Source organism: Actinokineospora enzanensis DSM 44649, assembly GCF_000374445.1.
In the GTDB taxonomy this organism is placed as follows: domain Bacteria; phylum Actinomycetota; class Actinomycetes; order Mycobacteriales; family Pseudonocardiaceae; genus Actinokineospora; species Actinokineospora enzanensis.
This window is the reverse complement of the sequence record NZ_KB894418.1, coordinates 57,042-114,712: the sequence shown is the minus strand read 5'-3', so window position 1 is coordinate 114,712 and position 57,671 is coordinate 57,042. Positions and strand designations below refer to the sequence as shown.

Sequence of the window (57,671 nt, the reverse complement as noted above, 5' to 3'; positions counted from 1 at the left end):
TGCTGCCGAAGACGAACACGCCGGGGCGGTTGAGCAGTGGGCCGAGGGCGCGGACCACGGCGGGCACGGCCTGGCGGTGTGCCAGGTTGTCGCCGGTGTTGACCACCAGGTCCGGGTTGAGCTTGTCCAGCTCTGCCACCCAGCGCTGCTTGGACTTCTGCCCGGGGAGCATGTGCAGGTCGGTGATGTGCAGCACGCGCAGTGGTCGCGCGCCTTCCGCCAGGACCGGCAGGGTGGCTTGTCGCAGGGTCCACCGGGTGCGTTCATAACCCGCCGCGTAGGCGACGGTGGCCGCGCCGAGCGCGGTGGTCCCGAGGGCGATGCGACCGAGGGTCCTCACGGCGTCACTCACACCCACGAGGGTACGGGTTCGACGGGCGTGGGCCGAATGTCAGTACTGTTCGCCCCATGGCCGAGCTCAAGAACCGCCTGCAGACGGACCTCACCGCCGCGATGAAGAACCGGGAGAAGACCCGGACCGCCACGCTGCGCATGGCGCTGGCCGCGGTGACGACCGAGGAGGTCGCGGGTACCCAGGCCAGGGAACTCTCCGACGATGAGGTCCTGAAGGTGCTGGCCAAGGAGGTCAAGAAGCGTAAGGAGGCGGCCGAGGCGTTCGCGGGCGCGGGCCGGGCCGAGCAGTCCCAGCTGGAGCTGGACGAGGCCGAGGTGCTCACCGACTACCTGCCCAAGCAGCTCGCCGATGACGAGCTGGCCGCCCTGGTCGACGAGGCGGTCGCCGAGGTCACCGCGCAGCTGGGCGAGACGCCGGGGCCGCGGCAGATGGGGCAGGTCATGAAGGCCGCCAATGCGAAGATCGCGGGCCGGGCCGACGGTCGCCGGGTGTCGGACGCGGTCAAGGCCCGATTGGCTGGGTGACCAGGGGCTGGCTGGTGCAGCCTTAGTTCCCCGGCAGCGGCCTCGACTGCGTGACCGCGTGGTCCCGGGGGATCGATGAAAAGAGGCCGGAACGCGAATTGCGTTCCGGCCTCAAAACTATCTTTGCCTTGCCTGTTACGGGATGCCTGGCTCGATGGTGATGTCACCATCGCCGCCACGGCCGCCGCCGCCGTTTCCACCGCCGTTGCCGGGGCCACCACCGCCCCCGCCACCACCATTACCCGGGCCGGGACCCCCGCCCCCGGTGCCGGGATCGCCGGGGTTGTTCGGGTCGCCCGGGATCGGTTGGTCCGTCGTGCGTGGTGGGGGTACGAAGCCGGTGCTGACGTAGATCGTGATGGTCTCGCCCTGGATGGCGCCCCCGCGCGGGGACTGGGCGACCACGGTGCCCTTCTTGCGGGCGTCGTTGCGATCCTTGGCGACCACCTGGTAGCCCGCCTGGCGCAGGATGTCGGTGGCTTCCTGCTGGCTCCGGTTCGTCACGTCCGGCACCTGCATGCCGTCCCCGCCGTCGAGGTAGCGCGGGTCCGTCGGCGGTAGCGGCAGCACCGGCATGCCGTCCATGTACTTGCTCATCATGGAGAACCAGGTGCGTGCCGGGACCTTGCCGCCGAAGATGTTGCCGGTCGGGCACAGTCGGGGTGGGTCGGTGTCGCAGATGCCCTGTGGCTTCGGGCTGTCGTTGAAGGTCTCCACGGCCGCCGAGTACTGCGCGGTGGCGCCCAGGAAGCCAGCCGACTTCTGCTGCTGGGTGGTGCCGGTCTTGCCCATCATCGGCCGGTTCCAGTTGAACATGTGCGCCGCCTGCGCGGACGTGCCGGACACCGAGTCCTGGGACAGCCCGGTGGCCAGGGTGTTCGCCAGTGGCTCGGCCACCGCCTGCTCGCACGGGGCCTCGTTGACGTCGACCTTCTTGCCGTTCCGGTCCAGCACGTCGACCAGCGGCGTCGGTGGGCACCACACGCCGCCGCTCATGATCGTGGCGCCGACATTGGCCAGCTCCAGTGTGCTCAGCGGGCTCGGGCCGAGGGTGAACGACGCCTGCCCCGGCGAGGTGGGGGTGGGCTTGAAGAAGTCCGTCTGGCTCCGGTTGCGCTGTGAGTCCGTGGAGGCCGGGTCCGGGTCGAGCCCGGCGTCGCTGGAGGCCATGGTGTCGCGCATGCCCAGCCGGTTGGCCATGTCGACCACCGGGCCCATGCCGACCCGCTCCTCCAGGATCACGAAGGCGGTGTTCGGCGACTGCGCGAGCGCGGTCTGCAGCGGCATCTTCTGGTCGCCTGCCTTGCTGGCGTTCTTGACGCAGTAATACCGGTCGTTGTACTTGGGCGCCTTCGGGCAGCTTAGCCCGCCGCCGACGAACACCGAGGACTGGTAGTAGGCGGGCACGTCGATGACGTTGTTGATGCCGCCGCCCTTCTCCAGGTAGGCGGCCGAGGTGAAGATCTTGTAGATGGACCCGGTGCCGAACTTGTTCGACACCCGGCTGGGCAGGCCGTAGGTGGTCTGGCCCTTGGCCGGGTCCAGCCCGTAGTCCCGGTTGGCGACCAGCGCCACCACCTGGTGGCGGTCCTTGCCCGGCTGCACGATCGACATCACGTTGGCGATGCCCGGGGTGGTCTTGGGCACCTCCTCCTCGGCGGCCTGCTTGGCCAGCTGGGTGGCCCGCGGGTCCATGCTGGTCTTGATCGTGTAGCCGCCGGTCTTGATCTGGTCCTCGGTGAAGCCCAGCTTCTCCAGGTATTCGAACACGTACTGGCAGAAGAACCCGACCTCCGGGCCCGCGCCGACGCAGTTCGCCGCCGGTTTCTTCGGCTCGGGCAGCACGCCGAGGGGTTCCTTCTTGGCCTTCTCGGCCATTTCCGGAGAAAGTTTCTGGTTCTCCACCATCTTGTCGATCACGAAGTTGCGCCGCGACAACGTCTCGGTCGGTTTGCGCCACGGGTTGTAGAGCACCGGGTTGTTCACCGCGCCCGCCAGCAGCGCCGCCTGGGCGACGGTCAGCTTGTCCGGGGTGGTGCCGAAGTAGGAGTTCGCGGCGGCGCCGATGCCGTAGATCTCGTAGGCGAACTCGACCACGTTCAGGTACCCGGTGAGGATCTCCTCCTTGCTCATCTTCTGTTCGAGCTGGATGGCGATCCGCGCCTCGCGCAGCTTGCGCGCGATGGTCTGTTCCTGGGCCTTGGACTGTTCGATCTTGTTGTCCCGGTTGACCACGTTGATCAGGTAGTTCTTGACGTACTGCTGCGTGATCGTGGAGGCACCCTGGGTGTCGGCGCCCGCGCCGTTGGAGATCGCGGCGCGGATGGTCCCCTTCCAGTCCACGCCGTGGTGCTCGTAGAAGCGGCGGTCCTCGACCGAGACCAGGGCGGCCTTCATGGTCGGCGAGATCTGGTCCGCGCCGACCGGCAGCCGGTACTGGTCGTAGAGCGACGCGATCGGGTTGCCCGCGTTGTCGGTGATGGTCGTGACCAGCGGCAACGGTGTCGCCACCAGGTCGGCGGAGACGCTGTCGATGGTGTCGCTGGCCCGGTTGGAGGCCACTCCGAGCGCGCCGACCACCGGGAACAGCATCCCGGCCACGAGCACCCCCGCCAGCAGGCAGAGTCCGAGAAGTTTCAGCAGGCTGTCTCCCACACGCACGGGGGCCAGCCTACGCGTGACCCGGTCGGAGCACTGTCAAGAGCGTCACGCCACGTGCCTTTCCGACGACACCTCAAGGCGTATTGACTTTTCGTAACAGCCGCACCAGCCACTGTTCTCGATGGAACCGGGACCCGCTAATGTTCGTCAACGTCTCACGACAGCGCCGAACAGCCTCGCGTGGTCCCACACCTGTGGGGCTGGGAAGCACCGGTACCGGGGGGTGCCGGGTTCAAAGGGTCGCGACGACGACAGGGGTGGGGGATATGCATCTCGACGCTCAGCAAGCTGACTGGCGTGTCCGCGCGACGTGCCGGGACGAGGACCCCGATGGGCTCTTCGTCCGCGGCGCCGAGCAGCGCAAGGCCAAGATGGTCTGCATCGCGTGCCCGGTCCGCACCGAGTGCCTCGCCGAGGCGCTGGACAACCGGATCGAGTTCGGGGTGTGGGGCGGCATGACCGAGCGGGAACGCCGGGCACTGCTGCGCCGCAGGCCGGACGTGACCTCGTGGCGTGAGCTGCTCGACGACGCGCGCCGCAGGCACACCTACGACGACGTGGACGCGCGGGTCGGCTGACCGACCGACGGCCATCCCGCGGCGGTCCAGGTGCCGGCGCGGGTGGTCGTCCTGTCCGGGTGCCGCACATAGGGCGGTGCCCAGGTCTTTCTGTCCGGACATTTGTCAGCTATTTGTCCACAGGTCAATTCCGGCGCTATTCGGCGGCCAGCCGGTCGCCGATCTCGCGCAACCCGCCCAGGTCGTGCACATCACTCGCCATCGCGGGCACGTGCGCCAGTGCCACCGCCGGGTGCGCCTTGGTGAACCTCGTCACAAGCCGCCGCTCGCGCTGTGCCAGCGCCACCCGATCGGCGTGCAGCCGCAGCACCGCGGCCGCCAGTGGGGCGCCGCCGCGGGCCTCCAGGTTGTCCGCCGCGCCCAGCGCCTTCGCCGCGGGCAGTCCGGACAGCACCGGGTGGGTGCGGTTGACCACCAGCCCGGCCAGCGGCATCTGCTCCTCGGCCAGCCGCTCCACGAAGTAGCTGGCCTCGCGCAGCGCGTCCGGCTCCGGCGCGGCCACCACCACGAACGCGGTGCCGCTGGAGCGCAGCAGCTCGTAGGTCTTGAGCGCGCGCTCCCGGAACCCGCCGAACATCCCGTCGAACGCCTGCACGAACGCCGACGCGTCGGCCAGCATCTGGCCGCCCACGATCGTGGACACGGCCTTGGCGAACAGCCCGAACCCGGCGCTGACCACCTTCCGCAGCCCCCAGCCGCCCGCTCGGGCAGGCCCGGTGAGCAACTTGATCATGCGCCCGTCCAGCGCGGTGGACAGCCGCTGCGGGGCGTCCAGGAAGTCCAGCGCGGACCGCGACGGCGGGGTGTCCACCACGATCAGGTCCCAGCTGCCCTCGGCGGCCAGCTGGCCGAGCTTCTCCATCGCCATGTACTCCTGGGTGCCGGAGAACGACGACGAGATGGTCCGGTAGAACGGGTTGGCCAGCACCTCCTCGGCCCGTTTCGGCCCGGCGTGCGCCAGCACCATGTCGTCGAACGTGCGGCGCATGTCCAGCATCATCGCGCTGAGCGAGCCCTTCGGCTCGAACCCGGCCACCTCGACCTGGCGCGGCGAGTTGCCCAGCTCGGCCAGGCCGAGCGCCTGCGCCAGCCTGCGGGCCGGGTCGATGGTCAGCACCACCGCGGCCCGGCCGCGCTCGGCGGCGCGCACCGCGATCGCCGCCGCCGTGGTGGTCTTGCCCACCCCGCCCGAGCCGCAGCAGACGATCACCCGGGTGTCCGGGTCGTCGATCAGGGCGTCCATGTCCAACGTGCCGCTCACCGGACCCCCTGGTCCACCAGCGCCTCGGCCAGCTCGTAGAGCGTGCCGACGTCGATGCCGTCCACGTGGTCGGGCAGCTCCACCGCGGGCAGGTCGATCTCGGCCAGCTGTTCCCGGGCACGCTGCTCGGCCTGGACCCGGATGGCGTGCTCCACGGTCTCCTCGACCAGCCCGTCCAGGTCCTCCTCGGCCAGCGCCAGCCCGGCGCTGCGCAGCCCCTCGCGCACCCGGCTCGCGTCCACCCGGCCGTCCGCGGCCGCGGTGACCGACCGGGCGGGTAGCCGGGGCGGGCGGACCCGGTTCAGCAGGATCGCCCCCGGGCGCAGGTCGGCGCCGTCCAGCTCCTCGACGGCCTCGATGGTCTCGCGCACCGGCATCTCCTCCAGCAGCGTCACCAGGTGCACGGCGGTGTCCCCGGAGTGCAGCAGGCGCACCACGCCGTCGCTCTGCCCCTTGATCGGGCCGACCTTGGCCAGGTCCGCCATGGCCTTGGTGACGTCCAGGAACTTGACGATCCGCCCGGTCGGCGGGGCGTCCACCACCACCGCGTCGTAGACGTGCCTGCCGGTCTCGTCGGTGCGCGTCACGCACTCCTTGATCTTGCCGGTGAGCAGCACGTCGCGGAGGCCGGGGGCGAGCGTGGTGGCGAACTCGATCGCGCCCATCTTGCGCAGCGTGCGGCCCGCGAAGCCCAGGTTGTAGAACATCGACAGGTACTCCAGCAGCGCCGCCTCGACGTCCACGTGCAGCGCGCGCACCTCGCCGCCGCCGGGCACCCCGGCCACCTTCTGCTCGGCGTAAGGAAGCGGCTGGGTGTCGAACAGCTGGGCGATGCCCTGGCGGCCCTCCACCTCGATCAGCAGGACCCGCCTGCCGCCGTGCGCCAGCGCCAGGGCCAGCGCACCGGCCACGGTGGACTTGCCGGTGCCGCCCTTGCCGGTCACCACGTGCAACCGGGCACGGGCGATCTGCTCGGTCCAGCCGACGACGGGGGTGGTCACCATTTCAGCGTAAATGCCTGGATACCGGGGGCGCCCTCCGAGGCGGGGGAAACGATCAGCCCACGGACAGCATCACCACGACCGCCACCGCGGCGACCGCCACCAACCCCCAGGCGACCGGGGCCGGGAACACCGTGAGGGTCAGCACGCACAGCAGCGCGGTCAGCGTGAACGCGATCACCCCGCCGATCGCGGCGGACCCGGCCGAGCGGGTGCGGTCGCGCACCTTGGCCATGGTCACCAGCACCAGGACCAACCCGCTCGCCCCCAGCAGCCCGACGGCGACGATCCGCCATAACTCCATGTCCAAACCGTACCCACGGCGGATAGTTCACTGCTCTAGGCTGCGCGGCATGACGAAGTGGGAGTACGCCACCGTGCCGCTGCTGATCCACGCGACCAAGCAGATCCTCGACACCTGGGGCGAGGACGGCTGGGAGCTGGTGTCCGTGGTCCCCGGACCGACCGGCGAGCAGATGGTCGCTTACCTCAAGCGCCCCAAGGGGGCGTGATGACCTGGCGCGCCCGGCTCGCCGAACTGGACATCGCGCTGCCCCCGGTGGCGCCGCCCGCAGGCTCCTACCTGCCCGCCGTGCAGACCGGCTCGCTCGTCTACACCGCGGGGCAGATCCCGCTGGTGGACGGGACCGTGGCGGCCACCGGCAAGGTCGGCGCCGGGGTGAGTCCGGAGGAGGGCCAGCGGTTGGCCCGGGTCTGCGCGCTCAACGCGCTGGCCGCGGTGGACGCCCTGGTGGGCATCGACGCCGTGGTCCGGGTGGTGAAGGTGGTCGGGTTCGTCGCCTCCGCCGAGGGCTTCACCGGACAGCCCGCGGTGCTCAACGGCGCGTCGGACCTGCTCGCCGAGATCTTCGGGGAACGCGGCAGGCACGCCCGCTCCGCGGTCGGGGTGGCCGAGCTGCCGCTGGGCGTCCCGGTCGAGGTCGAGCTGGTTGTGGAGGTCGCGTGAGCGCCCACGAGTTACTGATCGGACTGGCGGGCAGGCTGGGTGACCGCCAGCTCTGGCGGTTCCGCGACTGGCTGGCGGGCGGCGCCATCGACGCCGTCGCCCGGTCGCTCCCGCTCACCCTGCTGCGCGAGCGGGTGGCGATCACCCCGGATGAGTACAAGCTCGCGGTGAACGCCCTCATGGCGCACGGCGCCGACGCCGAACGGCTGAACGCGCTGCCGTGGGTGGACGAAATCGGCGAACTCGACTACACCTTCTCCGCAGAGTCGCCCGAATGGGTGAGCATGGGCGACTCGGTGGCCGTCGTCCTCGGCGCCATCCTGCGTGGCCGCTCCGACGTGCTGGAAGCCCGCTCCACCTGGCGGCGCCCGCGCTTGGGCACCGGTCCGGTCAGCCGGGTCGTGCTGGTGACCACGGTGGGGGAGGAGCCGAGGCTGACCGGGGAGCTGCAGCGGGTGCTGCGCGCCCTGGGCACCTACGAGCCCGCGGTGGAGGTGCTGCCGCGCTCGATGGAGCCGCCGCGCTACCACCGGGCCGCGTTCGCGGCCTCGGAACCGTTGGTCCCCGAGGGCCACCTGGTTCCCAGCTAGGCGCCGGACGAGTGGGAGGGGACGGAACGTGACGCAGGTCGCCGCGGGCAAGGGATGGGCAGGTGTCGCTTTGCCGGTCCGGGTGCACGACCTCCTGCTGGCGCTGGCGGGCAGGCTCGACGACGACGCGCTCGCCGACGCCCGGGAGCTGCTGGCCTCCGCCGAGGTCGACCGGGCCCTTGAGCTGATCACCGGCTGCCTGGCCGCCGGTCCGATCGGCATCGGCAAGAGCGAGCGGGACGAGCTGCGCGCGCTGGTCGCCGCCACGCACGGCGACGCCGTCGTGGTGGACCGGCTGCCCATCGTGGAGCCCGACCTGGTCACCCGGCACCGCTTTGCGCCGGGCAAGGTCGACGCCGTCGGCGCCGAGGACGGCGTGGCCGACGCGACCAACCGGGTGCTCGGGGCGCTGCCGGACATCCGCGCGGTGTGGGCGGTCTGGCGGCTGACGCCCGCGGGCGCGGCCACCGGCGCGGTGCCGCACCGGGTGGTCCTGATCGGCGTCGGGCCGACCGGCTCGGCCGCCGCCACCGCCTACCGGGTCGAGCACGCGCTGCGCCGGGCGGGCCTGACTGCCTCGGTCGAGGTGCTGCGCGACGGCACCGAGCCGACGGACTACCACCACACGGCCATGCGGTACGCGACGGAGGTCAAGGTGCCCCGCACGCCCGCCGCCGTGGCGCCGGTGCCGCCCGTGCTGCCCAAAGGGGATCCGGTAACCAAGGCCGAGACCAAGTCCTGGCTGTCCGAGGAGCCCGCGGCCGCGCCCGGCGACGACCCGCTGAACGACCAGGAGCTCGGCCTGCTTCGGCAGCTGCAGGAGGAACTGGCCCGGCGGGAGCAGACCGAGCCAGCGCCGTCGGACTGGCCGGGTGAGCTGTCCAACGGCCAGTCCTACGACTGGCACGAGGCCAACAGCTCCACCATGGTCAACGGCATGCCGCTGCAGCCGCCGGACAACCCCCGGTCCTGATTTCGTCCACTGTAGACTTCAGGTGGTCCGGAGGTAGTCCAGCTGGGCCCGTACCGACCACTCGGCCGCGGGCCACAGCGACTCGTCAACATCGGCGTAGACGACCTCGACCACCTGGCGCGCGGTCGCGTCGGGCCCCAGCTGGCTGAGTGCTGTCCGGATCTGGTTCAGGCGCTGTTCGCGGTGGGTGAGGTACTGCCGGGCGACGCCTGCCAGGTCGGGCAGGTCCGGGCCGTGGCCGGGGAGCACCGCGCTGCCCGGCGGGCGTCCGGCGAGCAGCCGCAGCGAGTCCAGGTAGGGGCCGAGCGCGCCGTCCGGCGGGGCGATCACCGTGGTCCCGCGCCCGAGGACCGTGTCCCCGGTCAGCACCGCCGAGCGGCCGCCGTGATCTATCGCCAGACAGATCGAGTCGGCCGTGTGGCCTGGTGTGTGCAGCACCTCCAGGTCGAGACCCGCCATGGCGAGCACCTCCCCGTCGGCCAGCGGCGGCGCGTCCACGCAGAGCGCCGGGTCGAACGCCCGAACCGGCGCCCCGGCCCGCTCGGCCAGCCACGGCGCGCCCGCGACATGGTCGGGGTGGTGGTGCGTGATCAGGATCGCCTCGACCGGCCCGGCCGCCGCGAGCACCCGTTCCAGGTGCGGCAGGTCCTCCTCGCCGGGGTCGACCACCACGCAGCCCGCGGCCCCGGGGGCCCGCAACAGCCACGTGTTGGTCCCGTCCAGGGTCATCGCGTTGGGGTTGTCCTCCAGCAGGACGGTCGCGAACGGCAACACCGGCCGCGGCACGCCGTAGGCCGGGTGGGCTCCGGAATCCGACACAGTCCCCACGATAGCCACGCGCGTATGGTCGGGTCGTGCCCGAACTGCCCGCCGAACTGGTCCTGCCCGACGGCGCCGTACCGGACGAACCGCCGAACCCGCCCGCCGTCCCCCGGGACGCGGCCACGGTGATGCTGGTCCGCGACACGGAACCGGGCCTGGAGGTGTTCCTGCTCCGCCGGGTCACGGGCATGGCCTTCGCGGGCGGCATGACAGTCTTCCCCGGCGGCGGCGTCGACCAGCGGGACGCCGACACCTCGGTCGCCTGGCACGGCCCGGAACCCGCGTGGTGGGCCGGGCGGTTCGACTGCCCGGAGTCACTCGCCCGAGCCCTGGTGTGCGCGGCCGTGCGGGAGACCTTCGAGGAATCCGGTGTCCTGCTCGCGGGCCCCGACGCGCACAGCGTCGTCTCCGAGCCCCGCCCGTTCCACGCGGCCCGGCAGGACCTGGTCGACCGGAAGTACTCCTTCGCCCAGTTCCTGGCCGACAACGCCCTGGTACTCCGCGCGGACCTGCTGCGCCCGTGGTCCAACTGGGTCACCCCGGCCGAGGAACCCCGCCGCTACGACACGCGGTTCTTCCTCGCCGCCATGCCCGATGGCCAACATGCCGACGGCGCCACCACCGAGGCCCAGGACGTGACCTGGCGTACCCCCAATGAAGCGTTGGACGACTGGCGTGCAGGCACCCGCGGCCTACTGCCTCCCACCTGGATGACCCTGACCGAACTGGCCGAACACCGCTCGGTGGCCACCGCCATGGCCGCCGAGCGAACGGTGGACAAGATCATCCCCAAGGTGGTCCGCGACGGCAACCGCCTCCGCGTCGTCCTCCCGGACGACCCCGCCTACGCCACGGCCGCCAACCACCTCGACGCCCGACCCGACGACGCTATGCAGTGAGCGCGCGGGCCCGGTGCAGCAGGCGCTGGATGTGCAGGCCGCGACGGACATCCACGGGGTGGCTCGTCTGTCCTGAGTGGACCGTTTCGGTGAACTGGTCGAGGAGGACGGAGTAGGACTCCTGGGCGGGGGTGGCCCGCCCGGAGAGCTCTCGGTAGCCTGCGTCGCCGTAGAGCGAGACCTCGGTGACGGTGGGGCGCATCGGCAGGCGCATCGAGAGGGACGCGGTGCTGGTGGCGCCGGACTCGTGGCCGAGGATCAGGTGCCAGAGGTCGGGCTCGGCGTACTGGGCGGCGTGGACCTCGGTGATCGTGCCCAGGGCGGCGTCCAGCAGGTCCAGCACGTGCGGCCCGATATCGGCCAGCGCGCCACCCTCGTGGCGCCAGGTCGAGGCGGAGTACGCGCCACCCAGGAGGGCTCCGGACAGCCAGCGGGCGCTCGCTCCCGCCCACCCGGGATTGGCGTGAGCATCGGCCAACCAGTGGACCACCTCGGGTGCGAACCGTCGGATGAAGACCACGATGGACGCCACGCCCGCCTCGTCGACGGCCTGGACCAGCCGCTCCGCGTCCTCGACGGACGCCGCGATCGGCTTCTCCAGGATGAGGTGCTTCCCGGCGCGCGCCGCCTGGATCGCGAGGTCGACCTGGACGGCGGGTGGCACGGCAAAGGCCACCGCGTCCACCTGGGACAGGAGTTCGTCGAAACTCGCGGCCACCGGACCGCCCAGCTCGGCGGCCGCCTCTGGTCGCCGCGCCCACACCGAAGTGAGTTCGGTGGACGGATGAGCAATCAACCCGGGACCGTGTACAGCCGTCGCCCACGGACCGGCACCGACAAGCCCCACTCGCACCGCACTCATGACACTCATCCTGCCGGCCAAAGCGGAGGCAGGCGCTATCCCTTGGGCGGCAGCATCGGCATCACGATGTACCGAAGATCCACATCCCCCGCCTCGACAGCCGTCACCACGGTTGCCCGCATCCCCGGCTGCACACTCAACCGAACCCGCTGCCCCACAAACGGCCGCAACGCGTCAAGCAAGTACCGACTCTGAAACGACGGACTGGTCCGTCCGCCGGAAACCGTTGCCTTCACCGTCTCCTCAGCCTCGCCAGCCTGCTGCGCGGTAGCCCGAAGCAGCACCTCGGAATCCCGCACCTCGACAGCAAGCGCCCCCCGGACATCGCTGTACAGCCCCACCCGTCGAACCGCCGCGGCGAGGTCATCGGCGGAAACCTTCACCACGGTGTCCACTCCGGACAACGACAGCTTCGTCTCGCTGAGATACGCCCCATCAAGTACCGCGGTGGTCACCACGGTCTCGGTCCAACACAGCGTGAACTGGTTCTCGCTCGCCGAAAGCCGCACCTGCTCGACCGACCCGATCTGCTTCCCCACCTCGGCCAACAACGTGGCGGGCACCATCACGTCCAGCTCCCCACCACCGGCGAACGGCACACTCGCAATAGCCATCCGATACCGATCAGTGGCCCGCAACACCAACCGCTCGCCCTCGGCGCGCAGCCGCACCCCGGTGAAGATCGGCAACGCGTCATCCCGAGACGCCGTCGCCGACACAGTGGCCAACGCGGTAGCCAGATGCCGTCCGGCCACCACCCCGCCGGACACGGACGGCACCCCTACCCCCGGATGCAGGTCGACCTCCAGCAACGGCAACGCGAACCGAGCCCCCTCCGCCCGGATCGCCAGCCGACTCCCCTCCACCACCAACCGCACCCGCTCCTGCGTCAACGCTCGCAACGTCTCCGCCAGCGGCTTTCCCGGCACCAGCACCCGCCCGTCGGTGTGCACCAGCGCCCCGCAGGACACCCGCGCCGTGCGCTCCCGGTCGCTCGCCCCGAAGACCACCCCGTCGGCGTCGGCGGTGACCAGCACCCCGCCGAGCACCGGGTCGATCAGCTTCCCGGGCACCAGACGCACCAGGTCGGCAACCGCGGCGGCGAGGTCGGCAGTGGTGGCAGTCAGGTCCATGCCGGGCACGGTAGCCCGGCCGACCGACAATCAGACAGCCATCGCGTGCGCGGGCGGCGCGCTGGTGATGGCGTGCACTGACTGTCGACGGGCGTAGACGATCGCGGCGAACGTCAGCCCAAGCACGGTCGCGGCCAGGTACGACGCCCACACCGCCACGTGCTCCACCAGCTGTCCGCTGACCAGCTGGCCGAGCGCGATGCCGATGGTCACCGAGGTGATCACCCAGCCGAACGCCTCGGTGGCGGTCTCCGGCGGCGCCACCAGCTCCAGCGCCGCCGAGTGGCTGGTCGCCTGCGGGGTCACGAGCAGCCCGGCGAACAGCACCGCGACGCCCAGCCACACCAGTGAGGTGGGAATGGCCAGCAACGCGACCAACAGGGCGAAGCCCGCCAGCAGCGCGGGCAGCCGCAGGTGCATCGCCCGGGGCCACGGCCGCACGCCGTAGGCGACCCCGAACACCACGGAGCTGATCGACAGCAGGCCGAGGAGCAGGCCGCCTGCCGGCTGGTTGCCCGCGTTGGTGGCGGCCGCCGGGATGGCGATCTCCACGAACCCGATGACCGCGCCGAAGCCCATCGCGGCCACGCACACCGTGCGCATGCCGGGGCTGACGAGCGGCCCGAGTAGGCCCTGCAGGCCGGTGGCCCGGGTGCCGCGGCGTTCCGGGCGGGAGCGCCAGATCGTGTCGGTGAGTGCGAACCACACGCTGCCGCCGACCATGCAGGACGCGCCGACGACCAGGCCGGTGCCGGGCCAGTGCGCGCTGGTGAGCAGGCCGGAGATGGCCGGGCCCGCGATGAAGAAGACCTCCATGCTGATCGCCTCGTAGGCCAGCGCGGCGCCGCGGGAGCGGCCGGGCGGGGTGAGGCGGGTCCACATGGCACGCGAGGCGGAGCCGATCATCGGCTCGGACAGGCCGACGCCGAAGCCGAGGAGCACCAGCACGGTGGTGGTCGCGCGCTGCTCGATGGCCACGATGCTGGTGGCCACCAGCACCGCGAACACGGCGGAGGTCACCAGGATCGGGCGGGACGGGCCGACCCGGTCCATCAGCCTGCCCTGGCCGACCGAGCCGATCGCGACGCCGATCAGCGAGGCGGCCGACACCAGCCCCGCGGTGGCGAACGAGCCGGTGCTGTTGCGCACGTAGAGCATGAGCGAGAGCCCCACCATGGCCACCGGCAGCCTGCCGATCAGCGCGGCCAGCACGGGACCGCGCGCACCGGGGGTGGTGAGCGCGGCGCGGTAGTCGGCGAGACCGGCAGAGTGGGACATGCGTACCAGTATGCCGGTTCCGGTACGGCCGTACCACAAATTATTCGGTGGTTTCCGCCACCGTTGGAGCGGGTATGTCTCGGTTGCGTAACAACCAGGGTGATTCCCCGCAGCGCCGAGCAACGGATCCGGTCGGACGCGAGTCCTTGAGGTTGAAACCACTTGGCTGTGCGCCAGGACTCGGTGTCAACGTGGACAGCGCGGCCTGGTCGTTCGAGCTCCCTCCGGCTACGGGTCGGGGCCTGATCCGGAGGGCGGGGTGCGTGAGCCGTCGGGGGATGGTTCACGCGAGAGCGGGAGGTCGGCGCGCCGCGTCGGGGGCGGCGCCCGTCCTCCCGCCGAACCACAAAGAGCGAGGGTCCGACCTTGGGCAGGTCGGACCCTCGCGCTATGTCAGGAACAGGACGGGCTCAGCGGGCGCGTCGGGCCAGCCGCTCCGGGTCCAGGATCAGCACGCTCTTGCCCTCCAGGCGCAGCCAGCCGCGGTGCGCGAAGTCGGCCAGCGCCTTGTTGACGGTCTCCCGGGAGGCGCCGACGTACTGGGCGATCTCCTCTTGGGTGAGGTCGTGGGTGACCCGCAGCAGCCCCGCCTCCTGGCTGCCGAACCGCTGCGCGAGCTGCAGCAGCGCCTTGGCCACCCGGCCGGGCACGTCGGTGAAGATCAGGTCGGCCAGCATGCCGTTGGTGCGGCGCAGCCTGCGGGCGATCACGCGCAGCAGCTGCTCGGCGATCTCCGGGCGGGTGGCGATCCACTGCCGCAGCGCCGGGCGGTCCATGGTGACCGCGCGGACCTCGGTGACCGTGGTCGCGGTGGACGTGCGCGGGCCCGGGTCGAAGATCGACAGCTCGCCGAACATGTCCGACGGGCCGAAGATGCCGAGCAGGTTCTCCCGGCCGTCCGGGGACTTGCGGCCGAGCTTCACTTTGCCGGACTGGATGATGTACAGCCGGTCACCTGGCTCGCCCTCGGCGAAGATGACGTGCCCTCGCGGGAACTCCACGGCCTCCAGCGTCTGAGCGAGCGCTTCGGCCGCGGCCGGCTCGACCCCTTGGAAGATGCCCGCGCGGGCCAGGGTCTCATCCACCGTCGGTCCTCCTGTGTCCACCCGGCGGCCGACTAGGGCGCGACCACCGATCACTACGTGCAGTGTAGGGCGTGCGCCGAAGATCCCTCACCGGCGCGCCCACAGTCCGGTGTGGATCGTCCGGTGCGCCGCCCACGCCCTGGCCGCCCGACCCTATCGCCTAGTCGCGACCCCGGCGACCGCGCAGCTTGGCCGCCCGGCCACCCAGCCTGCGCAGCCGGAACAGCTCCAGCGCGCGGCCGATGCCGTGCCCGTAGAGGGCCCGCACCTCCTCCGGCCGCGCCGACTCCAGGAACTCCTCGACCTCGGTCTCCTGCACGGCGACGTGCCGCAGCCGGGCCTCCACCCGCTCCATGAAGAGCGCGAAGAACATGATCACTAACGGCACCACGAACACGAACCAGACAGCCATGGCCTCGCGATCCTCGTTTCGTCGCCCAGGCTGGCCGGCTCGGCGACCGGTCCGTCGGGGCAAGTCGATTCAGTGTCTGCCGATGTCACAGTGGTTGACGTCTGGGGCACAGTCGGGGTTGTCCGACGGCCCGTAGGCTAGCGAGGTGCCTCCCACCACCCGACGACCGCCCCAGGAAGGCGGCCCGGATCTCGCCATGACCCGCCGGGTGCGGCGGATGACGCGCGCGTTGGCCGAGGGCTACCCGGACGCGCACTGCGAGCTCGACTTCACCACCCCGCTCGAACTGGCCGTGGCCACGATCCTGTCCGCCCAGTGCACCGACGTGCGGGTGAACCTGACCACCCCGGCGCTGTTCGCCAAGTACCGCTCGGCCGCCGACTACGCGGGCGCCGACCGGACCGAGCTGGAGGAGATGATCCGGCCGACCGGCTTCTACCGGAACAAGACGAGCTCGCTGATCGGGCTGGGCGCCGCGCTGGTCGAACAGCACGGCGGGGAGGTCCCCGGCAAGCTCGACGAGCTGGTGAAGCTGCCCGGCATCGGCCGGAAGACGGCCAACGTGATTCTCGGCAACGCGTTCGGGGTACCTGGCATCACCGTGGACACCCACTTCGGCAGGCTGGTCCGGCGCTGGGCGTGGACCGAGGAGGACGATCCGGTCAAGGTCGAGCACGCGATCGGCGCCCTGGTGCCGCGCAAGGACTGGACCATGCTGTCGCACTGGGTGATCTTCCACGGTCGCCGGGTGTGCCACGCCCGCAAGCCCGCCTGCGGTGCCTGCCTGCTCTTCCGCGACTGCCCGTCCTTCGGCGCCGGGCCCACCGAGCCCGCGGCCGCCGCCAAGCTGGTCAAGGGGCCGGAGGCGCCGCACCTGGTGGCGCTGGCCGAGCGGGTGCACGAGGGCTACCGGCCGGGGAAGCCGACGGGGTGAACACGGCGCTGCGGTGGGCCCTGGTCGTGGTGATCCTGGCGGTCGCCGTGACCGTGGCCGTGTGGCCGCGCGACTCCGCCCGGTCCGCCGACCCGGACGCCGGGCAGGCCCTGACCGCGCCCGCCGAGCCCGAACCCGATCTCACCGCCGCCCGCCAGGCCGCGGGGCTCGCGGCCTGTGCGAACGGCTCGGCCACCGTGGCCACGCTCCGGGGCGCGCGCGCGGAGTGCATGGCCGACGGGACGGCGGTCGACGCGGGCAACTTCCTGGGTGGTCGGCCCGTCCTGGTGAACGTGTGGGCCACGTGGTGCGCGCCGTGCCGGGACGAGCTGCCGCTGCTGGCGGAGTACGCGGCGAGTCCCGGCGCGGTGTCCGTGGTCGGGCTCGCGGTGCAGAGCCCGCAGCGGGACGCGCTGGACCTGCTCGGCTCGCTCGGCGTGCGCTACCCGAACCTGTTCGACCGCGACGACCAGGTCCGCAAGGGGCTGCGCGTGCCGGACGCGCTGCCCGCGTCGTACCTGATCAGGGCAGACGGGACGGTCACCATGGTGGCCCAGCCCCGGGTGTTCCGGTCGGTGGCCGACATCCGCACCACCGTGGACCGCTACCTCGGAGGGGGCCGATGAGCACGCACGGACCACTGGTCGACCCGGCGGGGCTGCCGGACTGGCTGGCGCCGCTGGTCGCGGCCACCGCCGACCTCGACCTCGGCGAGTGGCGCCGGTTCGCCGCGCCCGGTCCGGGCAGCCGCCCGGCGGCGGTGCTGATGCTGCTCGGCGAGACCGCCGACCACGGCCCTGACCTGCTGTTCCAGCTGCGTGCCGACAACGGCGGGTACCACTCCGGCCAGGTCGCCTTCCCGGGCGGCAGCGCCGAGCCGACCGACGCGAGCCCGGTGGCCACCGCACTGCGCGAGGCGGTCGAGGAGACCGGGCTCGACCCGGCGGGTGTCCAGCCGGTCGCGTTGTTACCCCGGTTGCACGTGCCGGTGTCCGGTTTCGCGGTCACGCCGGTGCTCGCGCACTGGCGCACACCCAGCGCGGTCAGCGCGGTCGACCCGGCCGAGACGCAGGCGGTCGCCCGGATCCCGATCGCGGAGCTGGCCGACCCGGCCAACCGGTTCCGGGTGTCGCACGCGGGCGGTTACATCGGGCCCGCGTTCGCCGCGCCCGGCATGCTCATCTGGGGCTTCACCGCAGGCCTGCTCACCTTGCTGTTGGACATCGGCGGCTGGGCCCGGCCATGGGACAGCTCGGACGTGCGGGACCTGGACCACGCCTGGCGGTCCGTGGCGGAGCGGAGGTCGCCCGCGTGAACTGGGTGGATGTGCTGGTCGTCGCGCTGGCCGTGCTGGCGGCGGTGTCCGGGGCGCGGCAGGGCGTGATCACCGCGCTGCCCGCGTTCCTCGGCGTGCTGCTCGGCGCGGTGGCCGGGATCAAGATCGCCCCACTGGTGGTGGAGCGGATCGACTCGACGCCCACCAGGGTGGCCTTCGCGGTGGCGATCTTCGTGCTGCTGGTGGCCCTCGGCGAGACGCTCGGCGTGTGGGCGGGCCGTACGCTCCGGCAGAAGATCTCCTCGCCCAAGCTGGCCGGGGTGGACAGTGCGCTTGGCGCGATCGTGCAGGGCGCGGTCGTGTTCGTGGTGTCCTGGCTGATCGCGCTGCCGCTGACCACCGTTGGCGGGCTGCCGGGGCTGGCCTCGGCGATCAACAACTCGGCCGTGCTCGGCGGGGTGGACGAGGTCATGCCGCAGGCCGCCCGCGGTCTGCCCAACGAGCTGCGGCAGCTGCTGGACGTGTCCGGCTTCCCGGCCGCGGTCGACCCGTTCAACCGGACCCCGAACAAGGAGGTCGCGCCGCCGGACCCGGCCCTGCAGGCCAGCGCGGTGGTGCGGCGGGTGCAGCCGAGCGTGCTCAAGATCAACGCCAAGGCGCCGTCCTGCGAGCGGGCGCTGGAGGGCAGCGGGTTCGTGATCTCCCCGCAGCGGGTGATGACCAACGCGCACGTGGTCGCGGGCACCGACGAGGTGAGCGTGGAGACCGCCGACCGCGACCTGCCCGCCCGGGTCGTGCACTACGACCCGGAGACCGATGTGGCGATCCTGGCCGTCCCCGGGCTGCGCGTGGACCCGCTCCCGTTCGCCGCGGGCGACGCGGCGGGCGGACAGGACGGCATCGTCCTGGGCTACCCGCTGGACGGTCCCTACACTGCCTCGCCCGCGCGCATCCGCGACCGCATCGCGCTGCGCGGACCGGACATCTACGACGCCGCCACGGTCAACCGGGACGTGTTCACGCTGCGCGCCAAGGTGCTCAGCGGCAACTCCGGCGGCCCGCTGGTCAACCCGGGCGGCGAGGTCATCGGCGTGGTGTTCGGCGCGGCGGTCGACAACTCCGAGACCGGGTTCGCGCTGACGGCGGCCGAGGTCAGGGAGGAAGTCGCCAAGGCACCCGCACTCAGCCAGCCGGTCAACACCGGCCGCTGCGCCAACTAGTGGTGCGTTCCTCCAACCGCTCGCCCCCTCATCCCCTCCCGGCATCGTCCCCGGCTTGGGAGCGCACCCGCCGCAGGACGGGGCTTCAGCCCTTGATGAAGGCGGTGAGTAGGGCGTTCGCGGTGCCGGGGGACTCCTCGTGGGGGAAATGGCCCACTTGGGACAGTTCGTGCTTCTCGGCCGGGCCGCCCAGCCACGGGGTGGAGGCCTCGCGGGTGCGGGGGAGCACGCACGGGTCGTCGGCGCCGTAGAGCTGGAGCACGGGGACCTCGATCTTGCGGGTCAGTGCCTCGGTGAACCGCCTGCCCTCGCCGCGCACCTGCGAGCGCACTGCCCAGCGGTGGTACTCCAACGCGCTGTGCGCCACCCCGGGGACGAGCATCGCGGTCCGGTAGCGCTCCGCGGCCTCGCCCAGTTCCGACCAGTACTTCCCGGACCAGGACCGCAACCGCGCTTCCACGACCGCGGCACGGTCACGGGTCAGCGTGCGTTCGGGCAGCAGTGGTGGCTGTGCGCGGAACAGGTGCGCCATCGCGCGGGCCTGGTTGCGGGGTTTGCGGCGCAACGCGGTACGCCGGATCTGACCGCGCAAGGCCAGCGGGTGCGGGGCGGACACCGCCGCTACGGAATGCACGACGCGCGGGTGCAGCGCGGCCACACTCCAGGCGAGAAGGCCGCCCCAGTCGTGGCCGACCAAGTGGGCGCGGGTCTCGCCGAGTGACTTGACCAGCCCGGCGATGTCCCCGGACAGCGTCCACGCGTCGTAGCCGCGCGGGGGCTTGTCCGAGTCGCCGTAGCCGCGTAGGTCCACCGCGACCGCGCGGAAACCGGCGTCGCCCAGCGCGACGAGCTGGTGCCGCCAGGTCCACCAGAACCCGGTGAACCCGTGCAGCAGCAGGACCAGTGGACCCTCGCCCGTCTCGGCGACGTGCAGCCGGATGCCGTTGGCGTGGACGTCCCGGTGCGCCCACGGTCCGTCCACGCGAACGCTGGACGGGTCCGGGCGGGACACGGTGGGGGTGCTCAGCGCCGGTCCGTCAGGACTTGGGTTCGCCGCGGTGGGTCAGCGCGGACGCGGTGTCCTTGACCGTGGAGATCGTCCGTTCCGGCGCCCGGATCGACTTCACCTTTCGGATGCCCAGGAACACGAACAGCAGGGTGAACAGCAGCATGGCGCCGAACACGATGCCGTACGCGGCGGACCGGTACAGCCCGAGATCGGCCAGCAGCTCGGCGATGAAGAAGAACAGGAAGAACGTGCTGTAGAGGCCGACCGCCAGCGCGATGATGAAGAAGACGCTGCCCTTGACACCCTTCTTGATCTCCTTGGCCACCTCCGACTTGGCCAGCTCGACCTCGGCCCGGACCAGGGTGGACAGGTGCGTCGTGGCGTCCTTGACCAGGGTCCCCAGGGACTGGTCACCCGCCGCCGCGAGGGCGCGGTCGTCAGCGAGGGGGATCGAGGGGACTTGCGGCAGCCCCGAACCGTCTGCTTTTCCGTGCGCGCTGGTCACCTGCGTCATGGTGCCATGCTCGATCGTCGGGGGCCGGGCGGGCGGTACTCTCCGCGTTTCGCGTTAGCCCGCTCGGCGCGCGCGGCCGCGCTTGATCAGAATCGCGGCGGCCAGCAGGGCCGCGACCGCGGAGGCGGCGAGTACGGCGGCCTTGGCCGTGCCCACGTCGGTGGCTGGCAGGGACAGATCCGCGATCAGCAGGCTGACCGTGAACCCCACCCCGCCCAGCGTTGCGACGGCGATCAGGTCACGGGTGCCCAGACCCGCGGGCAGGGCGGCCACCCGCAGCCGCACGGCGAGCAGCGCCGATCCCGCGATGCCGATCAGCTTGCCCAGCACCAGGCCGAGACCGATCGCCCAGGCGACTCGGTCGTGGACGAGCCGGGCCAGTGCGTCGCCGTTGACCGACACACCCGCCGCGAAGACCGCGAACACCGGCACGGCGATCCCGGCGGACCACGGCTGGAGCCGGTGTTCGAGCCGTAGCGCCGGGGCTTCCGGTTCGTACGGGTCCTTCCGGACCCTGGTCAACAACGCGAGGGCGACACCGGCGATCGTCGCGTGGACACCACTTGTGTGGACCGCGACCCACACCGCCACCGCGAGCGGCACGTACAACCACGGCGAGGTGATCCGACGGTGCTGTAGGTACCAATAGAGGGCGAGCAGCACTACCGCGACGGCGAACGCGAACAGGTTGAACGACGCGGTGAACAGGACCGCGATCAGCGCGATGGCGCCCAGATCGTCCACCACGGCCAGACTGAGCAGGAACACCCGCGCGCTGCTCGGCATCCCGGACCCGGTCAGTGCCAACACGCCCAGAGCGAACGCGATGTCCGTCGCAACCGGGATCGCCCACACGGATCCCGCGCGCGGATCCCCCCACGCCACCGCTAGTGCTATCAGTGCCGGTACGACCATCCCGCCGATCGCGGCCAACACGGGCAGTAGCGCGGCTCTAAACCGGGACAGTTCACCCAGAACGAGTTCACGCTTGAGTTCCAGCCCCGCGACGAAGAAGAAGACCGCCAAAAGGCCGTCTTGCGCCCACTCGCCGACGGTCAGATCCAGGTGCAGAACGTGGGGTCCGATGCGGACATCCCGGATTGCCTCGTAGATCGAGGAAATCGGCGAGTTCGCCAGGAGGAGCGCCACGGCCGCGGCGCCCAGCAACACCATCCCGCCGACTGTCTCCGTGCGGAGATACCGGGCGAACTCGGTGAGCGCCTTCGGGGTGGACGGGCGGCGGCGACGCGACAAGGGCTGCTCCAGGGTAGGGCTGGTCCATTGCCGACCAGACTTCCCGGCGCACCCACAGCCACCTTAGCCCATCGGCATCAACCGACAGTGACGCCGAACAGCACGCCCACGTAGTAGGTCACCACCATCGCCAGCGTCCCCACCACCACGTTCCGCAGAATCGCCCGACGCGGGGGAGCGCCACCGAGCCGTGCGCTGATGAAGCCGGTTAGAACCAGACCCACCACGACCGCGATGATGCATGTCCACACGCGCGCGTCCACCGGTGGCAGTGCGATGGAGACCAACGGGATGAGCGCGCCGATCGCGAACGACAGGAACGACGCCACGGCCGCCTGCCACGGGCTGGTCAGGTTGTCCGGGTCGATGCCCAGTTCCGCCTCGGCGTGCGCGTGCAGTGCGTCCTTCTGCGTCAGTTCCCGCGCGACCTGGGCCGCCAGCTCCGCCGACAGGCCCTTCTCGCGGTAGATGTCGGCCAGTTCCTGCTCCTCGGCCTCGGGCATCTCCGCTAGTTCGCGCTCCTCCAAGCGCAACGCGGCCCGCTCGGTGTCGCGCTGGGTGCTCACCGACACGTACTCGCCGCCCGCCATCGACAGCGCGCCCGCCACCAGACCCGCCACGCCCGCGGCCAGGATCGCGGTCCGGTCGGCCGTCGCGCCCGCGACACCGACCACCAGACCGGCGGTGGAGATGATGCCGTCGTTGGCGCCGAGCACCCCGGCGCGCAGCCAGTTCAGCCGTCCGGACAGCCCGTTCCGGTGCGGCTCACCCGCGTGGGCGGGCGCGGTGTCGCGTTCTGTGTCCACCTGGGCATTCTGCGGGACGGCGAGTGGTCGGACCACTCCCGGTTTCGCGGACCGGTCGACGGATGCCGCAAGATTGCCGGGTGCGTGACACCAGTAGACCCATGGGCACCTGGCGGGCCCTCGCGTTGATGTTCCGGACCCCGCGGCGTGGCCGCGGCGCCTGGTACGGCCTGGCCATCTACCTGATCTGGCCGCTGCTCGCGCTGAGTACGCGGCTGCGCTTCCGCGGCGGCGAAAAGCTGCCGCGCACCGGCGGGGTGGCGCTGGTGTCCAACCACCTGTCGTTCGCCGACCCGGTGACGGTCACCGCGTTCGCGCTGGCCGCCGGGCGCATCCCGCGCTACCTGGCCAAATCGAGCCTGTGGCGGATCCCGGTGGTCGGCCGGGTGCTCGCCAGCGGCGGGCACATCCCGGTGGAGCGGAACACCGCCCAGGCCCGGCACGCGTACATCGGCGCTGTGCAAGCGATCGAACGCGGAGAGTGCGTGATGTTCTTTCCCGAGGCGGGTTTCTCGGACGATACGGACCACTGGCCGTCACGGCGGGTGAAGAGCGGGGTGGCCAGGGTGGCGCTGGAGACCGGCGTGCCGGTGATCCCGGTCGTCAACTGGGGCACGCACAAGCTGCTGCCGCCCACCGCCCGGTTCCCGCGGCTGTTCCCGCGCAAGACCGTCGACATCCTCGCCGGTGACCCGGTCGACCTGTCCGACCTGGAGGGCACGGACCGGGAGACCGTGGACGAGGCGACCAAACGGATCATGCACGCGGTCACCGAGTTGTTGGCCGGGCTGCGCGACGAAAAGCCTCCCGCCACCGAGTGGTGACGGGAGGCTTTTCGTCGCGCGTAGGCAGGTTGTCTCCCGTGGCCCTCCCCCTGCCCCGGCGGCAATGCCCTGACGGTGCTCTACCAGGTCGGGGACGATGCCGGGCGGGGAAGTGGGGGTGGGTGGTGGGAGGAAAAGAACTCAGTCTTCGTTCGAGGTGTTGCTCTTCAGGCCCGTGCTGATGAGGTCCATCACGGTCGAGTCCGCGAGCGTGGTGGTGTCGCCGATCGCCCGGTTCTCCGCGACGTCGCGCAGCAATCTGCGCATGATCTTGCCGCTGCGCGTCTTCGGCAGCTCGTTGACCACCAGGATCTGCCGCGGCTTGGCGATCGGGCCGATCTCGGAGGCCACGTGGTCGCGCAGCGTCTTCACGGTGTCGTCGCCCGCGGTGGCGCCGCCGCGGAGGATCACGAACGCCACGATGCCCTGGCCGGTGGTCGCGTCGGTGGCGCCGACCACCGCGGCCTCGGCCACGGTCGGGTGCGACACCAGCGCCGACTCCACCTCGGTGGTGGAGATCCGGTGCCCGGAGACGTTCATCACGTCGTCCACCCGGCCAAGCAGCCAGATGTCGCCGTCCGCGTCGTACTTCGCGCCGTCACCGGCGAAGTAGAAGCCCTGGTCGGCGAACCGCGACCAGTAGGTGTCGCGGTAGCGCTCCTCGTCGCCCCACACCCCGCGCAGCATCGACGGCCACGGCTGGTCCAGCACCAGGTACCCGCCGCCACCGTGCGGTACCTCCACGCCCTGGTCGTCCACGACCTTGGCGGAGATGCCCGGCAGCGGGCGCTGGGCGGAGCCCGGCTTGGTGTGCGTGACCCCCGGCAGCGGGCTGATCATGATGCCGCCGGTCTCGGTCTGCCACCAGGTGTCCACGATCGGCGTGCGGTTCGCGCCGATGTTCTCCCGGTACCAGATCCACGCCTCCGGGTTGATCGGCTCGCCCACACTGCCCAGAACACGAAGGCTGGACAGGTCATAACGCGCCGGGATGTCCGCGCCCCACTTCATGAACGTGCGGATCAGCGTCGGCGCGGTGTAGTAGATGGAGACCTTGTGCTGCTGGATGATCTCCCAGTGGCGACCCTCATGCGGGGTGTTCGGGGTGCCCTCGTAGACCACCTGCGTGACCGCGTTCGACAGCGGCCCGTACACGATGTAGGTGTGGCCGGTGATCCAGCCGATGTCCGCGGTGCACCAGTAGACGTCGGTGTCCGCCTTGAGGTCGAACACCGCGTGGTGGGTGTAGGACGCCTGGGTGAGGTACCCACCCGAGGTGTGCAGGATCCCCTTCGGGTTACCCGTGGTGCCACTGGTGTAGAGGATGAACAGCGGGTGCTCGGCGTCGAACGCCTGCGCCTCGTGCGTCTCCGCCTGGCGGTCCACCAGGTCGTGCCACCAGATGTCGCGGCCCTCGGTCCAGCCCACCTCGCCGCCGGTGCGGCGGACCACCAGCACGTGCTCGATGGACTCGGTGTGCGCGGTGGCCTCGTCGGTGTTGTCCTTCATCGGCGCCGGGGCGCCGCGCCGGTACTGGCCGTCCGAGGTGATCAGCAGCCGGGCCTGGGCGTCGTCGATGCGGGAGCGCAGCGCGGTCGAGGAGAAACCGCCGAACACCACGCTGTGCACCAGGCCGAGCCGGGCGCAGGCGAGCATCGAGTAGATCGCCTCGGGAATCATCGGCAGCTGGATGGCGACCCGGTCACCGGCCCGCAGACCGAGCTCGGTGAGCGCGTTGGCGGCCTTGGAGACCTCGCGCAGCAGGTCGCGGTAGGTGATGTCGCGGGTGTCGCCGGGCTCGCCGACCCAGTGGATCGCGACGCGGTCGCCGAGGCCCGCTTCCACGTGACGGTCGACACAGTTGACCGCGACGTTCAGCTTGCCGCCGACGAACCACTTCGCGAACGGCGCGTCGTCCCAGTCCAGCACCCGCGACCAGCGCGTGTCCCAGGTGAGGCGGTCGGCCTGCTCCGCCCAGAACGCGTCCCGGTCCGCGGCACCGCGCTCGTAGGCGTCCGCCCCCACGTTGGCCCCCGCGCTGAACTCAGCCGACGGGGCGAACACCCTGCTCTCCGTCGACAAGTTGTCCAGCGTGGGGCTCTGACCGGACTGCTCGGTCATGGGCCTGACCTCCTCAGGTGAATATCCGGCTCCGCTCGACGGGAGCGGCCGGCTGTCGACACCAGAATCTAGTGCTCCCGGGTTCGCGGGGACAGTCCGACACCGCATAGGTGTAGACCAGTAGCGACCCAATCGAAGCGCTTTCCAAGTTCGTCCGATCGGGGGGCATCTGCTCCGTTCGGCTGTCCTCTTCCGATTCTGCGGAAAGTAGCCTGGTGGGGACGTACCGTGGTCGACGGTGATCCAGGCAGGAGATACCGACGCTGGTGGGGGGACGGATGGGTGGGGAGTCGCATCTCGCACGCCCGGAATTCCGCGCGCTGTGGATCGCCGAGGCACAGTCCGTGGCGGGGGATCAGCTGGCCCGCGTCGCCATTTCCGTCCTGGTCTACCAGCGCACTTCCTCCGCTGCCCTGACCGCGCTGACTTACGCGCTCACCTTCCTGCCGGACATCGTCGCAGGCCCGCTGCTGTCCGGTGTGGCCGACCGGTTTCCGCGCCGCGAGGTGATGGTGGTGGCGTGCCTGAGCCAGGCGGTGGTCGTGGGGGTGATGGCCATTCCCGGGGCGCCTGTTGCGTTGGTTGCGGTGTGCGTCGCGCTGGAAGCGGCCGCGCAGGCGCCGTTCAAGGCCGCGCAGACCGCGCAGGCCCGGGTGTTGCTTGGCAACGAGTACCTCGCCGCCGGACAGGCCCGGCTGACCACGCTGCGTGAGGTCGGCCAGCTCGTCGGGCTGGCGGGCGCGGGCGCGGTGGTGGCGCTGCTCGGCACCACACCCGCGCTGGCCCTGGACGCGCTCACCTTCCTGGCCTCGGCGGCGTTGCTGCGGTTCGGCATGCGGGCCCGTCCGGCCGCACGCACTGCTTCCGTTGCCACGTCCGGGATACTCCGACCGGACCGCCGCAGGCGCGCGGTGGTGTCGCTGTCGCTACTGGCCGCGTTGACGGTCATGCCGCACGGCCTGATCGTGCCGCTGGTGCACGAGCTCGGCGCTCCCACCTGGACGGTCGGCCTGCTGCTCGCCGCCGACCCGCTCGGTCTGGTGTTCGGTGCCTACCTGTTCTGTCGGGCGGGCAGACCGCGGGACTCCCAGCACGCGCTGATCGCCCCGCTGTCGCTGCTCTGCCTTGGCGCGTTGGTGTTCTTCGCCGTTCGCCCGCACCCGGTGCTCGCGGCGGTATTGCTCGCGGCGTCCGGTTTGGGCGCCGCGTACCAGATCTTGGCCAAATCGGCCTATGTGGAGCTATTGCCGGACGCGGTCACGGGGCGCGCCACGGGGATGGTGCGCACCGGACTGCGAGCGGGCCAGGGAATGTCGGTACTGGCAGGCGGCCTGCTCACCGAATTGTTCGGGTCCGCTTCGTTGACCATCGCGTTCGCCGGTGTGGTGGGGACCATAGGCTGCGCGATAGCGGGCTTCGTCTGGCATCACGGGAGGTCGACGGTCCCGAAGGAGGCGGTGGCGTGACTCAGGTGATCTGTCGGGGACGGATCAGTCGGGCGCGAGTCAGTGGGGCCCGGTGCTCGGGACCGACCCGGGAACAGTTGTCGAACCGGGCTGCGGCTCAGTACTCGCGGTTGCGCATCTCGGCTTCCTCCTCGGCTGCGCGTACGGTTGGGACGACAGCGGGAGCCGTGGCTCCGGCACTTCGGCTCAGTACTCGCGGTTCCGCATGGTGCTACCTCCCTCTCGGGTCCCGGGGGACCGAACGCATCCCGCCCGCCGCGGGTCACGTTCAGTGTCCCGTCTGTCGCAAAGGGGGACAATGCCCAGTCTGACAAGTCCCAGAGACTCTTGCTTGATCGGCATATCCCTCCCCCAGCGGCTTCGGGCACTCGATCTGCTGGCGCACACGACCACGTGGGGCTTCCTGTGGATCGTGGTGACCGAGATCACGATCTTCGGTTGGGCAGTGACCGGGACGGTGACCGCGGGCCCGGCGGACGCATTGTCGCTGCGGCTGTTCGCGCTGATCGCGGTCGGCGCGATTTTGCACATGGAGGCTACCAAGCCCGCGGAGGAACGCCGTCGGGCCGCGCACCTGTCCGGTGAGCACATCGACCACACCGGGGTCTGGACCACCGCGGGCGCGTTCGTACTGCCGGTACCGCTGGTGGTAGCACTGGTTCTGATCATCCGGCTGCGCCGGTACTTCATCGCCCGGAAACCACCGGGGCGCTATGTGTTCACCACATTCGCCATCATGTCCTCCGCGTTGGCCGCGCAGGCACTGGCAGTGGCCACTCCGGTGCACGAGTGGGCCCGCGGCGCGCCGGTCGACCCGCGGAAGATGCTCGGCGCGACCATCGCGGTGGCCGCCGCGTTCGCCGCGTACTACGCCGCCCAGACGATCGTCATCGGCGTCGCCCGGGGGCTGCGCGGCGACCGCTCCTGGCTGGCGATCATGGGCAACCGCAAGGAGAACGCCGACCTGGCCATCACCCTCTGCCTTGGCCTGATCGCCGCGTGGAGCTCCGGCGTGGCCTACGGGCTGGTGCTCGCCGCGCTGCTGGCGGTGGTCGTCGGGTACACCCGGCACACCCAGCGCATCGAGCAGCTGGAGCTGGAACGGGACCGGCTGGAGGTGGACGCGCTGCACGACCCGCTGACCGGCCTGGCCAACCAGCGCGGCTTCAACCCGGCCGCCGCGCTGGCGCTGGTCGCCGACCAGGCGCGGCAGCGGCCGACGGCGGTGATGATGTTCGATCTGGATCGGTTCAAGCAGGTCAACTCCCGGCTCGGCCACCTCGGCGCCAACGAGGTGCTCAAGGCCCTGGCCCTGGTGCTGCGGGCCAGCGTCCGCCGCGACGACCTGGTCTGTCGGTGGGGCGGCGAGGAGTTCTCGGTGCTGCTGCCGGGCACCAGCCGCGCCGACGCGTGGGCCATCGCCGAACGCATCCGCGCCGCGGTCGCGGACATGACCGTGGAACTGACCAAGGCCGCCGGTGGCCGCACCGAACTGGTCGGCGACTTCACCATCTCCGGCGGTATCGCGCTGTCCCCGGAGCATGGCACCGACCTGGCGACCTTGCAGGAGTTCGCGGACCAGGCGCTGGCGGAGGCCAAGGACGGCGGCCGCAACCAGATCCGGGTCACGCCGGCGATCCCGCTGCCCGGCCCTCGGCACGCGCGCGAGCGCACAGTGGACGCGGGCTGACGGCTCGGGGCGGGTCGCTGGGTACTGTGCGGATGTGACAGATCCGCTGGCGCCGTTGCTGGACCTGCCGGGGGTGGCCGACGCGGTCACCGCTGCCCGCGACGCGATCGCGGATGTTCACCGCCACCCCACGAACCGCCGCGGCTGGCCTACTACCGCCGCTGAGGCTTCTGTCCGCGCGGCGCGCGCGTCCGCCGTGCTCGACGGTGGCGCCGCGGAGATCCCGGACAGTGGCGAGGTGTCGGACCCGGTCTTGACAGGCGCGTTGCGCGTGGCGGAGGCGTTGGGTCCGTTGCTGCCCACTTGGGAGCGGGCTCCGCTGCAGGCACTGGCCAAACTGCACGTCCTGGCCGCGGCGGACCTGGCCCCCAACGAGTCTTTGGGGCGTCCCCGGTCCGGGTTGGGCGTGACGAGCAGGCTGGACCTGTTGGCGGGCTTGGTGGCGGGCGGCACCAGCGTGCCGGGCCCGGTCCTCGCCGCGGTCGTGCACGGCGAACTCCTCGCCCTGGCACCGTTCGGCACGGCCGACGGCGTGATCGCGCGCGCCGCGGCCCGTCTCACGCTGATCGGGACCGGCCTGGACCCCAAGGGACTGGGCGTCCCGGAGGTGGCCTTCCTGCGCGACCCCGGCGGCTACCGCCAGGCCGCCCTCGCCTTCGCCCTTGGCGAGCCGGACGGCATCACCGACTGGATCATCCGCACCTGCGCGGCGATCACCGCGGGTGCCCGCGAGGCCACCGGCATCGCCGACGCCGCAAGCTGATCCAGCCCACAAGAGATCGGTGGGTTGGCCGTGCCCTGTGGACGGATCCGGGGCTTGTGGACAACTCGAATCCCGCGACCACACGGCGTGGCGTGGTTCAGAGCGCGGCGACGTTGAGTAACCCCAGTGCCCGTCGCACGTGCCCGCTGGACTCGGCCAGCGCCTCCGCCGCCTCCCGGATGTCCACACCGGACAGCAGGTGCACGATGGCCACCTTCAGGTCCCCGTGTGCCGCCATCAGTGCCGCGGTGCACTCCTGCGGCCCCGAACCGGTTGCCTCGCGCAGGATGCGCAGGCTGCGGCCGCGGAGCTTGGCGTTGGTGGCCCGCATGCTGACCATCAGGTTGTCGTAGGTGCGGCCCAGCTTGACCATGACCGCGGTGGAGAACGAGGTGAGCAGGATCTTCTGCGCGGTGCCCGCCTTCATCCTGGTGGAGCCGGAGATGGCCTCCGGCCCGGTGTCCACCGCGATGAGCAGGTCCACGCCGGGCGCGCGCGCGGTGTCCGGGTTGTTGGACACCAGCGCGGTGGTGGCGCCGATCCTGTGCGCGGCGTTGAGCGCGCCGAGCACGTACGGGGTGCGGCCGGACGCGGTGAGGCCGAGGACGAAGTCACCCGCGCGGGCGTCCCTGGTCATCTCCGCGGCGCCCGCCGACTCGTCGTCCTCGGCGCCCTCGGCCGCGTCACGCAGGGCGGCCGCGCCGCCCGCGTGGTGGACCAGGAACCAGTCGTCGGGGACGTTGTAGGTGGGCGGTAGCTCGGCGGCGTCGATGGTGGCGAGCCTGCCGGAGGTGCCCGCGCCCACGTAGTGCACGCGGTGGCCGGCGCGCAGCGCCTCGGTCGCCTTGTCCACGGCCCGGCTCAGCTGGGGCAGGGCGGCGGCGACCGCCTCCGCCACCGTCCGGTCCTCGGTGTTGATGGTGCGCAGGATGTCGAGGGTCGACATCCGGTCGATGCCCCTGGTGCGCGGATTCCGCCGTTCGGTCGGGGAGTCGACGTGAATCGACTGGCGTGGCACGGTCATCTCAGGTCCCCCTTCCCGGTGCGGCGGAACCGCGCACCCCGGATCATTTCCCGGTCTCCCGAGGCTTGCGCCTGCCGTCGTGGCGGGTCTCCAGCCGGTGGGTGCCGACCGCGTCCCTGGTCGAGTCCAGCGCCTTGATGGACTGGTCCAGGTGGCGCTGGGCGACGCCGATGAACAGGCAGTCGACGACGGTCAGTTGGGCGATGCGGCTGGCCGTCGCCCCGGACCGGAAGGTGGTCTCCCGGGCCGCGGTGGTCAGCACGTGGTCGGCCACCTCGGCGATCGGGGAGGTGGGGTAGTTCGTGAGCGCGACCGTGGTGGCGCCGTGCTCGCGCGCGGTGCGCAGCGCCTCGACCGTGTCGGCGGTGGCACCGGTGTGCGAGATCGCGACCGCGACATCGCCGGGGCCGAGCACCGCCGCCGAGGTCAGCATGATGTGCGTGTCGTTCCACGCGAAGCTGACCCGACCGATCCGGTGCAGCTTCTGTTGCAGGTCGGCGGCGACGAAGGCGCTGGCGCCAACGCCGTAGACGTCGACCCGGCCCGCGGTGGCCACCGCGTCGACGACCTTGGCCAGCACGTCGATGTCGAGCTGTTCGGAGGTCTCCTCGACGGCGCGCGCGTCGGCGAAGGTGACCTTGCCGACCACGGTTTTGAGGTCGTCCTCCGGCGCGATCTCCCCGCCGAGATCGCGGTCCGCTCGGGCGGCGCTGCGAGCCGTGTCGGCGGCAAGCGCGATCCGCAGCTCGGGGTAACCCCCGACGCCGATCGCCTTGCAGAACCGGGTCACGGTCGTCTCACTGGTACCGGCGGCCTCGGCGACCTCGGTGATGCTGCGCCGGGCCACCGTCGAGGGGCTGTCGAGCACGACCTTGGCGACCCGCTGCTCCGCACGGGCCAGGCCGGGCAGGAGCGAGCGAATGCGGACCAACGGACTTGACTCGCTGTGTTCTGCTGTCATTTGACTCGCACTCACGTGGGAAACTTACTAACAGTTAGGGGGTAGTACAAGGCGGTGCATGACATCCGGTGGCAACGCTACCCAAATGTGTCCGCGACCGTCGTCGCCCCTGGTGGGGGCTTGACCACCGCATCGCTGCCCGAACGCGGATTGTTAGCGTCTGATCGTCAACGACTTTCCGGACGCCACCCGAGCGGGCGCAACAAGTGGGGTTCTTTCTCACCGTTGAGCAGCACATGACTACCGTCGGTCACAACAATCCGGTCGATGATTACCCCCCGGCCGGTGTAGTGACTATCGGTGGTAAATCGCCAACGCAGGGTAATATCCCCGCCGACCGGCGCGGTCGCGTTGACAGTCCACCAACTACGGTGTCCGGAACCGGACAAACTGACCACCGGGCCCGTTGGCGCGCCCACCCCGCGCACCCGCGCCGTCACCGGCCGCCACGCCGTTCCGTCACCACTCGTCTCCACCACGAGCCCGTCGCCCGCGTCCGTGTCGACGAACGCCTGGAAGGAAATTCGCGGCGGACCGGACGCCCGCAGGGTCGGCGTCGTCAGCGTCGCGGTCGCGTTGTCGTCGAGCAGGCTCGACCAGTGCGTGCCCCCGCCAGGGGAACGGACGGCCAACGCACGGGCCAGGCCGGTCGCCACCGCCTGCCGGGCCGGGTTGATCGAGGCGCCGGAGCGGGTCGGGTGCACGCGGTTCGTCAACAGGATCGCGATCGAGCGGGAGGCCGGGTCGACCACGAGCGAGGTCCCGGTGAACCCCGTGTGTCCGGCTGTGCGCGGCCCGCTCAGCCCGCCCATGTACCAGCGCTGGTCGAGTTCGACGCCCAGACCGTGCGCGTCGTCCGGGAAGGCGGAGTTGTAGTTGGTCAACATCCGACGAACCGCGTCCTCGCGCAGGACGCGCGCCCCGCGGTAGGTACCGCCGTTGAGGATCATCTGCCCCAGCACCGCGAGGTCGTCCGCGGTGGAGAACACCCCGGCATGCCCCGAGACACCGCCGAGAGACCACGCGTTCTCGTCGTGCACCTGTCCGCGGACCATCCCGCGCGGGGGAGCCGTCTCGTACTCGGTGGCGGCGATCCGGCCCAGCTTGGCCGCGGGCGGGTTGTAACCGGTGTCCTTGAGCCCTAGCGGAGTGGTGATCCGGTCGGCGACGAACGCGTCCAACGGTCGGCCGCCGACCCGTTCGACCAACACGCCCAGGGTGATCAGGTTCAGATCGGAGTAGGTGTAGGTGGACCCCGGCGGGTTTGACGGCGCGTGGTCCATGACCGCCTTGATGCGGGAAGCCTTGTCCGGCCAGTCCCGCCACAGCGGCAGATCCGGTTCCAGACCGGAGGTGTGTGTCAACAACTGTTGGACAGTGATGCCCTGCTTCCCGTTGACGCCGAACTCCGGGAGGTAGGTCGCGACCCGTTCGTCCAGCCGGACCTTGCCGTCGTCGATCAGGCACAGCACCGCGATCGAGGTGAACAGCTTGCTCACCGAGGCCACGTCGAAGATCGTGTCCGCGCGCATCGCGACTCGCTGACTCGGGGGCAGTTCCGTGGTCGCGTCCGCGTAGCGCACGGCGTTGCCGACCGCGTGCCTGTCCACCACCACACCGTTGTGCACGAGTAGTGAGACAGCGCCGGGGAACAACGGCTGGGCACCTTCTGTCCACCGGTCGAGCGCGCCATCGGCTGTCTCTATCGGCGCCGGATCAAGACCGGCGGAGGCAGGCGTGCCAGTCCGTAGAACCGTGCCCGGCGCGGCGAAGTCGAGCATCGGCAGATCGAACCGCCCGCCCGGTCCCGGCCGAACCGCGGCGGTATCGGCGGTCGCGGTCATGGCGGTGAGCACGCCCATGGCCAACAGCACGACCCCGAGCCCCATTCTCCTGGCCATCGCCCCCACCTCATGCTCATGGATATCGCAGATACGGTCGTCGGCGCTCGCGGAACCGCGTCAGCTCCTCGGCCCAGCCACCCACGATCTCGTCGGTGTCCGCGCCCGCCGATACCTGTCGGCGCAGCCGGTCCGAGCCGAACAGTCGGTCCACGTGGTCGTCCGGCCGCCAGCCGAACACCGCCGGGTGCGTCCGCCGGAGCGCCACGATCATGGCGACGGCCGTCTCCACCGCGGCGAAGCGGCGCGCATCGGTCACGTGCACCTGGACGCCGCCGCACGCCTGGCCGGTGAACTTGTCGAAGGTCGGCTGGAAGTAGTGCTCGCGAAAGCGGACGCCCGGCAGCCCGAGGTCGTTGAGCGCCTCCGCCCAGTGCCAGTCGATCCCCGGCGCGCCGATGATCTCGAACGGGCGGGTGGTGCCGCGGCCCTCGGACAGCAGCGTGCCCTCGAACAGCCCCGTACCGGGGTAGACGAGCGCGGTGTCCGCGGTCGGCATGTTCGGGCTGGGCAGGATCCAGCCAAGGCCGGTATCGGCGAAGAACCGGTCCCGCCGCCAGCCCCGCGCGGGCACGACCGTGAGCTCGGCCAGGTGTTCGGCGGCAGGCTGCTCGGGCAGGAACTCGGCCTGGAACAAGGCGGCCAGCTCGCCCGTGGTCATGCCGTGCCGCAGGGCGATCGGCAGCCTGCCGACCGGGGAGGCGAACGCGGGGTCGAGCACCGGGCCGCTCGCCTCGCCGCCGATCGGGTTCGGCCGGTCCAGGACCAGGAAAGCCGCGTCGACCCGGGCGGCGGCGCGCATGGCGGTGTACATCGTCCAGATGTAGGTATAGAAGCGGGCGCCCACATCGGCGATGTCGAACACGACCAGGTCTATGCCCGCGTAAAGGAAGTGCTCCGCTAGTTCGTCCTCGGTCAGGGTGTACGCGTCGTAGACCTGGATGCCGGTGCGCGGGTCGGGGTGGTCGCCGGTGGAGCCGCCCGCCTGCGCGGTGCCGCGGAAGCCATGCTCCGGGCCGAAGATCGCTCGCGGTCGGACGCCTGCGGCCACCATCGAGTCGACGATGTGCGTGCCGTCGCGGAGCGTGGCGGTGTGGTTGGCCACGACGGCGACCTCGTGCCCCACCAGGGCCCGCCAGCCCGCCGCGGCGGCATCATCCGCTCCTGGGATGACCGGTTCATGGGGATGTGGTGGATCATCGGCGGCAGCGGGCGCGGCGGCGGCCGTGACCAGTGGCGCGGCCAGCGCGGACGCGGTCAGGAATCGCCTGCGGTCCACGGGACTACCAGGTGAGGCCGTGGCCGAACGGGAACCGGATGGTGTCGCCCGCCGGGATGTCCACCGGCAGCTTGCCGTGCGGGGAGATCTCGCCGAGCAGGACCTTGGTGAGCGACTCCAACGACACCGACCGGTATGAGTAGGTGGCTACCCAGGTGGGCGCGTCCACGAACCCCGCGTCGTAGGGCACCAACGTCGCCACGGCCACGACAGGCTTGCCTGTGCCGAGTAGTGCGGTGACCAAGTTCCGCTGGGCGGTGTTCGAGGCCAGGTTGTTGGTCAACACCACCACGACATCCGACTCACGCGCGGCCGCGACGGCTCGGGTGACAGTCGCGTCCGACGGTTTCGTCCCGGTCGGCACGGCCGTCGCCGACACGCCGCGTGACTGGACGCGGGCGGCCAGGTCCGTGGGGGAGGCGTCCGGCGTCCCGGTGTCGCCCACGCCGGTCACCAGCACCTTCGCCGGGGCGGGTCGGAGCGGCAGCGTGTCGCGGTCGTTGCGCAGCACGGTGATGGTCCGGTCGGTGAGCTGCTGGATCGTGGCCTGGTTCGCGGGCGTGCCTACCCGCTTCGGGACCGCGTTCACGTCCACCAATGGCCGGGTCAGGATGCCGCGCTTCCACTTCAGCGTGAGGATCCGCCGCACGCTCTCGTCGATGCGCTGCTCGGTGAGCCGTCCGGACCGCACGGCCGCGATCACCGAGTCCTCGGCGAGCCCCAGGTCGGGCGGCATCAACAGCTGGTCGGCGCCCGCCTCCAAGGCCCGCACCGGCACCTCGGCGTCGCCGAACATCTCCCGCACGCCCTGCATGTCCAGCGCGTCGGTGACGATCACGCCGCGGAACCCCAGCTCCTGGCGCAGCAGCCCGGTCAGGATCGGCTTGGACAGCGTGGCGGGCACCCCGGACGGGTCCAGGCTGGGGAACTGGATGTGCGCGGTCATCACCGAGTCGACCCCGGCGGCGATCGCGGCGCGGAACGGCGGCAGGTCGACCGCCCGCCACTCCACGGCCGACCGGTCGATCCGCGGTAGCCCGGTGTGGCTGTCGGTGGCCGCGTCCCCGTGCCCGGGGAAGTGCTTGGCGACCGCCGCGACCGTCTCGGTGGGCGGGCCGCCCTCCTGGTAGCCGTGCACCTCGGCGGCCACCAGCTCGCCGACCAGGTCGGGCCGGGCGCCGAAGGAGCGGGCGCCGATGATCGGGTTCAGCGGGTTGGAGTTCACGTCGGCGACCGGCGCGAAGTCCTGGTTGATCCCCATGGCGCGCAGCTCGTGGCCGTTGACCGTGCCCAGCGTGCGCGCGTCGTCGGCGCTGCGGCCTGCGCCGATCGCCATCGACCCCGGGTACTCGGTGGCGGGTGCCGGGATCCGGGTGACGTTGCCGCCCTCCTGGTCGATGCCGATCACCAGCGGGATCCGCGGCGCGGCCGACCCGGCGGCCCGCTGCAGGCCGTTGGAGAACGCGGCCAGCTGCGCCGGGTTGTCCACGTTGTCGGTGGTGCTGTTGTTGAAGTAGATGACACCGCCCACGTGGTAGCGCCGCACCACCTCGGCGGCGGTGTCCACGCCGAAGTGCTCGCGGTTCTCCTCGGTCGCCGCACCAGCCGACTTGCCCCACACGTTCGTGACGAACAGCTGGCCCACCTTCTGCTCCAGCGGCAGCGAGCCCACCAGCGCGTCGAGCCAGGCGTCGAGGGCCTTCACCGAGGTCCCCTGGGGTGTCGCGGGCACGTCCGGCCCCTCGTCGCCGGGGGCCGCCGCAGGCACCGTGACGGTGACCAGCGCGGCGGTGACGACCACCGCGCCACAGGCGGCGGCCACGGCGAGCGCGCGGAACGGGCGGTGCGGGGACACGGGTTCCTCCGTGGGCTCCGTGGGCCTGCGCGACTCCCGGCGGGAGAACGACACCAGGACGCGGGTCTCCTGGTGAAGTTACCACCGGGTTTGGGGCCGTCACCGGGAGAAGTTGTGTGGGAACCGTGCAGGCCATGAGCTGGGGACACAGTGCTGGGGACAGAGGGGGAGGACACAGGGGAGAGGACACAGTGTCGGGAACACGGTGGGGAGTGGACGGCCCGGGTGGACGGAAGTCGGGAAACGATTAGGCGGTCCCACTCGTGGAGCGGGACCGCCCAAACCGTCGGCGCGAATCACTCGGGCTACCAAGCGTGCAACTGAAGTCGTACCTACCTGGACTCGGCGTCCGGCGTCCCGGTACGCAGTCCCTTGACGACATGCCTCCCGCGGCGTGCTGCGCGTGGGTGCTCCGGTGTCCGCGCACGGAGCCCGTTCGGGGTGGATCCAGGCTTCTCTTCGCCCTGTCCCTGGCCGACTCGGGGTCCGCAACTTCTTTCTACCGAGTGGCGAAGGTCACTTCAAGGGCACTTTCGTGTGCACCGGTCAAGGCCGTGGAAGGCATCGACCGCGACCCGCTGTGAGCGTAGGCTGCGCTGCCCGCCCGGACGGATACCGGCGGTGACGGTCGGCGCGCAACCGCCCGGCGGGTGGCTCGGGGTTTCCTTGTGGCGCAGCGGGAATCCGCCACCGGGGGTCAGCGCCTGCGTCTGCGGTGCAGGCCGTACCAGGCGGCACCGGCCGTGGCCACCGCGCCGAGGCCGATCGCGGTCATCGCCACCGCGGTGCCGGACGGCGCGTGGAAGCGGGACCGCAGCGATACGGGCTTGGTGAAGGTCAGCACCGGCCACTCCCGTTCCGCCGCGAGCCTGCGCAGGCCGCGGTCGGGGTTGACCACCGACGGCCTGCCGACCGCCTCCAGCATCGGCAGATCCGTGCTGGAGTCGGAATAGGCGTGGCTGGCGGCCAGGTCGTAGCCGTGTCGGTCGGCCAGCTCGCGGATCGCCGCCGCCTTGTTCGGGCCGTAGCAGTAGAAGTCGATCTCCCCGGTGTACCGGCCGTCCACCGCGACCATGCGAGTGCCCACGCTGTGCGTGGCGCCGATCATCGCCGCGATCTGCGCGACGATCTCCTCGCCCGAGGCCGAGATCACCACCACGTCGTGCCCGTCCGCCTTGTGCGCGGCCACCAGCTCCGCCGCCTCCGCGTAGACCAACGGGTCCACGATGTCGTGCAGCGTCTCCTCCACGATCGCCCGCACCTGCTCCACGTCCCAGCCCGCGCACAGCGCGGTCAGGTGCGCGCGCATCCGCTCCACCTGGTCCGCGTCGGCGCCGGAGGAGGCGAACACGAACTGGGCGTAGGCGCTCTTCAGCACGCCCCGGCGGTTGATCAGGCCGCCCTGGAAGAACGGCCTGCTGAACGCCAGCGCGCTGGACTTGGCGATGACGGTCTTGTCCAGGTCGAAGAACGCGGCAACCCGCGCGGGCGCGGCGCGCTCGGCGGTCCGGTCGGGGGCACTCACCAGGTCAGCATAGGAGCGGGCACCCACGCGTTCGGCCACCCGGCGCAGCGACGTACGCGACACGAGCAGAACTCGGGCGGGTGTCTTCTGCCGTATGTGGCCATGGGAGGGTGGGAAGGGGATACAGTATGCCTACCTGGCCGAGAGCCAGGCCGGTTCAGTCCGACCCCCCGGGGCTGAACCCGTTGACGGCCCCCGCCCCTCCCCCCTGGCGGGGGTCGTCCCATTTCCGCGGCAGGGCTTCCCCCTCCAGCTTGCCCTACATCACCGACAGATTCGGCTCGCGACCCTCCGCGTAACGGCGAGTTATCCACAATCCGCTCAGTTGTCCACAGGTTGACCTGCGGTCTTTCGGCGCTTCCCAGTTTCACCAGATTCTGGTCACAGCCCATCCACACCGAAGGCCGAGGAGCTGAGCCCCATGTCCCGACCCCTGATCTGCCTGCGCGACGACACCCTGCTGGACGAGGTGCTGCGGTTGTCCGCCGCCGCCCCGGTCGAGCTGACCCGTGCCGTGGACGTGTCCGAGGTCCGCGCGCACTGGTCGTCGGCGCCGCTCGTGCTGCTCGACGCGCCGACCGCGGACGAGTGCGCGAGCGCCGCCTTTCCGCGGCGCGGCGGAGTTGTGCTGGTGTCGCACGGTCCGCCGCCGTCGGAGATCTGGGAACCCGCGCTGGCACTGGGTGCCGAGCGGGTGCTGTCCCTGCCCGCCGACGAGGAAGCCGTGTTGTCGGTGCTGGCCGACGCCTCGGAAGCACCCGCGGGGACGGCGGGCCGGGTGCTGGCGGTCGTCGGTGGTCGAGGTGGCGCGGGCGCGTCGGTGTTCGCTGTCGCGGTGGCATTGTCCGTGCTGGAAGGCGGGGGCAGCGCGCTCCTCATCGACTGCGACGCGCTCGGTGGCGGGCTCGATCTGGTGCTGGGCGCGGAGGAACACCCCGGCCTGCGGTGGCCGGACCTGCGCGCCACCGCGGGTCGGGTGCCGGTGTCGAGCCTGCACTCCGCGTTGCCCGGACGTACCAAGGGCACGTCCCGCCTGACCTTGCTTTCCGGTGCCAGGGAAGGGGACGGTCCGACGCCGGACGCGGTGGTCGCCGTGTTGGAGGCTGGTCGGCGCGGGGGCGAGACGGTCGTCTGCGACATCCCGCGTGGTCTTGATCCGGCCGCGCGCGCCGCATTGGAGCGGGCCGATCTCACTGTTGTCGTCATGCCCGCAGAACTGCGGGCCACCGCAGCCGCCAAACAAGTCGCGGGGCGTCTGGCCGGGTTGGGCATCCGCGCATCCCTGGTCGTGCGCGGTCCCTCGCCAGGACGGCTGCACGCGGAAGACATCGCGGCGGCCGTCGGACTGCCGCTGCTGACCACGTACCGCTGTGATTCCGGTCTGCCGCAAGCCCTGGAGCACGGCACGTTCCGCCTCGGCAGGCGGGCCGCCCTGGCGCGCGCCGCCCGAGCGACCCTGCGTGCGCTGGCCGAACCGGCCGACGCCCGGTCCCGGTTAGCGGCGTGATCACCCTGTCCGGCCCGGCATTCCGACCACCCTAGGAGACATCCATGTCCATTGATCTGGTGGAGCGCGTCCGCGAACGGCTCGCCCGCGGCTCGCGAGACACCCCGGCCATCACCGCCGCCGCGGTCGCGGGCGCCGTGCGCGCGGAGGCGGGCGGGCTCGTCGGCCATACCGACCTCCTCGACGCGCTGACCAGGCTGCGCCAGGAGTTCGTCGGCGCGGGCCCGCTCGATCCGCTGCTGCGCGATCCGACCACCACCGATGTCCTGGTCACCGCCCCGGACCAGGTGTGGGTCGACGGGGCGGCAGGCCTGCGGCGCACCGAGGTCCGCTTTCCCGACGAGGACGCGGTGCGGCGACTCGCTCAGCGCTTGGCCATGTCCGCCGGGCGCAGGCTCGATGACGCCCAACCCTATGTGGACGGCTGGCTGCGTTCCGGCGCGCACATCCGGCTGCACGCGGTGCTGCCACCGGTCGCCGAGCACACGTGCCTGTCGTTGCGGGTTCTGCGGCCTGCCGCGCACGGCCTGGCCGATCTGCGTGCGCTGGGCATGTTCGACGACGAGATCCACGAGGTGCTGTCCGCGATTGTCGCCGCCCGCTTGGCTTTCCTGATATCCGGCGGTACGGGCGCGGGGAAGACGACCTTGCTGGCTGCCTTGCTCGGTTGTGTACCGCACGAGGAGCGGATCGTGTGTGTGGAGGATGCGGGCGAACTGGAGCCGAGGCATCCTCAGTTCGTTCGGTTGATCGCGCGCCCGCCCAACATCGAGGGAGCGGGCGAGGTGAGCCTGCGTGATCTCGTCCGGCAGGGCCTGCGCATGCGCCCGGATCGGTTGGTGGTGGGGGAGATGCGCGGCGCCGAGGTCGTGGAGTTGCTCGCGTCCTTGAACACCGGGCACGACGGGGGCGCGGGCACGGTGCACGCCAACTCGCCCGCGGAGGTACCCGCTCGGTTGGAGGCGTTGGCAGCGCTGGGCGGGTTGTCCAGAGCGGCGTTGCACAGTCAGTTGGCCGCCGCGATTCACGTTGTGGTGCATGTTCGGCGGGTACCCAGGCGGGCGGTGAGCCAGATCGGTGTGCTCGCCAGGACGTCCGAGGGCGCCCGGGTCGATCCTGTGTGGACAGATGGGGTCTGGACGCCGCATCGAGGTGACCTGGTGTCGTTGTTGCGGAGTCGGGGGGTTGAGGTCCCATGATGACCCTGTTGCTGCTCGCCGGTGCCGTGGTGGTGTGGCCAGGCGGGCAGGCCGCGCGTCGGCTGCGCGGGTTGTGGCCTCGGGCGCGATGGGTGCCCCGGGTCTCGACTCCGCCGCCTGCGGTGTTGGTTGTTGTCGTGTCCGGCGTTGTCGGCTGGGTGCTGCTCGGTCCGGGCGGCGCGGTGGCGTTCGGCTTGGTCGGCGCTGTGGTGTGGCGTCGGCAGCAGAAGGCGCGGACGTTGCGCGAGAGCCTGGCCGCGCGGGACGGGCTGGCCGAGGCCGTGGCGGCGTTCGTTGCGGAGCTATCGGTCGGGACGCATCCGGTGGACGCGGCCGAGCGGGTCGCCGTCGATGCCGAACCCGATGCGGCTGCTGTCCTTCGTACGGCCGCGGCGACGACCCGGCTGGGTGGCGACACCGCGATGGCGACGGGTGGACCGCTGACGCACGCGTGGCGGCTCGCGGTTCGGCACGGGTTGCCGCTGGCCGACGTGCTGGCGTCAGTGAGCGGCGACCTGCGTCACCGTTCCCGTTTCACCCGCCAGGTACTCGCCCGCACGGCCGGGGCACGGTCCAGTGCCACCGCTTTGGCCGCGATGCCGGTGCCCGCTGTGCTGTTCGGGGAGTCCATGGGAGCCCGGCCCTGGCACACCCTCGCCCACACCGCCGCCGGGCAGGCACTGCTCATTGTCGGTTCCGCATTGATCTGCGCGGGCCTTGTTTGGACCGACCACCTCACTCATCAGGCGGTGACTCGGTGAACGGATTGATGCGGTGTCCGCTTGTGCCGGGTGGGCCCACATATGTAGACCGTCATGTCCTATTCGGCGGGGGTGTGCGGTGAGCGTGTCATTGATTCTGTTCGCGCTCGCCTTGCTCATTGGGACTTTCCATCCCTATGCGCCCAAGCGGTTGGCGCGAATGATGGGTCGACGGCCGATTCGGCAACGCCCGGTGACTTTGCCGGTCGCTGTTGGTCTCTCGGTGGCGACGTTCGCCGGGATGGTCATTGGCACATTCAGCGGGGTCGGCACGGGAATAGTGGTCGGGCTGGTGTTCGCGGGCGGGGCCTGGTTGGGCGCCGCCCGGGTGCTGCGGCCCAAGGGGCCGGTGGCCGATCCGTTCGTGGTCGCGGTGGCCTGGGATCTGCTGGCCGCATGCCTGCAGGCGGGGCTGCCGGTGCCCGATGCCATCCGGGCGGTGGTCGACGAGTTACCCGGGCGGCCGCGCGCGGTGTTGCGGGATGTGGCCGAGCAGCTCGCGCTCGGCGCTGACTCGGCGCGGGCCTGGCGGGGTGCGTTGACCTGTCCGGAGACCGCCGAGCTGGCCAGGGGCGCGCGGCGCAGTGCGCGTTCGGGGGCGGCGCTGGCCGGGGTGGCTCGGATCGCGGCGGCCGGTATCCGGGACCGGGCGGGGGAGGCGGCCGAGGCGCGGGCGCAGCGGGTCGCCGTGGTGGTCATCGGGCCGCTCGGGCTGTGTTTCCTGCCCGCGTTCCTGTGTCTGGGCGTGCTGCCGGTGGTCATCGGGATGGCCACCCGGGTGTTCCGATTCTGAAAAGTCCGAAATAGATGTGTTTGGGAGGAATCATGTTTTCCACTGAAGACCGGGGTTCGATCACCGTCGAGTTCGCGCTGTGCACGCTCGTCGCGGCCGCGATCGCCGGGGTGCTGCTGCTGATCGTCAAAGGTTCGGCGGTGCTGCACGCGCTCACCGAGCTGATCACCCGGGCGCTGTCCGGATGAGCGGCGAGCGCGGGTCGGTCACCGTGGAGGCGGCGGTGGCCCTCGGGGCCCTGGTCGTCGTGCTCGGGCTCGTGCTGGCGGGCGTGCGCGCGGTGACCGACCGGATCCGCTGTGTCGACGCGGCCAGAGAGGCCGCGCGGCTGGTCGCCAGGGGCGAGCCCGACCAGGCCCGGCGGGCGGCGGCGGCCATCGCGCCCGCAGGCGCGGACGTCACCGTCCACATCGACGGCGACCGGATCTCGGTATCGGTCAGTGTCATCGGCACTGTCCTGCCGGTCCGGATCGACGGGGACGCCTATGCCGTGGCCGAACCCGGGGGAATGCCGTGACCGGCCGGGCGGACGGCGGGTTCGCGACGGTGTGGGTGGCGGCGGTGAGCGCAGTGCTGATGTCGATCTTTCTCCTGGTGTTGACGTTGGGTGCGGCGACCGTGGCCCGGCACCGGGCGGAGGCGGCCGCCGATCTCGCCGCCCTCGCGGCCGCGGCGCATGCAGTGTCGGGCCCCGAGGCGGCGTGTGCGCGGGCCCGGTGGGTGGTCGAGCGGATGGGCGCCCGATTGGACGCGTGCGGCCTGGACGGTTGGGTGGCCGCGGTCGCGGTGACCGTTCGTCCGGGCCTGCCGACCGCCGGTGCGGCATCGGCGCGCGCCCGCGCCGGACCGGCCGCGGACGGTTCAACGGTCGGCTCCATACGGTGAACGGCATCACACGGACACCGTCGGGGTAGTCGCCGAATTCCCGCAGTACGCCGGAATTTGACCCGTTTCCGCAGGTGATCGCTACTGTGAAGGAGGTGTGATGGGGTGCAGGCCGGTGCTCGGGTCAGCCCGATGGGGTGAGCAGCCCGGCGGCGGTGACCGGTTCGCCTAGTTTGGTCGCCCGGATCGGATGACTGGTCATTTACCTCGTCAGACCGACCAGTTGTCGACAACGAGTTTCGCCCGGGGCACCCGGTGCCGTTGAGTGAGGTGTAGAGCGCCGAGCCCGACGCTCGGACCGGCGAGGAGGCAGTGCCCGAGATGTTGGAAACCGAAAGGTCGGAGAGCTGGCGGCGGGCGTTCCGCGTCGAGCTGCGGGCAGAGGCGATCGGCCTGGCGTTCCGCGGCTGGCCGGTGCTGCCGGGCACGTACCCGGTGGCAGGCCACTGGGCGGGTCGGGAGGGTGTCGAGGACACCGGCCCCGTTCCCGTGCACTCCGACTGGCAGGAGCGGGTGGGCACCCGCGCCGAGCAGGTGGCGACCTGGTGGACCGGCCGCCCGTACAGCCTGCTGCTGGCCACCGGCGCCGGATACGACGCCCTGGAGGTCGGCGACGACCTGGGCAGGCGCGCCGCCCGCGCGCTCCGCTCCGTGGGCATGCCGGTGCCGATCATCGCCACCCCCGACAGCCGCTGGTTCTTCCTGACCCGCTCCGGCACCCAGCTGGACGCGGACTTGGCGGCCGCCGACATCACCCACCACGCCGACGGCAGTTGGATCGCCCTGCCACCCAGCCCCGCCGAACACGGGGTGGTCCACTGGCGCGTCAAGCCCGAGGTGTGCGGCTGGCAGATCCCCACCTCGCGGATCGTCCAGGACGCCCTCTTGGACGCGGTACACGAGTCCGCCGCCACGCGTTCCCTCGCCATCGCGGGCTGATTGACAACTCAACATCGACCACAGTGGTCGGTCGCGCCGCCTCCGCCCGGCGGCAGCGACCACCACACCGCCCACCCCACGGTGGCGGCTCGACCTCCCGCCCGAGGAAGCCGCCGACTGGGTGGGCAGCCAGCCGAGTGACGCTGGAGGCCTGTGTCTCCCGCGCCAGTCACGGACAGGGACAGCGGCACCAGCCGCAGTCGACGTAACCCCGCCCCGGGATGACCGCCCTGCATGGCACCGACCGCCTCCCGGTGCCACCCGCCGCAGGTGTCGAGGTATTCCCCGTCGACTGTCCCGCGCACACACCCGTGACTCAGCGCGGTAAGCAGACCAGGCCGCGAAACTCGGCGGCACGCAGCGCGCCGGGCCGCGCGATGGTCCTCGACCATCGCCCCCGGCGCGCTGCTGCATGTCCAGGGTTGTCCAGTTCTTGCGTCGCCCTCAATACAGCAGGGTCTCCGTACCCGGACTTGTCGGTGGTGGGTGTCAGGGTGAGGGCATGGACGAGGCCGCCAGTCGCGAGCTGTGGGATGCCGCCGCCGCCACCTTCGACCAAGCACCCGACCACGGCCTACGCGACCCCACCGTCCGCAAAGCCTGGTCCACCCTCCTCCTCCCCTTGATCCCCACCCGCTCCAACGTCATCGACCTGGGCTGCGGCACCGGCTCCCTCGCCCTCCTCCTGGCCGAAGCAGGCCACCAAGTCCACGCCCTGGACCAGTCCCCCAGGATGCTCGACCAAGCCCGTCACAAAGCCGACCACCTCCAGATCCACTTCGCCGAAGGCGACGCCACCAGCCCCCCATTCGGAGACAATTTCTTCGATATAGTCCTATCCCGCCACGTCCTCTGGGCAATGCCGGACCCACCCGCCACCCTCGCCCGCTGGCTGAAACTCCTCCGTCCCACGGGAACCCTCATCCTCATCGAAGGCCACTGGTCCACCGGCGCGGGAATCCCAGCCACCGAATGCCTAGCCCATGTCCACAGGCACCGCAGCAAGGCAGAACTCCGCCCACTGACGGACCCCGAACTCTGGGGCGGCCCGATCACCGACGAGCGCTACCTGATCATCAGTCCAGCGCGCTGAGCACGGCCGTCAACACCGCGACCGCACCGTCCTTGTTCAACGGCTCATTCCCGTTGCCGCACTTGGGCGACTGCACGCACGAGGGACAACCCGCCGGACACTCACACGAGGCGATAGCTCGCCGGGTCGCCCGCAGCCACGGAACAAGAGCGGCGTGGCCACGATCCGCGAACCCAGCCCCACCGGGATGACCATCGTGCACAAACACGGTCGGATGCCCGGTATCCGGATGCAGAGCGGTGGAAACCCCGCCGATGTCCCACCGATCGCACGTAGCGAACAGAGGCAACAAGCCGATGGCAGCGTGTTCAGCCGCGTGCAACGCACCCGGCACCGCACCAGGTTTGATACCAGCACGGGTAAGCACATCCGCACCGACCGTGTACCAAACAGCGCGGGTCTGGAGAGTCTGCTCCGGTAGTTCCAACGGAATCTGGTCCATGACCTCTCCCGACGGCAACCGCCGGAGGTACGCCACGACTTGAGAGGTCACTGCCACCTCGCCCAAGCACACAGTGACCGTGCCACCACCCGGGGCAGTGTGGGCTCTCTGCGAGAGGGTCGACAGCACGGTGATGTCGACGACCTCGCGTGGCGTAGTAGTCCAGTCCGGGGTTTCGGCGTGCACCAAGGCCAGGCCCGAGTCGAGGTCGAGTTCGTCGACGACATACGAGTTGCCCTGGTGCAGATACAGCGCCCCCTCGTGCACCGTCGAGCACGCCCGGCCTGCGTCGACTGTGCCCAGCATGCGGCCGGAGTCGGCTTCGACCAGCGCTATCTGTTCGCCGCCGGAGCCTCGGATGTCTACCGAACTGTGTGGGCGCTCGTGTTCCGTCCAGTACCAGCCGTTGGGGCGTTTGCGGAGGGTGCCGTTCGCGACAAGGTCATCCAGTACGGCGCGCGCGCCGTCGCCGAAGGCGGCTAAGCACTTCTCGGTAAGGGGTAGCTCTGCGGCGGCGCAAGCAAGCTGGGGAGCCAGCACATAAGGGTTGCCCGGGTCGGTGACGGTTGCCTCGATCGGCTTGTCCAGGATCGCCGACGGGTTGTGCACCAGGTATGTGTCCAGCGGGTCGTCCCTGGCCACGAACACCACCAGCGAACCATCACCCGCGCGTCCGGCGCGTCCGGCCTGTTGCCAGAACGAGGCCAGCGTGCCCGGGAAACCCGCGACGACGACCGCGTCCAGACCGGCTATGTCGACGCCCAGTTCCAGGGCGCTGGTGCTGGCGACGCCCAGTAGGTCGCCGGTGGACAGGGCGTGTTCGAGGGCTCGGCGTTCCTCCGGGAGGAAGCCCGAGCGGTAGGCGGCGACCCGGGGGGACAGCGCCGGGTCGACCTCGTCCAGGATGCGGCGGGCGCCCAGGGCGGTCAGCTCGGCGCCGATGCGGGAGCGGACGAACGCCAGCGAGCGGGCGCCCTCGATCACCAGGTCGGCCAGGATGCGCGCGGTCTCCGCGCCCGCCGAGCGGCGGACCGGGGCGCCGTTCTCGCCCGACAGCTCGGTCAGCGGGGGTTCCCACAGGGCGACCGTGCGGGCCCCGCGCGGAGACGTGTCCTCGGTGACCGCTTCGCAGTCCACACCGGACAGTCGGGTGGCGGAGGCCGCCGGGTCGGAGACCGTGGCCGAGGCGAGGATGAACACCGGGTCGCTGCCGTACCGCTGGGCGACTCGGCGGAGCCTGCGTAGCAGCAGCGCCACATGCGAGCCGAACACGCCCCGGTACGAGTGGCATTCGTCCACGACCACGTAGCGGAGGCGGCGGAAGAACGTGGTCCAGCGGCCGTGCGCGGGCAGGATCCCTCGGTGGAGCATGTCCGGGTTGGTGAACACCCACCGGCTGTGTGCGCGGACCCAGTCGCGTTCGGCCATCGGGGTGTCGCCGTCGTAGCTCGACGCGCGGAGGTCCGGGAGGTCGAGTTCGCGCAGGGACCGGAGCTGGTCGGCGCCGAGTGCTTTGGTGGGCGAGAGATATAGAGCGGTTGCGCGCGGGTCGGTGGCGAGCGTGGTGGCGACGGGCAGTTGGTAGGCCAGGGATTTGCCGGACGCGGTGCCGGTCGCGATCACCACGCTGCGGCCGGCGTACGCGTGCTCGGCCGCCGCCACCTGGTGCCGCCAAGGGAGCGGGACGCCGCAGCGGGCGAACGCGGCACGGGTGGACTCGGGAGTCCAGTCCGGCCACGGTGCGGCGCGCGCGGTCCGTTCCGGCAGGGACGCCACATGCGTCACCGGGTTCTCGCCGCTGGGCACCCCCGCCAGCACGCGGCCGAGCAGGGCGGCGCCACGGTCGGTCGCCGCGTCGACACTCACCCGTAGAGGTTCGCACACCCGGCGGTGATCGCCAGCATCCCACAAAATGATCATGAGAGATCGGTCACAGTCCGCCCGCGTAACGTCACCCAACGTGCACGGTATGGGACGGCTCGCGTATGTGATCCGCTTTACCAATAGACTCCGCCGACATCCCACCGATTGTGGTGGCGCACACGCGAAAACAGAGTCGGCGGAGGCCTTGTGGTAATGGCGGAAGTCGGCGCTGTACAGGCAGATCATCAGGAGGACGGATGTCCGGGCAGTTCCTCGCGGAGGGCCTGACGCTCACCGGCGGTGACCGCGGCGTGGTCGCCGTGGTCGCCGTGATCGCCCTCGCCGCTCTTGCCGTCGGCTTTGTGCTGCTCAAGGAGGTTCTGGCCGCCGGTCAGGGCACCGCGAAGATGCAGGACATCGCCAAGGCGGTACAAGAGGGCGCCGCGGCGTATCTGAAGCGGCAGCGAAACACACTTCTCATCTTCGGGACAGCCGTGTTCCTGCTGCTGTTCCTGCTCCCCGCGGAAAGTACCGGCGAACTGATCGGCCGGTCGCTGTTCTTCCTGGTGGGCGCGGTCTTCTCGTTCACCATCGGCTACCTGGGCATGTGGTTGTCCACCCAGGCCAACCTGCGGGTGGCCGCGGCCTCCACCGAGGACGGCGCGCGGGAGAAGGCGACCCGTATCGCCTTCCGCACCGGCGGCGTGGTCGGCATGGCCACCGTCGGCCTGGGACTCTTCGGCGCCGCCATCGTGGTGCTCGCCTACGCGGGCACCGCGCCCAAGGTGCTGGAGGGCTTCGGCTTCGGCGCCGCGCTGATCGCGATGTTCATGCGGGTCGGCGGCGGCATCTTCACCAAGGCCGCGGACGTCGGCGCCGACCTGGTCGGCAAGGTCGAGCAGAACATCCCCGAGGACGACCCGCGCAACGCCGCCACCATCGCGGACAACGTGGGCGACAACGTCGGCGACTGCGCGGGCATGGCCGCCGACCTGTTCGAGTCCTACGCGGTCACCCTGGTCGCCGCGCTGATCCTGGGCAGTACCGCGTTCGGCGCGTCCGGACTGCTCTTCCCGCTGATCGTCCCCGCGCTCGGCGTGATCACCGCGATGCTCGGCGTCTACATCACCAAGGTGCGTCCGGGGGAGAGCGGCCTGGCCGCGATCAACCGCTCGTTCTACATCTCCGCGCTCGTCTCGGCCGTGCTGTGCACCGCGGCGGCGTTCATCTTCCTGCCCGGCTCGTTCTCCGAGCTGACCGGCAGCACGCAGACCAACGTGGCGGGCAGCCCGGCGGTGATCGCGGCCGTCGCGGTGATCATCGGCATCGTGCTCGCGGGCGTCATCCTCTGGCTCACCGGCTACTACACCGGCACCGAGCACAAGCCGGTCAAGGAGGTCGGCAAGACCTCGCTGACCGGTGCGGCCACGGTGATCCTCTCCGGCATCTCGGTGGGTTTCGAGTCCGCCGTGTACACCGCCGTCGTCATCGGCGCGGCTGTCTACGGCGCGTTCCTGCTGTCCGGTTCGGTCGTGGTGGCGCTGTTCGCCATCGCGCTCGCGGGCTGCGGCCTGCTCACCACGGTCGGCGTGATCGTGGCCATGGACACCTTCGGCCCGGTCTCCGACAACGCCCAGGGCATCGCCGAGATGTCCGGTGACGTGCACGGTGAGGGCGCGCAGATCCTGACCGAGCTGGACGCGGTGGGCAACACCACCAAGGCCATCACCAAGGGCATCGCCATCGCCACCGCGGTGCTTGCCGCGACCGCGCTGTTCGGGTCCTACCAGGACGCCATCGGCAAGGCGCTGGCCAAGATCGGCGGTGTCACCGGGGACTCGCTGAGCACCGCGTTCTCCTTCGTCGTGTTCAGCCCCAACGTGTTGGTGGGCGTGGTGATCGGCGCGGCCGTGGTGTTCATGTTCTCCGGTCTCGCGGTCAACGCGGTGACCCGCGCGGCAGGTGCGATCGTGTTCGAGGTGCGCCGCCAGTTCCGCGAGATCCCCGGGATCATGGAGGGCACCGGCAAGCCGGAGTACGGCCGGGTGGTCGACATCTGCACCCGTGACTCGCTGCGCGAGCTGGCCACCCCCGGTCTGCTGGCGGTGCTCGCCCCGATCGCGGTCGGCTTCGGCCTCGGTGTCGGCCCGCTGGCCGGGTACCTGGGCGGCGCGATCGCGACCGGCACGCTGATGGCGGTGTTCCTGGCCAACTCCGGTGGCGCGTGGGACAACGCGAAGAAGCTGGTGGAGGACGGCAACCACGGCGGCAAGGGCTCGGACGCGCACGCGGCCACGGTCATCGGCGACACCGTCGGCGACCCGTTCAAGGACACGGCAGGCCCGGCGATCAACCCGCTGATCAAGGTGATGAACCTGGTGTCGGTGCTGATCGCGCCCGCGATCGTGACGCTGTCGGTCGGCGAGAGCGCCTCCGCGGGCCTGCGGGTGACCATCTCGCTGGCCGCCGTGGTGCTGATCGTCGCCGCGATCGTGGTGTCCAAGCGGCGCGGTACCGCGATCGCGGAGACCCCGGCCGAGGCGACCGCCAAGGTCTGACCCGACTGGGAATTTCGTCGATCTGAAGCGATTCACGGTGGTCGACCTGCGATCACCTCGATGGGGCCGGTTCGCCAACAGGCGGGCCGGCCCCATCCGCTCTGCGTGGGAATGTCCGAACGTGCGAGCATCACCCCACGCCGGGAGGGTCCCCGGATCGTCAATTCGAGGAGAACAGACATGGCGCGTCGACTCGTCGCGGTCCCCGCGACGGCCGCTGCCCTCATCATCGGACTCGCGGGTTGCGGGGGAAGCGACTCGAAGGCTGGTGGCACCACCGGCTCGACGCCTCCGCCCGCCGCGACCACCACCGCGGCGCCCGCGACCACCACCGCCGATGGCGGCGCCGGGGCCAGTGACGGCGCCACCGCGTGGGCGGAGAAGGTCTGCTCCACCGTGGCCCCCGAGGTCGCCAAGCTGGCGGCCAAGCCGAACATCGACCCGAGCAACCCGGCCGTGGCCAAGCAGGGCCTGGTGGACTACTTCGGCACCATGGCCACCGCGATGGACAAGATGATCACCGGTATCAAGGACGCAGGCGCGCCGCCGGTGCCGGACGGCGCCAAGCTGGCCGAGCAGACCACGCAGGGCCTGCAGAAGTTCAAGACCGCCTCGGAGAACGCCAAGGCCGCGATGGCGAAGGCCTCGGTCACCGACCCGGCGGCGTTCCAGCAGGTCTTCACCCAGATCGCCGAGGAGATGCAGAACGCCGAGATGGAGGACCCGACCTCCGTGCTGCGCGGCGACACCGAGCTGGACAAGGCGTTCAAGGCGGCGCCCACCTGCAAGATGCTCGACGACGCAGGCAACGCCTCCGGTGGCGCGCAGGCCACGCCGACCCCCTGAGCCGGTTCTGATCATCAGGCGTAAACGGTTCGCGACCGTCGCGGCGGGCCTCGTGCTCGTCGCGGCGTGCGCGCCCGGTCCCGCGCCGGAGCCCGATCCGGCCACCAAGCAGGCCTGGGCCGACCGGTGGTGCTCGGCGGTCGCCGACGCCGAGGCGGCGCTAGGCACCGTGCCGCCTGCGGCGGACCTCGCCGAACCGGCGGCCGTGCGCGGGCAGCTGACCACCTACCTGGCAGGGCTGGCCGAGCGGCTCACCCGGTCGGTCACGGCCCTGGCGGGGCTCGGTGCCGCGCCGATCGCGGGTGGTGACCGGGTCACCCAGGTCGCCCTGGAGTCGCTGCGCGGCGCGCATGACCAGGTCGCGGCCGCGCAGGCCACACTCACCAGCGGCGATTCGCCCGATCTGGTGGCCGAGGCACTCGCCAAGGTGGTGCCGGTGGTCGCCGACTTCGACCCGGCCGCACCGCTCGCGGGCGTGCCGGGCTCGGATTTCACCCGATGGGCGGAACGTGCGGCGAATTGTGCGCGATTGCCCGCGCTCGGTCACTGAACCGATCCCGTAGGGTTCCCGCGCGCTTTACGCTGATCGAACTGCTGTTCTATTCTGGCCGCCGTGGCGCAGCAGATGTCGTTCTTCTCCGCCGAGGCGTGCCGCCCCCGGGTCGCCGACCTCGCGGGGCTGCTGTGCGGGCCCGGCCGCACCGCCGTGTTCGCCCGCGCCACCGCCCGGCTGACCGTCCCCGTCGCCGACCCGTGGCGGGCGAACGCGCTGGTCCGGGCCTGTGCCGAGCGCGGGGTACGAGCCGATGTCGTGCTCACCCCGGTGTCCGCCCCTGAACCGGTTGCCGAGCAGGCGCCGGAGCCAGACGAAGATCCGTCCGACGCTGTCGAGGACATCGCAGAGGAGCCGGAACAAGATCGGGAAGTGCCGCCGCCCAGCCCGCTGCTGCGCACCGCGTTCCGGGCCGACCTGGCCCCGCTCGCCGCCGCCTGGGGTGACGACCCGGTCAAGTCCGTTCCGGTCGGATTCGTGCCGGACGGCGCCGTCCTGCGGATGTGGGTCCTCGCCGCGGGCCACTGGCTGGACGGCACCTATCTATTGCCCCTCGACCCGGCCGCCCCGCACACCCACGAGCCGCTGGCCGAGTCCCTCGCCCGATCGGGTTTACCTGCGGTTATCCACTCGACCCGACGCTGCGCGCCCGCGCTGCGGCTGACCGGCAGGCGTAGGCTCGCCCGGCTGCGTGAGTTGGTCGGCCCGCCTGCCGGACCCGGCTGTGACGACCAGTGGCCCGCGGTTTCCCGGATGCGCGCCGTGTCCTGAGCGTGCTACAGCTGAAAAAGGGGCATACTTCGTCGGCCGATCCGCCGGGCTGGGCAACCTGGGATAGGGCTTTCCCGGCGTGGCGTGCACACTGACAGGCTGACGCGGGACGGACACGGGGTTAGAAGAGAGCGGGACACGTGGCAGGCTCGACTGAGACGAAGAGAAACGGCGACGGCACCGGCGGTGCCCAGCCACGTCGGCTCGTGATCGTCGAGTCGCCCGCCAAGGCACGCAAGATCGCCTCCTACCTGGGCCGCAACTTCGTCGTGGAGTCGTCCAAGGGGCACATCCGGGACCTGCCGCGCAAGGCGGCGGAGGTGCCGGAGAAGTTCAAGGGCGAGGCCTGGTCCAACCTCGGGGTCAACGTCGACAACGGCTTCGAGCCGATCTACATCGTCACCCCGGACAAGAAGTCCACGGTCACCGAGCTGCGCGGCCTGCTCAAGGACGTCGACGAGCTCTACCTGGCCACGGACGGCGACCGCGAGGGCGAGGCCATCGCCTGGCACCTGCTGGAGGCGCTCAAGCCCAAGGTGCCGGTGCGCCGGATGGTCTTCCACGAGATCACCGAGCCCGCCATCCGGGCCGCCGCGGAGAACACCCGCGACCTCGACCGCGACCTGGTCGACGCGCAGGAGACCCGGCGCATCCTGGACCGGCTGTACGGCTACGAGGTCAGCCCGGTGCTGTGGAAGAAGGTCATGCCACGGCTGTCGGCGGGCCGGGTGCAGTCCGTGGCCACCCGGATCGTGGTGCAGCGGGAGCGCGAGCGGATGGCGTTCGTGCCCGCGGACTACTGGGACATCTCCGCGACCATGGACGCAGGCGCGTCCGCCGAGCCGCCCACCTTCGGGTCCCGGCTGCTGTCGGTGGCGGGCACCCGGCTGGCCACCGGCCGCGACTTCGGCTCCAACGGCAGGCTCAAGCCCGGCGCCGACGTGCTGCTGCTGGAGGAGGCCGAGGCCCGGCGGCTCACCGAGGCGCTGCGCGGCGCCGCGCTGACGGTGTCCAGCGTCGAGGAGAAGCCGTACACGCGGAAGCCGTACGCGCCGTTCATGACCTCGACGCTGCAGCAGGAGGCGGGCCGCAAGCTGCGCTTCGGCTCCGACCGCACGATGCGCACCGCCCAGCGGCTGTACGAGAACGGCTACATCACTTATATGCGTACCGACAGCACCACGCTGTCGGAGACGGCCATCCAGGCCGCCCGCTCGCAGGCCGCGGACCTGTACGGCAAGGAGTTCGTGCACCCGACCCCGCGCCAGTACACCCGCAAGGTCAAGAACGCCCAGGAGGCACACGAGGCCATCCGACCCGCGGGTGAGGTGTTCCGCACCCCGGGCCAGGTCGCGGGCGAGCTGGAGACCGACGAGTTCCGCCTGTACGAGCTGATCTGGCAGCGCACCATCGCCTCCCAGATGGCCGACGTGCGCGGCACCACGATGACCGTGCGGATCTCCGGCAACGCGGCCAGCGGCGAGGAGTGCGTGTTCTCCTCCTCCGGCCGCACCATCACCTTCCCCGGCTTCCTGCGCGCCTACGTCGAGGCCGTCGACTCCGAGGCCGGTGGCGAGGCCGACGACGCCGAGCGCCGCCTGCCGATCCTGACCAAGGGCCAGCCGGTCACCGCCACCGAGCTGACCGCAGACGGGCACACCACCAGCCCGCCGCCGCGCTACACCGAGCCGAGCCTGGTCAAGGCGCTGGAGGAGCTGGGCATCGGCCGCCCGTCCACCTACGCCTCGATCATCAACACCATCCAGGACCGCGGCTACGTGTGGAAGAAGGGCGCCGCGCTGGTCCCGTCCTGGATCGCGTTCTCCGTGGTCGGCCTGCTGGAGCAGCACTTCGAGCGGCTGGTCGACTACGACTTCACCGCCGCCATGGAGGAGGAGCTCGACGGTATCGCCGCGGGCACCCAGCAGCGCACCGACTGGCTGTCCGGGTTCTACTTCGGCGGCCCGGTCGGCCCGGAGGGCTCGGTCGGCCGCTCCGGCGGGCTGAAGAAGCTGGTCGGCACCGGCGTCGAGCACATCGACGCCAAGGTGGTGAACTCCATCGAGGTGTTCCCCGACCTGGAGGGCCGCCCGATCGTGGTCCGCGTCGGCCGCTACGGGCCGTACCTGGAGCGCGAGGTCGACGGCGTGGCGCAGCGCGCCAACCTGCCCGAGGAGCTGCCGCCGGACGAGCTGACCAGGGACATCGCGGAGAAGCTGTTCGCCACCCCGGCGGAGGGCCGCTCGCTGGGCACCGACCCGGTCACCGGGCACGAGATCGTGGCCAAGGAGGGCCGGTTCGGGCCGTACGTGACCGAGGTGCTGCCGGAGGTCGTGGAGACCGCCCCGGCAGGCGGGATCAAGAAGACCTCCCGGGCCAAGACGGCCAAGGCCAAGCCGCGCACCGGCTCGCTGCTCAAGTCGATGTCACTGGAGACGGTGACCCTGGACGACGCGCTGAGGCTGCTGTCGCTGCCGCGGGTGGTGGGCAACGACCCGGCCAGCGGCGAGGAGATCACCGCGCAGAACGGCCGCTACGGCCCGTACCTCAAGCGCGGCACGGACTCCCGCTCGCTGGAGACCGAGGACCAGATGTTCACCGTCACCCTGGAGGAGGCGCTGAAGATCTACGCCGAGCCCAAGAAGCGGGGCAGGCAGTCGGCCGCGGCCGCGCCGCCGCTGCGCGAGATGGGCACGGACCCGGTGTCCGGCAAGCCGATGGTGATCAAGGACGGCCGGTTCGGGCCGTATGTCACCGACGGCGAGTTCAACGCGTCGCTGCGCAAGGCGGACAGCGTCGAGTCGATCACCGACGAGCGCGCGGCCGAGCTGCTGGCGGAGAAGCGGGCCAAGGGGCCGACCACCAAGCGGGCGCCTGCCCGGCGCAAGGCGCCCGCGGCGAAGAAGACCCCCGCCAAGTCCAAGTCCTGAGGGCTCGGCGGTACCCGGTGTGACGACAGCCGTCGTCCCCTTGGCTCGTCCAGGGGGCGGCGGCTGTCGCAATTCACTCGTTTTGTCGCATCGGACGGCCGTCGGTTGCCTAGTGTGAGCATGGCGGTGCGTGCCGTGCGCCACCCGGATGAGCTGGCAGCCGCCGTCCCCCGGTTACCCTGGGGCGCGGCGACGACCACGTGGAAAGTGGGTGGGGGGCCTGAACGGCGACAACCGGGCCGGCGCGGCCAAGGGCACCGAGGGGTCGATGACCCACCGGGTCCGCAGCGTGCTGTCGATCCGCCCGTTCCGCAGGCTATGGGCTGTCACCTACCTGTGCAGCGTGGGTGACTGGCTCTCACTGCTCGCGCTGAGCAGCCTGGCCAGGCAGGCCACCACCGACTACACCGCGCAGAGCTTCGCGTTCGCCGGGGTGGTGCTCACCCAGCTGCTGCCCGGCCTGCTGTTCGCCCCGCTCGGCGGCCTGTTCGCGGACCGCTTCGACCGGCGCAAGGTGATGGTGCTGGCCGACATCGGCCGGTTCGGGCTGCTGCTGTCGATCGCCATCGTGGGCAGCCCGCTGTGGCTGTTCATCGGCAACTTCCTGGTCGGCTGCTGCGCGCTGCTGTGGATCCCGTCCAAGGACGCCGCGGTGCCCAACCTGCTGCGCAGGCCGGACCAGGTGGAGACGGCCAACCAGCTGGGCATGGTGATGACCTACGGCATCTCGGTCATCAGCGCGGGCGGCGTCTACGCGGCCATCGCGGGCATCAGCACCAATCTCAGCCTGCGCCCGGCCTCCTCGGAGACCGGCACCACCAAGCTCATCCTGGTGATCATCGCGGCGCTCTACCTGGGCAGCGCGATCATGGTCGCCACCCGGATCCGGGAGCTGTCCCAGCGCGACACGTCGGTCGCCGACCCGGCCCAGGAGCCGGGGGCGGCGCCGGACCGGGCACCGGGCGGGTTCGCCGCCATGGTGCGTGACGCGGCCAAGTTCGTGCGCACCTCGCCGCTGGTGCGCGGGCTGCTGATCGGCATGATCGGTGCCTTCGTGGCGGCGGGCGCGCTGGTCGGCTCCTCCCAGGTGTATGCGACCAGCCTGCTCGGCGGGCAGGCCAGCTTCGCGCTGTTCTTCGTGGCGCTGTTCATCGGCCTGGCCACCGGCATGGGGGGCGCGCCCAAGCTGGCCAGGCGGCTGCCGCGCAACCGGCTGTTCGGCATCGCCATCGTCACCGCGGGTCTGGACCTGGTGCTGGTGGCGCTGTCCCCGCACCTGGTGTTCTCGCTGATCACCGTGGCGCTGCTGGGCGCCTGTGCGGGGGCGGCCTTCCTGACCGGCGTGACGATGATCGGCACCGAGGTCGAGGACGCCATCCGGGGCCGGATCAACGCCATCTACCAGTCCCTGATGAAGATCATCCTGGCGATCGGGATGCTGCTCACCCCGGTGCTGGTCGGCCTGGTCAGCCCGCACCGGGTCACCATCCTCGGGCGCGAGATGCTCATCGACGGCACCCGCCCGGTACTGCTCGGCGCAGGCCTGTTCGCCGCGGTCATGGGCGTGCTGGCGTACCGGCAGATGGACGACCGCCGGTCCGAGACGATCATGTCCGACCTGCGCGCGGCGATCAGCCGGTCGCCGCGCAGGCGCGGCACCGGCCTGCTCATCGCGATCGAGGGCAACACCCACCTGGACACCTCCACCCAGGCCACCATGCTCGCCGACTGGCTGCGCGGGGTGGCGGGCAAGGAGGTCCTGCTGGCCACCGACCCGGCCCTGGACGAGGTGCGGCTGCGCAGCGTGCTCGCCGACGCGGGCCTGACCAGCATCCGCGCGCACGCCCTGGTCGCCGCCGCGGTGCGCGCAGACCTGGTGGAACGGCAGATCCGTCCGGCGTTGGACCGGGGCGCGCTGGTCGTCATGGAGCGGTTCGTGGACAGCCCGCTGGCCCACCTGTCCGCGGCCGCCGGGTTCGACCAAGCGGAGCTGGAGGGCTTGGCGGACTGGGCGACCGTGCGGCTGCGCCCGGACATCACCGTGCTCCTTGACCGCGACCCGAGCACCCTCCCACCGCGCGCGGACAACGCGGAGCATCATTGGCACGTGCAGACCGTGCTGACCGACATGGCCGCCGCCGACCCGGACCGCTACACGGTGGTCGACGGGGACGGCTCCGCGGACGACGTGCACGAGCGGGTCCGGATCGCGGTGCAGACCACGATCGCGGGCAGCGCGCTGGCCAAGCTGACCCCGCCGCTGGCGGCCGAGGCGGGCCGATGACGGTCTGGTCGCAGCTGGTCGGACAGTCGGACGCGGTCGAGGTCCTCAGCACGGCCAGCCGCGCGGCCGCCGCGCTCGTCGACGGCACCGGCTCCGCCGCGGGCATGACCCACGCGTGGCTGTTCACCGGCCCACCCGGTTCAGGCCGTTCCGTGGCGGCGCGCGCGTTCGCCGCCGGATTGCAGTGCACCACTCCCGGCGACCCGGGCTGCGGCGAGTGCCAGGGCTGCCACACCAGCATGTCCGGCACACACGCCGACGTGCGGATGGTCGTGCCAGAGGGCCTGTCGATCTCCGTGGCGGAGATGCGGGCCCTGGTGCAGACCTCGGCCCGACGGCCCACCGGCGGCCGCTGGCAGGTCGTGGTGATCACCGACGCCGACCGGCTCACCGAGGGCGCGGCCAACGCGCTGCTCAAGGCGGT

The 57,671-nt window shown here is 71.1% G+C and carries 54 protein-coding genes (2 of these 54 cut by a window edge); 31 read left to right on the top strand and 23 right to left on the bottom strand.

The annotated features are described in order from the left end of the window. Positions 1-340, bottom strand: the 5' portion of a protein-coding gene (locus C503_RS0119580; RefSeq protein ID WP_033400829.1) for a metallophosphoesterase. It extends 614 nt beyond the left edge of the window; 340 of the gene's 954 nt are visible here — the first part of the coding sequence; the start codon lies at positions 338-340; its stop codon lies beyond the left edge, outside the window. A gap of 68 nt (positions 341-408) precedes the next feature. Between C503_RS0119580 and C503_RS0119575 the strand changes: the two genes are divergently transcribed. Further along, entirely contained in the window at positions 409-879 is a 471-nt protein-coding gene (locus C503_RS0119575; protein WP_018683918.1) for a GatB/YqeY domain-containing protein, read from the top strand. 135 nt (positions 880-1,014) lie between these two features. On the opposite strand, the gene C503_RS40030 is transcribed toward C503_RS0119575, so the two are convergent. Beyond that, positions 1,015-3,540, bottom strand: a complete 2,526-nt coding sequence (locus C503_RS40030; protein ID WP_084477220.1) for a penicillin-binding protein — start codon at positions 3,538-3,540, stop codon at positions 1,015-1,017. A 266-nt stretch (positions 3,541-3,806) separates the two neighbouring features. On the opposite strand from C503_RS40030, the gene C503_RS0119565 reads away from it, so the two are divergent. After that, the gene (locus C503_RS0119565; RefSeq protein ID WP_018683916.1) at positions 3,807-4,118 is read left to right on the top strand and encodes a WhiB family transcriptional regulator; all 312 of its coding nucleotides are present in this window, start codon (positions 3,807-3,809) and stop codon (positions 4,116-4,118) included. Between the two features lie 136 nt (positions 4,119-4,254). Here C503_RS0119565 and bagB read toward each other — a convergent pair whose 3' ends face one another. From bagB to C503_RS0119550, 3 genes are read right to left on the bottom strand one after another with little or no spacing between them, the layout of a single operon-like run. Next, positions 4,255-5,361: an ATPase BagB gene (gene bagB / locus C503_RS0119560; protein WP_425393528.1), complete on the bottom strand. Its 1,107-nt coding sequence runs from the start codon at positions 5,359-5,361 to the stop codon at positions 4,255-4,257. Positions 5,362-5,375: 14 nt separating this feature from the next. Further along, entirely contained in the window at positions 5,376-6,383 is a 1,008-nt protein-coding gene (gene bagA, locus C503_RS0119555) for an ATPase BagA (RefSeq protein WP_018683914.1), read from the bottom strand. 52 nt (positions 6,384-6,435) lie between these two features. Continuing rightward, positions 6,436-6,684, bottom strand: a complete 249-nt coding sequence (locus C503_RS0119550; protein ID WP_018683913.1) for a hypothetical protein — start codon at positions 6,682-6,684, stop codon at positions 6,436-6,438. Positions 6,685-6,733: 49 nt separating this feature from the next. Between C503_RS0119550 and sp36 the strand changes: the two genes are divergently transcribed. The 4 genes from sp36 to C503_RS40025 are packed head-to-tail and all read left to right on the top strand — an operon-like array spanning position 6,734 to position 8,910. Continuing rightward, a complete protein-coding gene (gene sp36 / locus C503_RS46085) occupies positions 6,734-6,892 on the top strand; it encodes a Sp36 family protein (protein WP_018683912.1) in 159 nt (52 codons plus the stop codon). After that, the gene (locus C503_RS0119540) at positions 6,892-7,347 is read left to right on the top strand and encodes a RidA family protein (RefSeq protein WP_018683911.1); all 456 of its coding nucleotides are present in this window, start codon (positions 6,892-6,894) and stop codon (positions 7,345-7,347) included. The genes sp36 and C503_RS0119540 overlap by 1 nt, the downstream gene beginning before the upstream one ends. Beyond that, entirely contained in the window at positions 7,344-7,937 is a 594-nt protein-coding gene (locus C503_RS0119535; protein ID WP_018683910.1) for a hypothetical protein, read from the top strand. Before C503_RS0119540 ends, C503_RS0119535 begins: the two co-directional genes overlap by 4 nt. A gap of 28 nt (positions 7,938-7,965) precedes the next feature. Continuing rightward, positions 7,966-8,910: a hypothetical protein gene (locus C503_RS40025; protein ID WP_026316482.1), complete on the top strand. Its 945-nt coding sequence runs from the start codon at positions 7,966-7,968 to the stop codon at positions 8,908-8,910. An 18-nt stretch (positions 8,911-8,928) separates the two neighbouring features. Here the strand turns inward: C503_RS40025 and C503_RS0119525 are convergent, their stop codons facing one another. Then, entirely contained in the window at positions 8,929-9,696 is a 768-nt protein-coding gene (locus C503_RS0119525; protein WP_018683909.1) for an MBL fold metallo-hydrolase, read from the bottom strand. 68 nt (positions 9,697-9,764) lie between these two features. Here C503_RS0119525 and C503_RS0119520 point away from each other — a divergent pair, with 68 nt between their 5' ends. After that, positions 9,765-10,631: an NUDIX hydrolase gene (locus C503_RS0119520; protein WP_018683908.1), complete on the top strand. Its 867-nt coding sequence runs from the start codon at positions 9,765-9,767 to the stop codon at positions 10,629-10,631. Here C503_RS0119520 and C503_RS0119515 read toward each other — a convergent pair. From C503_RS0119515 to C503_RS0119495, 5 genes are all read right to left on the bottom strand, one after another. After that, entirely contained in the window at positions 10,621-11,493 is an 873-nt protein-coding gene (locus C503_RS0119515) for a Gfo/Idh/MocA family protein (RefSeq protein WP_026316481.1), read from the bottom strand. The genes C503_RS0119520 and C503_RS0119515 overlap by 11 nt on opposite strands. Positions 11,494-11,528: 35 nt before the next feature. Then, positions 11,529-12,626, bottom strand: a complete 1,098-nt coding sequence (gene dnaN, locus C503_RS0119510) for a DNA polymerase III subunit beta (RefSeq protein ID WP_026316480.1) — start codon at positions 12,624-12,626, stop codon at positions 11,529-11,531. 30 nt (positions 12,627-12,656) lie between these two features. Continuing rightward, on the bottom strand, positions 12,657-13,904 hold the full coding sequence (locus C503_RS0119505) for an MFS transporter (RefSeq protein WP_018683905.1): 1,248 nt from the start codon (positions 13,902-13,904) through the stop codon (positions 12,657-12,659). Between the two features lie 410 nt (positions 13,905-14,314). Continuing rightward, entirely contained in the window at positions 14,315-14,989 is a 675-nt protein-coding gene (locus C503_RS0119500; protein WP_018683904.1) for a Crp/Fnr family transcriptional regulator, read from the bottom strand. Positions 14,990-15,149: 160 nt separating this feature from the next. After that, on the bottom strand, positions 15,150-15,401 hold the full coding sequence (locus C503_RS0119495; RefSeq protein WP_018683903.1) for a hypothetical protein: 252 nt from the start codon (positions 15,399-15,401) through the stop codon (positions 15,150-15,152). Between the two features lie 196 nt (positions 15,402-15,597). Here C503_RS0119495 and nth point away from each other — a divergent pair, with 196 nt between their 5' ends. The 4 genes from nth to C503_RS0119475 are packed head-to-tail and all read left to right on the top strand — an operon-like array spanning position 15,598 to position 18,831. Further along, positions 15,598-16,335 (top strand): endonuclease III, encoded by a 738-nt coding sequence (gene nth, locus C503_RS0119490; RefSeq protein WP_018683902.1) that lies wholly within the window; start codon positions 15,598-15,600, stop codon positions 16,333-16,335. Then, complete coding sequence (locus C503_RS0119485; RefSeq protein WP_018683901.1) at positions 16,332-16,961, top strand: TlpA family protein disulfide reductase; 630 nt, start codon at positions 16,332-16,334, stop codon at positions 16,959-16,961. Before nth ends, C503_RS0119485 begins: the two co-directional genes overlap by 4 nt. Further along, positions 16,958-17,650 (top strand): NUDIX hydrolase, encoded by a 693-nt coding sequence (locus tag C503_RS0119480; protein WP_018683900.1) that lies wholly within the window; start codon positions 16,958-16,960, stop codon positions 17,648-17,650. Before C503_RS0119485 ends, C503_RS0119480 begins: the two co-directional genes overlap by 4 nt. Further along, positions 17,647-18,831 (top strand): MarP family serine protease, encoded by a 1,185-nt coding sequence (locus C503_RS0119475; protein ID WP_018683899.1) that lies wholly within the window; start codon positions 17,647-17,649, stop codon positions 18,829-18,831. Before C503_RS0119480 ends, C503_RS0119475 begins: the two co-directional genes overlap by 4 nt. A gap of 85 nt (positions 18,832-18,916) precedes the next feature. On the opposite strand, the gene C503_RS0119470 is transcribed toward C503_RS0119475, so the two are convergent. From C503_RS0119470 to C503_RS0119455, 4 genes are all read right to left on the bottom strand, one after another. Then, the gene (locus C503_RS0119470) at positions 18,917-19,813 is read right to left on the bottom strand and encodes an alpha/beta fold hydrolase (protein ID WP_018683898.1); all 897 of its coding nucleotides are present in this window, start codon (positions 19,811-19,813) and stop codon (positions 18,917-18,919) included. A 55-nt stretch (positions 19,814-19,868) separates the two neighbouring features. Continuing rightward, the gene (locus C503_RS0119465) at positions 19,869-20,354 is read right to left on the bottom strand and encodes a phage holin family protein (protein WP_018683897.1); all 486 of its coding nucleotides are present in this window, start codon (positions 20,352-20,354) and stop codon (positions 19,869-19,871) included. A 54-nt stretch (positions 20,355-20,408) separates the two neighbouring features. Beyond that, positions 20,409-21,608 (bottom strand): Na+/H+ antiporter NhaA, encoded by a 1,200-nt coding sequence (nhaA, locus tag C503_RS0119460; protein WP_018683896.1) that lies wholly within the window; start codon positions 21,606-21,608, stop codon positions 20,409-20,411. A 77-nt stretch (positions 21,609-21,685) separates the two neighbouring features. Then, entirely contained in the window at positions 21,686-22,414 is a 729-nt protein-coding gene (locus C503_RS0119455) for a VIT1/CCC1 transporter family protein (protein WP_026316478.1), read from the bottom strand. Positions 22,415-22,515: 101 nt separating this feature from the next. Between C503_RS0119455 and C503_RS0119450 the strand changes: the two genes are divergently transcribed. After that, positions 22,516-23,238: a lysophospholipid acyltransferase family protein gene (locus tag C503_RS0119450; protein ID WP_018683894.1), complete on the top strand. Its 723-nt coding sequence runs from the start codon at positions 22,516-22,518 to the stop codon at positions 23,236-23,238. 141 nt (positions 23,239-23,379) lie between these two features. Here the strand turns inward: C503_RS0119450 and acs are convergent, their stop codons facing one another. Continuing rightward, positions 23,380-25,359 carry an acetate--CoA ligase gene (acs, locus tag C503_RS0119445; RefSeq protein WP_018683893.1) on the bottom strand — a complete coding sequence of 660 codons (1,980 nt, stop codon included), beginning with the start codon at positions 25,357-25,359 and terminating at the stop codon, positions 23,380-23,382. A 266-nt stretch (positions 25,360-25,625) separates the two neighbouring features. On the opposite strand from acs, the gene C503_RS0119440 reads away from it, so the two are divergent. The 3 genes from C503_RS0119440 to C503_RS0119430 all read left to right on the top strand — a co-directional run bounded on the left by C503_RS0119440 (position 25,626) and on the right by C503_RS0119430 (position 29,278). Further along, entirely contained in the window at positions 25,626-26,825 is a 1,200-nt protein-coding gene (locus C503_RS0119440) for an MFS transporter (protein ID WP_156893336.1), read from the top strand. Between the two features lie 331 nt (positions 26,826-27,156). Continuing rightward, positions 27,157-28,515, top strand: coding sequence for a GGDEF domain-containing protein (locus C503_RS40020; RefSeq protein ID WP_018683891.1), 1,359 nt, complete (start codon positions 27,157-27,159; stop codon positions 28,513-28,515). Between the two features lie 34 nt (positions 28,516-28,549). Beyond that, on the top strand, positions 28,550-29,278 hold the full coding sequence (locus C503_RS0119430; RefSeq protein WP_018683890.1) for a Fic family protein: 729 nt from the start codon (positions 28,550-28,552) through the stop codon (positions 29,276-29,278). A gap of 97 nt (positions 29,279-29,375) precedes the next feature. Here the strand turns inward: C503_RS0119430 and C503_RS0119425 are convergent, their stop codons facing one another. The 6 genes from C503_RS0119425 to C503_RS0119400 all read right to left on the bottom strand — a co-directional run bounded on the left by C503_RS0119425 (position 29,376) and on the right by C503_RS0119400 (position 37,826). Continuing rightward, on the bottom strand, positions 29,376-30,302 hold the full coding sequence (locus C503_RS0119425) for an N-acetylmuramic acid 6-phosphate etherase (protein WP_018683889.1): 927 nt from the start codon (positions 30,300-30,302) through the stop codon (positions 29,376-29,378). Positions 30,303-30,345: 43 nt separating this feature from the next. Then, positions 30,346-31,263, bottom strand: a complete 918-nt coding sequence (locus tag C503_RS0119420) for a MurR/RpiR family transcriptional regulator (protein ID WP_026316475.1) — start codon at positions 31,261-31,263, stop codon at positions 30,346-30,348. A gap of 167 nt (positions 31,264-31,430) precedes the next feature. Beyond that, positions 31,431-33,164 carry a serine hydrolase domain-containing protein gene (locus tag C503_RS0119415; protein WP_033400808.1) on the bottom strand — a complete coding sequence of 578 codons (1,734 nt, stop codon included), beginning with the start codon at positions 33,162-33,164 and terminating at the stop codon, positions 31,431-31,433. A 16-nt stretch (positions 33,165-33,180) separates the two neighbouring features. Next, positions 33,181-34,443, bottom strand: coding sequence for an exo-beta-N-acetylmuramidase NamZ family protein (locus C503_RS0119410; RefSeq protein WP_018683886.1), 1,263 nt, complete (start codon positions 34,441-34,443; stop codon positions 33,181-33,183). A 4-nt stretch (positions 34,444-34,447) separates the two neighbouring features. Further along, a complete protein-coding gene (locus C503_RS0119405) occupies positions 34,448-36,298 on the bottom strand; it encodes a glycoside hydrolase family 3 protein (RefSeq protein WP_425393527.1) in 1,851 nt (616 codons plus the stop codon). Positions 36,299-36,995: 697 nt separating this feature from the next. Beyond that, positions 36,996-37,826 carry an HAD-IB family hydrolase gene (locus C503_RS0119400; RefSeq protein WP_051114877.1) on the bottom strand — a complete coding sequence of 277 codons (831 nt, stop codon included), beginning with the start codon at positions 37,824-37,826 and terminating at the stop codon, positions 36,996-36,998. 418 nt (positions 37,827-38,244) lie between these two features. Here C503_RS0119400 and ssd point away from each other — a divergent pair, with 418 nt between their 5' ends. From ssd to C503_RS0119355, 9 genes are all read left to right on the top strand, one after another. Then, positions 38,245-39,330 carry a septum site-determining protein Ssd gene (gene ssd / locus C503_RS0119395; protein WP_018683883.1) on the top strand — a complete coding sequence of 362 codons (1,086 nt, stop codon included), beginning with the start codon at positions 38,245-38,247 and terminating at the stop codon, positions 39,328-39,330. A gap of 44 nt (positions 39,331-39,374) precedes the next feature. Continuing rightward, entirely contained in the window at positions 39,375-40,529 is a 1,155-nt protein-coding gene (locus C503_RS0119390) for a TadA family conjugal transfer-associated ATPase (protein WP_018683882.1), read from the top strand. Continuing rightward, positions 40,526-41,290 carry a type II secretion system F family protein gene (locus C503_RS0119385; RefSeq protein WP_156893335.1) on the top strand — a complete coding sequence of 255 codons (765 nt, stop codon included), beginning with the start codon at positions 40,526-40,528 and terminating at the stop codon, positions 41,288-41,290. The genes C503_RS0119390 and C503_RS0119385 overlap by 4 nt, the downstream gene beginning before the upstream one ends. 241 nt (positions 41,291-41,531) lie before the next feature. Further along, complete coding sequence (locus C503_RS0119380) at positions 41,532-42,083, top strand: type II secretion system F family protein (protein WP_245572527.1); 552 nt, start codon at positions 41,532-41,534, stop codon at positions 42,081-42,083. Positions 42,084-42,115: 32 nt separating this feature from the next. Continuing rightward, a complete protein-coding gene (locus C503_RS44750) occupies positions 42,116-42,271 on the top strand; it encodes a DUF4244 domain-containing protein (protein ID WP_018683879.1) in 156 nt (51 codons plus the stop codon). After that, positions 42,268-42,600 (top strand): TadE family type IV pilus minor pilin, encoded by a 333-nt coding sequence (locus tag C503_RS0119370; protein ID WP_018683878.1) that lies wholly within the window; start codon positions 42,268-42,270, stop codon positions 42,598-42,600. The genes C503_RS44750 and C503_RS0119370 overlap by 4 nt, the downstream gene beginning before the upstream one ends. Then, the gene (locus tag C503_RS40015; protein ID WP_018683877.1) at positions 42,597-42,968 is read left to right on the top strand and encodes an Rv3654c family TadE-like protein; all 372 of its coding nucleotides are present in this window, start codon (positions 42,597-42,599) and stop codon (positions 42,966-42,968) included. Before C503_RS0119370 ends, C503_RS40015 begins: the two co-directional genes overlap by 4 nt. Positions 42,969-43,289: 321 nt before the next feature. After that, complete coding sequence (locus tag C503_RS0119360; RefSeq protein ID WP_026316473.1) at positions 43,290-43,907, top strand: bifunctional DNA primase/polymerase; 618 nt, start codon at positions 43,290-43,292, stop codon at positions 43,905-43,907. Positions 43,908-44,409: 502 nt separating this feature from the next. Continuing rightward, positions 44,410-45,000 carry a class I SAM-dependent methyltransferase gene (locus C503_RS0119355; protein WP_018683875.1) on the top strand — a complete coding sequence of 197 codons (591 nt, stop codon included), beginning with the start codon at positions 44,410-44,412 and terminating at the stop codon, positions 44,998-45,000. Here C503_RS0119355 and C503_RS0119350 read toward each other — a convergent pair. Beyond that, the gene (locus tag C503_RS0119350) at positions 44,984-47,308 is read right to left on the bottom strand and encodes a DEAD/DEAH box helicase (protein ID WP_018683874.1); all 2,325 of its coding nucleotides are present in this window, start codon (positions 47,306-47,308) and stop codon (positions 44,984-44,986) included. The two genes, C503_RS0119355 and C503_RS0119350, sit on opposite strands and share 17 nt — an antisense overlap. Before the next feature lie 254 nt (positions 47,309-47,562). On the opposite strand from C503_RS0119350, the gene C503_RS0119345 reads away from it, so the two are divergent. The 7 genes from C503_RS0119345 to C503_RS0119315 all read left to right on the top strand — a co-directional run. Then, entirely contained in the window at positions 47,563-49,863 is a 2,301-nt protein-coding gene (locus C503_RS0119345; RefSeq protein ID WP_018683873.1) for a sodium-translocating pyrophosphatase, read from the top strand. A 180-nt stretch (positions 49,864-50,043) separates the two neighbouring features. Next, entirely contained in the window at positions 50,044-50,709 is a 666-nt protein-coding gene (locus C503_RS0119340) for a hypothetical protein (RefSeq protein ID WP_018683872.1), read from the top strand. Between the two features lie 52 nt (positions 50,710-50,761). Further along, entirely contained in the window at positions 50,762-51,259 is a 498-nt protein-coding gene (locus C503_RS0119335) for a hypothetical protein (protein ID WP_156893334.1), read from the top strand. A gap of 63 nt (positions 51,260-51,322) precedes the next feature. Next, positions 51,323-52,033, top strand: a complete 711-nt coding sequence (locus C503_RS0119330; protein ID WP_018683870.1) for a hypothetical protein — start codon at positions 51,323-51,325, stop codon at positions 52,031-52,033. A 140-nt stretch (positions 52,034-52,173) separates the two neighbouring features. Next, positions 52,174-54,963, top strand: a complete 2,790-nt coding sequence (topA, locus tag C503_RS0119325; protein WP_026316472.1) for a type I DNA topoisomerase — start codon at positions 52,174-52,176, stop codon at positions 54,961-54,963. 268 nt (positions 54,964-55,231) lie between these two features. Next, positions 55,232-57,247 (top strand): bifunctional MFS transporter/dTMP kinase, encoded by a 2,016-nt coding sequence (locus C503_RS0119320; protein ID WP_084477225.1) that lies wholly within the window; start codon positions 55,232-55,234, stop codon positions 57,245-57,247. Continuing rightward, positions 57,244-57,671: the 5' portion of a DNA polymerase III subunit delta' gene (locus C503_RS0119315; protein WP_018683867.1), read on the top strand. Its footprint extends 763 nt past the window's final position; only the first 428 of its 1,191 coding nucleotides appear in the window; the start codon lies at positions 57,244-57,246; the stop codon falls past the right edge of the window. The genes C503_RS0119320 and C503_RS0119315 overlap by 4 nt, the downstream gene beginning before the upstream one ends.

Bases quoted from the DNA above. Each gene is read 5' to 3' on its own strand.
- nth (WP_018683902.1), top strand. From the start codon at position 15,598: ATGACCCGCCGGGTGCGGCGGATGACGCGCGCGTTGGCCGAGGGCTAC.
- C503_RS44750 (WP_018683879.1), top strand. From the start codon at position 42,116: ATGTTTTCCACTGAAGACCGGGGTTCGATCACCGTCGAGTTCGCGCTG.
- C503_RS0119320 (WP_084477225.1), top strand. From the start codon at position 55,232: ATGACCCACCGGGTCCGCAGCGTGCTGTCGATCCGCCCGTTCCGCAGG.
- C503_RS0119345 (WP_018683873.1), top strand. From the start codon at position 47,563: ATGTCCGGGCAGTTCCTCGCGGAGGGCCTGACGCTCACCGGCGGTGAC.
- C503_RS0119450 (WP_018683894.1), top strand. From the start codon at position 22,516: ATGGGCACCTGGCGGGCCCTCGCGTTGATGTTCCGGACCCCGCGGCGT.
- C503_RS0119380 (WP_245572527.1), top strand. From the start codon at position 41,532: ATGGTCATTGGCACATTCAGCGGGGTCGGCACGGGAATAGTGGTCGGG.
- C503_RS0119495 (WP_018683903.1), bottom strand. From the start codon at position 15,401: ATGGCTGTCTGGTTCGTGTTCGTGGTGCCGTTAGTGATCATGTTCTTC.
- C503_RS0119565 (WP_018683916.1), top strand. From the start codon at position 3,807: ATGCATCTCGACGCTCAGCAAGCTGACTGGCGTGTCCGCGCGACGTGC.
- C503_RS0119385 (WP_156893335.1), top strand. From the start codon at position 40,526: ATGATGACCCTGTTGCTGCTCGCCGGTGCCGTGGTGGTGTGGCCAGGC.
- C503_RS0119415 (WP_033400808.1), bottom strand. From the start codon at position 33,164: ATGGCCAGGAGAATGGGGCTCGGGGTCGTGCTGTTGGCCATGGGCGTG.
- C503_RS0119465 (WP_018683897.1), bottom strand. From the start codon at position 20,354: ATGACGCAGGTGACCAGCGCGCACGGAAAAGCAGACGGTTCGGGGCTG.
- C503_RS0119370 (WP_018683878.1), top strand. From the start codon at position 42,268: ATGAGCGGCGAGCGCGGGTCGGTCACCGTGGAGGCGGCGGTGGCCCTC.
- C503_RS0119390 (WP_018683882.1), top strand. From the start codon at position 39,375: ATGTCCATTGATCTGGTGGAGCGCGTCCGCGAACGGCTCGCCCGCGGC.
- C503_RS0119540 (WP_018683911.1), top strand. From the start codon at position 6,892: ATGACCTGGCGCGCCCGGCTCGCCGAACTGGACATCGCGCTGCCCCCG.
- C503_RS0119515 (WP_026316481.1), bottom strand. From the start codon at position 11,493: ATGAGTGCGGTGCGAGTGGGGCTTGTCGGTGCCGGTCCGTGGGCGACG.
- bagA (WP_018683914.1), bottom strand. From the start codon at position 6,383: ATGGTGACCACCCCCGTCGTCGGCTGGACCGAGCAGATCGCCCGTGCC.
- bagB (WP_425393528.1), bottom strand. From the start codon at position 5,361: ATGGACGCCCTGATCGACGACCCGGACACCCGGGTGATCGTCTGCTGC.
- ssd (WP_018683883.1), top strand. From the start codon at position 38,245: ATGTCCCGACCCCTGATCTGCCTGCGCGACGACACCCTGCTGGACGAG.
- C503_RS0119505 (WP_018683905.1), bottom strand. From the start codon at position 13,904: ATGTCCCACTCTGCCGGTCTCGCCGACTACCGCGCCGCGCTCACCACC.
- dnaN (WP_026316480.1), bottom strand. From the start codon at position 12,626: ATGGACCTGACTGCCACCACTGCCGACCTCGCCGCCGCGGTTGCCGAC.
- C503_RS0119355 (WP_018683875.1), top strand. From the start codon at position 44,410: ATGGACGAGGCCGCCAGTCGCGAGCTGTGGGATGCCGCCGCCGCCACC.
- acs (WP_018683893.1), bottom strand. From the start codon at position 25,359: ATGACCGAGCAGTCCGGTCAGAGCCCCACGCTGGACAACTTGTCGACG.
- sp36 (WP_018683912.1), top strand. From the start codon at position 6,734: ATGACGAAGTGGGAGTACGCCACCGTGCCGCTGCTGATCCACGCGACC.
- C503_RS0119480 (WP_018683900.1), top strand. From the start codon at position 16,958: ATGAGCACGCACGGACCACTGGTCGACCCGGCGGGGCTGCCGGACTGG.
- C503_RS0119550 (WP_018683913.1), bottom strand. From the start codon at position 6,684: ATGGAGTTATGGCGGATCGTCGCCGTCGGGCTGCTGGGGGCGAGCGGG.
- C503_RS0119340 (WP_018683872.1), top strand. From the start codon at position 50,044: ATGGCGCGTCGACTCGTCGCGGTCCCCGCGACGGCCGCTGCCCTCATC.
- C503_RS0119575 (WP_018683918.1), top strand. From the start codon at position 409: ATGGCCGAGCTCAAGAACCGCCTGCAGACGGACCTCACCGCCGCGATG.
- C503_RS0119360 (WP_026316473.1), top strand. From the start codon at position 43,290: ATGTTGGAAACCGAAAGGTCGGAGAGCTGGCGGCGGGCGTTCCGCGTC.
- C503_RS0119420 (WP_026316475.1), bottom strand. From the start codon at position 31,263: ATGACAGCAGAACACAGCGAGTCAAGTCCGTTGGTCCGCATTCGCTCG.
- C503_RS0119425 (WP_018683889.1), bottom strand. From the start codon at position 30,302: ATGACCGTGCCACGCCAGTCGATTCACGTCGACTCCCCGACCGAACGG.